The organism is Streptomyces sp. NPDC001351 (assembly GCF_042896045.1).
Taxonomy (GTDB): domain Bacteria; phylum Actinomycetota; class Actinomycetes; order Streptomycetales; family Streptomycetaceae; genus Streptomyces.
In genome coordinates, this window is record NZ_JBIAWS010000002.1 from 438,241 (window position 1) to 494,066 (window position 55,826).

54 protein-coding genes and 1 pseudogene (1 of these 55 running past the window's edge) are annotated in these 55,826 nt (G+C 70.8%); 31 read left to right on the forward strand and 24 right to left on the reverse strand.

The window, feature by feature from the left end:
• Positions 1-51: 51 nt before the first annotated feature.
• Positions 52-555: a hypothetical protein gene (locus tag ACFY1U_RS07605; RefSeq protein WP_390693667.1), complete on the forward strand. Its 504-nt coding sequence runs from the start codon at positions 52-54 to the stop codon at positions 553-555.
• 96 nt (positions 556-651) lie between these two features.
• Positions 652-1,209: a hypothetical protein gene (locus ACFY1U_RS07610; protein WP_390693180.1), complete on the forward strand. Its 558-nt coding sequence runs from the start codon at positions 652-654 to the stop codon at positions 1,207-1,209.
• A gap of 184 nt (positions 1,210-1,393) precedes the next feature.
• Here the strand turns inward: ACFY1U_RS07610 and ACFY1U_RS07615 are convergent, their stop codons facing one another.
• Positions 1,394-1,888, reverse strand: coding sequence for a DUF1877 family protein (locus ACFY1U_RS07615; protein WP_390693181.1), 495 nt, complete (start codon positions 1,886-1,888; stop codon positions 1,394-1,396).
• A gap of 167 nt (positions 1,889-2,055) precedes the next feature.
• Here ACFY1U_RS07615 and ACFY1U_RS07620 point away from each other — a divergent pair, with 167 nt between their 5' ends.
• Entirely contained in the window at positions 2,056-2,448 is a 393-nt protein-coding gene (locus tag ACFY1U_RS07620) for a hypothetical protein (RefSeq protein WP_390693182.1), read from the forward strand.
• A gap of 106 nt (positions 2,449-2,554) precedes the next feature.
• Entirely contained in the window at positions 2,555-4,027 is a 1,473-nt protein-coding gene (locus tag ACFY1U_RS07625; RefSeq protein WP_390693183.1) for an MFS transporter, read from the forward strand.
• Between the two features lie 31 nt (positions 4,028-4,058).
• Here the strand turns inward: ACFY1U_RS07625 and ACFY1U_RS07630 are convergent, their stop codons facing one another.
• The gene (locus ACFY1U_RS07630) at positions 4,059-6,287 is read right to left on the reverse strand and encodes an N-acetylmuramoyl-L-alanine amidase (RefSeq protein ID WP_390693184.1); all 2,229 of its coding nucleotides are present in this window, start codon (positions 6,285-6,287) and stop codon (positions 4,059-4,061) included.
• A 280-nt stretch (positions 6,288-6,567) separates the two neighbouring features.
• Between ACFY1U_RS07630 and ACFY1U_RS07635 the strand changes: the two genes are divergently transcribed.
• From ACFY1U_RS07635 to ACFY1U_RS07655, 5 genes are all read left to right on the forward strand, one after another.
• Positions 6,568-7,185: an RNA polymerase sigma factor gene (locus ACFY1U_RS07635; RefSeq protein ID WP_344404500.1), complete on the forward strand. Its 618-nt coding sequence runs from the start codon at positions 6,568-6,570 to the stop codon at positions 7,183-7,185.
• On the forward strand, positions 7,182-7,307 hold the full coding sequence (locus ACFY1U_RS07640; RefSeq protein WP_390693185.1) for a hypothetical protein: 126 nt from the start codon (positions 7,182-7,184) through the stop codon (positions 7,305-7,307). The genes ACFY1U_RS07635 and ACFY1U_RS07640 overlap by 4 nt, the downstream gene beginning before the upstream one ends.
• The gene (locus tag ACFY1U_RS07645) at positions 7,300-8,067 is read left to right on the forward strand and encodes a hypothetical protein (RefSeq protein ID WP_390693186.1); all 768 of its coding nucleotides are present in this window, start codon (positions 7,300-7,302) and stop codon (positions 8,065-8,067) included. The genes ACFY1U_RS07640 and ACFY1U_RS07645 overlap by 8 nt, the downstream gene beginning before the upstream one ends.
• 384 nt (positions 8,068-8,451) lie before the next feature.
• Complete coding sequence (locus tag ACFY1U_RS07650) at positions 8,452-9,114, forward strand: RNA polymerase sigma factor (protein ID WP_390693187.1); 663 nt, start codon at positions 8,452-8,454, stop codon at positions 9,112-9,114.
• The gene (locus tag ACFY1U_RS07655) at positions 9,114-10,175 is read left to right on the forward strand and encodes a hypothetical protein (RefSeq protein WP_390693188.1); all 1,062 of its coding nucleotides are present in this window, start codon (positions 9,114-9,116) and stop codon (positions 10,173-10,175) included. Before ACFY1U_RS07650 ends, ACFY1U_RS07655 begins: the two co-directional genes overlap by 1 nt.
• A 208-nt stretch (positions 10,176-10,383) precedes the next feature.
• Here ACFY1U_RS07655 and ACFY1U_RS07660 read toward each other — a convergent pair whose 3' ends face one another.
• Positions 10,384-11,205 (reverse strand): L,D-transpeptidase family protein, encoded by an 822-nt coding sequence (locus ACFY1U_RS07660; RefSeq protein WP_390693189.1) that lies wholly within the window; start codon positions 11,203-11,205, stop codon positions 10,384-10,386.
• Between the two features lie 242 nt (positions 11,206-11,447).
• Between ACFY1U_RS07660 and ACFY1U_RS07665 the strand changes: the two genes are divergently transcribed.
• The gene (locus tag ACFY1U_RS07665) at positions 11,448-13,046 is read left to right on the forward strand and encodes a methylmalonyl-CoA mutase (RefSeq protein WP_390693190.1); all 1,599 of its coding nucleotides are present in this window, start codon (positions 11,448-11,450) and stop codon (positions 13,044-13,046) included.
• 93 nt (positions 13,047-13,139) lie between these two features.
• A complete protein-coding gene (locus tag ACFY1U_RS07670) occupies positions 13,140-13,733 on the forward strand; it encodes a Uma2 family endonuclease (protein ID WP_390693191.1) in 594 nt (197 codons plus the stop codon).
• A gap of 38 nt (positions 13,734-13,771) precedes the next feature.
• Here ACFY1U_RS07670 and ACFY1U_RS07675 read toward each other — a convergent pair whose 3' ends face one another.
• The 3 genes from ACFY1U_RS07675 to ACFY1U_RS07685 form a co-directional block, all read right to left on the reverse strand.
• Entirely contained in the window at positions 13,772-14,896 is a 1,125-nt protein-coding gene (locus tag ACFY1U_RS07675) for an acyltransferase family protein (RefSeq protein ID WP_390693192.1), read from the reverse strand.
• Between the two features lie 200 nt (positions 14,897-15,096).
• Entirely contained in the window at positions 15,097-16,437 is a 1,341-nt protein-coding gene (locus ACFY1U_RS07680; protein ID WP_390693193.1) for an alpha-2,8-polysialyltransferase family protein, read from the reverse strand.
• Positions 16,437-17,423: a glycosyltransferase family 2 protein gene (locus ACFY1U_RS07685; RefSeq protein WP_390693194.1), complete on the reverse strand. Its 987-nt coding sequence runs from the start codon at positions 17,421-17,423 to the stop codon at positions 16,437-16,439. Before ACFY1U_RS07685 ends, ACFY1U_RS07680 begins: the two co-directional genes overlap by 1 nt.
• A gap of 197 nt (positions 17,424-17,620) precedes the next feature.
• Between ACFY1U_RS07685 and ACFY1U_RS07690 the strand changes: the two genes are divergently transcribed.
• The 4 genes from ACFY1U_RS07690 to ACFY1U_RS07705 all read left to right on the forward strand — a co-directional run bounded on the left by ACFY1U_RS07690 (position 17,621) and on the right by ACFY1U_RS07705 (position 22,749).
• The gene (locus tag ACFY1U_RS07690; RefSeq protein ID WP_390693195.1) at positions 17,621-18,964 is read left to right on the forward strand and encodes a DUF6716 putative glycosyltransferase; all 1,344 of its coding nucleotides are present in this window, start codon (positions 17,621-17,623) and stop codon (positions 18,962-18,964) included.
• A 332-nt stretch (positions 18,965-19,296) separates the two neighbouring features.
• Positions 19,297-20,562 (forward strand): cytidylyltransferase domain-containing protein, encoded by a 1,266-nt coding sequence (locus ACFY1U_RS07695; RefSeq protein ID WP_390693196.1) that lies wholly within the window; start codon positions 19,297-19,299, stop codon positions 20,560-20,562.
• Positions 20,563-20,576: 14 nt separating this feature from the next.
• Positions 20,577-21,515 (forward strand): N-acetylneuraminate synthase family protein, encoded by a 939-nt coding sequence (locus ACFY1U_RS07700; RefSeq protein ID WP_390693197.1) that lies wholly within the window; start codon positions 20,577-20,579, stop codon positions 21,513-21,515.
• Between the two features lie 58 nt (positions 21,516-21,573).
• Positions 21,574-22,749, forward strand: a complete 1,176-nt coding sequence (locus tag ACFY1U_RS07705) for a hypothetical protein (RefSeq protein ID WP_390693198.1) — start codon at positions 21,574-21,576, stop codon at positions 22,747-22,749.
• A gap of 48 nt (positions 22,750-22,797) precedes the next feature.
• Here the strand turns inward: ACFY1U_RS07705 and ACFY1U_RS07710 are convergent, their stop codons facing one another.
• Positions 22,798-23,466 (reverse strand): class I SAM-dependent DNA methyltransferase, encoded by a 669-nt coding sequence (locus tag ACFY1U_RS07710; protein ID WP_390693199.1) that lies wholly within the window; start codon positions 23,464-23,466, stop codon positions 22,798-22,800.
• A 233-nt stretch (positions 23,467-23,699) separates the two neighbouring features.
• Between ACFY1U_RS07710 and ACFY1U_RS07715 the strand changes: the two genes are divergently transcribed.
• From ACFY1U_RS07715 to ACFY1U_RS07750, 8 genes and pseudogenes are all read left to right on the forward strand, one after another.
• Complete coding sequence (locus ACFY1U_RS07715) at positions 23,700-24,920, forward strand: M20 family metallopeptidase (protein WP_390693200.1); 1,221 nt, start codon at positions 23,700-23,702, stop codon at positions 24,918-24,920.
• Positions 24,921-25,208: 288 nt separating this feature from the next.
• Positions 25,209-26,270 (forward strand): BMP family protein, encoded by a 1,062-nt coding sequence (locus tag ACFY1U_RS07720; protein WP_390693201.1) that lies wholly within the window; start codon positions 25,209-25,211, stop codon positions 26,268-26,270.
• A gap of 233 nt (positions 26,271-26,503) precedes the next feature.
• The gene (locus ACFY1U_RS07725) at positions 26,504-28,018 is read left to right on the forward strand and encodes an ABC transporter ATP-binding protein (protein WP_390693202.1); all 1,515 of its coding nucleotides are present in this window, start codon (positions 26,504-26,506) and stop codon (positions 28,016-28,018) included.
• The gene (locus ACFY1U_RS07730) at positions 28,015-29,139 is read left to right on the forward strand and encodes an ABC transporter permease (RefSeq protein WP_390693203.1); all 1,125 of its coding nucleotides are present in this window, start codon (positions 28,015-28,017) and stop codon (positions 29,137-29,139) included. Before ACFY1U_RS07725 ends, ACFY1U_RS07730 begins: the two co-directional genes overlap by 4 nt.
• A complete protein-coding gene (locus tag ACFY1U_RS07735) occupies positions 29,139-30,425 on the forward strand; it encodes an ABC transporter permease (RefSeq protein ID WP_390693204.1) in 1,287 nt (428 codons plus the stop codon). The genes ACFY1U_RS07730 and ACFY1U_RS07735 overlap by 1 nt, the downstream gene beginning before the upstream one ends.
• The gene (locus ACFY1U_RS07740; RefSeq protein ID WP_390693205.1) at positions 30,422-30,823 is read left to right on the forward strand and encodes a cytidine deaminase; all 402 of its coding nucleotides are present in this window, start codon (positions 30,422-30,424) and stop codon (positions 30,821-30,823) included. Before ACFY1U_RS07735 ends, ACFY1U_RS07740 begins: the two co-directional genes overlap by 4 nt.
• Positions 30,824-30,909: 86 nt before the next feature.
• On the forward strand, positions 30,910-32,187 hold the full coding sequence (locus ACFY1U_RS07745; RefSeq protein WP_390693668.1) for a thymidine phosphorylase: 1,278 nt from the start codon (positions 30,910-30,912) through the stop codon (positions 32,185-32,187).
• A gap of 121 nt (positions 32,188-32,308) precedes the next feature.
• Positions 32,309-32,902, forward strand: a pseudogene (locus tag ACFY1U_RS07750) (Uma2 family endonuclease).
• 5 nt (positions 32,903-32,907) lie between these two features.
• Here the strand turns inward: ACFY1U_RS07750 and ACFY1U_RS07755 are convergent.
• On the reverse strand, positions 32,908-33,828 hold the full coding sequence (locus ACFY1U_RS07755; RefSeq protein WP_390693206.1) for an AEC family transporter: 921 nt from the start codon (positions 33,826-33,828) through the stop codon (positions 32,908-32,910).
• Positions 33,829-33,972: 144 nt separating this feature from the next.
• On the opposite strand from ACFY1U_RS07755, the gene ACFY1U_RS07760 reads away from it, so the two are divergent.
• On the forward strand, positions 33,973-34,359 hold the full coding sequence (locus ACFY1U_RS07760) for an STAS domain-containing protein (RefSeq protein ID WP_390693207.1): 387 nt from the start codon (positions 33,973-33,975) through the stop codon (positions 34,357-34,359).
• Here the strand turns inward: ACFY1U_RS07760 and ACFY1U_RS07765 are convergent.
• Both ACFY1U_RS07765 and ACFY1U_RS07770 read right to left on the reverse strand, forming a co-directional pair.
• Positions 34,243-35,247 (reverse strand): sigma-70 family RNA polymerase sigma factor, encoded by a 1,005-nt coding sequence (locus ACFY1U_RS07765; RefSeq protein ID WP_390693208.1) that lies wholly within the window; start codon positions 35,245-35,247, stop codon positions 34,243-34,245. The genes ACFY1U_RS07760 and ACFY1U_RS07765 overlap by 117 nt on opposite strands.
• A 223-nt stretch (positions 35,248-35,470) precedes the next feature.
• The gene (locus tag ACFY1U_RS07770; protein WP_390693209.1) at positions 35,471-36,766 is read right to left on the reverse strand and encodes an MFS transporter; all 1,296 of its coding nucleotides are present in this window, start codon (positions 36,764-36,766) and stop codon (positions 35,471-35,473) included.
• Between the two features lie 63 nt (positions 36,767-36,829).
• On the opposite strand from ACFY1U_RS07770, the gene ACFY1U_RS07775 reads away from it, so the two are divergent.
• Positions 36,830-37,792, forward strand: a complete 963-nt coding sequence (locus ACFY1U_RS07775; protein ID WP_390693210.1) for a LysR substrate-binding domain-containing protein — start codon at positions 36,830-36,832, stop codon at positions 37,790-37,792.
• An 87-nt stretch (positions 37,793-37,879) separates the two neighbouring features.
• On the opposite strand, the gene ACFY1U_RS07780 is transcribed toward ACFY1U_RS07775, so the two are convergent.
• Positions 37,880-38,641, reverse strand: a complete 762-nt coding sequence (locus ACFY1U_RS07780) for a prolyl oligopeptidase family serine peptidase (protein ID WP_390693211.1) — start codon at positions 38,639-38,641, stop codon at positions 37,880-37,882.
• Between the two features lie 113 nt (positions 38,642-38,754).
• Between ACFY1U_RS07780 and ACFY1U_RS07785 the strand changes: the two genes are divergently transcribed.
• Complete coding sequence (locus ACFY1U_RS07785; RefSeq protein WP_390693212.1) at positions 38,755-39,912, forward strand: adenosine deaminase; 1,158 nt, start codon at positions 38,755-38,757, stop codon at positions 39,910-39,912.
• A 139-nt stretch (positions 39,913-40,051) separates the two neighbouring features.
• Positions 40,052-40,402 carry an ATP-binding protein gene (locus ACFY1U_RS07790; protein ID WP_390693213.1) on the forward strand — a complete coding sequence of 117 codons (351 nt, stop codon included), beginning with the start codon at positions 40,052-40,054 and terminating at the stop codon, positions 40,400-40,402.
• A gap of 83 nt (positions 40,403-40,485) precedes the next feature.
• On the opposite strand, the gene ACFY1U_RS07795 is transcribed toward ACFY1U_RS07790, so the two are convergent.
• From ACFY1U_RS07795 to afsQ1, 5 genes are all read right to left on the reverse strand, one after another.
• Positions 40,486-40,689 (reverse strand): PspC domain-containing protein, encoded by a 204-nt coding sequence (locus ACFY1U_RS07795; RefSeq protein WP_390693214.1) that lies wholly within the window; start codon positions 40,687-40,689, stop codon positions 40,486-40,488.
• A 128-nt stretch (positions 40,690-40,817) separates the two neighbouring features.
• Positions 40,818-41,369, reverse strand: a complete 552-nt coding sequence (locus tag ACFY1U_RS07800; RefSeq protein WP_390693215.1) for a VanZ family protein — start codon at positions 41,367-41,369, stop codon at positions 40,818-40,820.
• Between the two features lie 136 nt (positions 41,370-41,505).
• The gene (locus ACFY1U_RS07805; RefSeq protein WP_390693216.1) at positions 41,506-42,117 is read right to left on the reverse strand and encodes a hypothetical protein; all 612 of its coding nucleotides are present in this window, start codon (positions 42,115-42,117) and stop codon (positions 41,506-41,508) included.
• Positions 42,114-43,679: an ATP-binding protein gene (locus ACFY1U_RS07810; RefSeq protein WP_390693217.1), complete on the reverse strand. Its 1,566-nt coding sequence runs from the start codon at positions 43,677-43,679 to the stop codon at positions 42,114-42,116. Before ACFY1U_RS07810 ends, ACFY1U_RS07805 begins: the two co-directional genes overlap by 4 nt.
• Complete coding sequence (gene afsQ1, locus ACFY1U_RS07815; RefSeq protein WP_390693218.1) at positions 43,676-44,353, reverse strand: two-component system response regulator AfsQ1; 678 nt, start codon at positions 44,351-44,353, stop codon at positions 43,676-43,678. Before afsQ1 ends, ACFY1U_RS07810 begins: the two co-directional genes overlap by 4 nt.
• A 265-nt stretch (positions 44,354-44,618) precedes the next feature.
• Between afsQ1 and ACFY1U_RS07820 the strand changes: the two genes are divergently transcribed.
• Entirely contained in the window at positions 44,619-45,362 is a 744-nt protein-coding gene (locus ACFY1U_RS07820; protein WP_390693219.1) for a SigE family RNA polymerase sigma factor, read from the forward strand.
• Positions 45,363-45,543: 181 nt separating this feature from the next.
• Here ACFY1U_RS07820 and ACFY1U_RS07825 read toward each other — a convergent pair whose 3' ends face one another.
• Entirely contained in the window at positions 45,544-46,179 is a 636-nt protein-coding gene (locus ACFY1U_RS07825; RefSeq protein ID WP_390693220.1) for a uridine kinase, read from the reverse strand.
• 126 nt (positions 46,180-46,305) lie between these two features.
• Here ACFY1U_RS07825 and ACFY1U_RS07830 point away from each other — a divergent pair, with 126 nt between their 5' ends.
• Complete coding sequence (locus ACFY1U_RS07830) at positions 46,306-46,707, forward strand: hypothetical protein (protein WP_390693221.1); 402 nt, start codon at positions 46,306-46,308, stop codon at positions 46,705-46,707.
• Positions 46,708-46,781: 74 nt separating this feature from the next.
• Here ACFY1U_RS07830 and ACFY1U_RS07835 read toward each other — a convergent pair whose 3' ends face one another.
• The 3 genes from ACFY1U_RS07835 to deoC are packed head-to-tail and all read right to left on the reverse strand — an operon-like array spanning position 46,782 to position 50,096.
• Positions 46,782-47,702 carry an aldehyde dehydrogenase family protein gene (locus ACFY1U_RS07835; protein WP_390693222.1) on the reverse strand — a complete coding sequence of 307 codons (921 nt, stop codon included), beginning with the start codon at positions 47,700-47,702 and terminating at the stop codon, positions 46,782-46,784.
• Positions 47,695-49,131, reverse strand: coding sequence for an aldehyde dehydrogenase family protein (locus tag ACFY1U_RS07840; protein ID WP_390693223.1), 1,437 nt, complete (start codon positions 49,129-49,131; stop codon positions 47,695-47,697). Before ACFY1U_RS07840 ends, ACFY1U_RS07835 begins: the two co-directional genes overlap by 8 nt.
• 5 nt (positions 49,132-49,136) lie before the next feature.
• Complete coding sequence (gene deoC, locus ACFY1U_RS07845) at positions 49,137-50,096, reverse strand: deoxyribose-phosphate aldolase (RefSeq protein WP_390693669.1); 960 nt, start codon at positions 50,094-50,096, stop codon at positions 49,137-49,139.
• 113 nt (positions 50,097-50,209) lie between these two features.
• On the opposite strand from deoC, the gene ACFY1U_RS07850 reads away from it, so the two are divergent.
• Complete coding sequence (locus ACFY1U_RS07850; RefSeq protein ID WP_390693224.1) at positions 50,210-50,899, forward strand: PH domain-containing protein; 690 nt, start codon at positions 50,210-50,212, stop codon at positions 50,897-50,899.
• Between the two features lie 468 nt (positions 50,900-51,367).
• Here ACFY1U_RS07850 and ACFY1U_RS07855 read toward each other — a convergent pair whose 3' ends face one another.
• The 4 genes from ACFY1U_RS07855 to ACFY1U_RS07870 form a co-directional block, all read right to left on the reverse strand.
• The gene (locus ACFY1U_RS07855; RefSeq protein WP_390693225.1) at positions 51,368-52,999 is read right to left on the reverse strand and encodes a phospho-sugar mutase; all 1,632 of its coding nucleotides are present in this window, start codon (positions 52,997-52,999) and stop codon (positions 51,368-51,370) included.
• A gap of 139 nt (positions 53,000-53,138) precedes the next feature.
• Complete coding sequence (locus ACFY1U_RS07860) at positions 53,139-53,963, reverse strand: purine-nucleoside phosphorylase (RefSeq protein WP_390693226.1); 825 nt, start codon at positions 53,961-53,963, stop codon at positions 53,139-53,141.
• Positions 53,964-54,108: 145 nt separating this feature from the next.
• Entirely contained in the window at positions 54,109-54,387 is a 279-nt protein-coding gene (locus tag ACFY1U_RS07865) for a hypothetical protein (protein WP_115906260.1), read from the reverse strand.
• Positions 54,388-54,436: 49 nt separating this feature from the next.
• A complete protein-coding gene (locus tag ACFY1U_RS07870) occupies positions 54,437-54,874 on the reverse strand; it encodes a gamma-glutamylcyclotransferase (protein WP_390693227.1) in 438 nt (145 codons plus the stop codon).
• Positions 54,875-54,980: 106 nt separating this feature from the next.
• Here ACFY1U_RS07870 and ACFY1U_RS07875 point away from each other — a divergent pair, with 106 nt between their 5' ends.
• On the forward strand, positions 54,981-55,826 hold the 5' portion of the coding sequence (locus ACFY1U_RS07875) for an NAD(P)H-quinone dehydrogenase (RefSeq protein ID WP_390693228.1). It continues 603 nt past the right edge of the window; the window shows 846 of its 1,449 coding nt (coding positions 1-846); the start codon lies at positions 54,981-54,983; the stop codon falls past the right edge of the window.

The window sequence follows — 55,826 nt, forward strand, 5'->3', positions numbered from 1 at the left end:
CTGTGGTGTATTCGGCGCGAGCCGAAGGTGACACAGCCGTGGGGGGCCGGGATGGGCTACTGGGGGTACTTCGTCGTGGGCCGCAGCGAGCGGCCGCTCGCGGAACTCGACGCGCTCGCCGGGGCGGAGGGCATGCTGCAGCGGTCGTCGGCGGCCGGTGGCTGGCAGGTCTGGGAGTACCCGAGCGGGGACGGCGAGGTCGGGAACATGAACGTCCTCGCCGCCGAGACCGGGGCGCCCGCGCTCTTCGGTTACGTCATGGACAGCGCCTGCGTCGTGGTCGAGGCGGCGGCGCCCGAGAGTGGGGCGTGGACGACGTGTCTCGCGCGGGCCGCGATGGCCGGGTACCTCGGCGCCGCGAGCGAGGGGCTCACGATCGAGGACTACTTCCTGGAGCCGCGGGACGCGGCCGACCGGGCGGTCGCCTGGGCCGCCGAGGCGGGGCACGACGTGGACACCGGGCCGTTGCTGGACATTCTGACCGCCGACGCCGATCCGTTGGCCGAAAACCTCTTTTTCCAGTTGCTCGACCGGCTGGGTGTGGTGCCGCTGTGACACTCCCGGGCCGTCGCACGCAGTAAGGGGAAGTGTGGGCTCCGTAAGGGAAGAGCCCTGCTGGGCCCGGTACGGGACCCGCAGAAGGAGGCGTGGATGAGCCTGGTGGAACTGATCGCTCAGGCCGACGACCGCGGACTGGCCGCCAGCGGGTTGGCTTGTTTGGATCGGTGTGTGCCGCTGCTGGGCGGTGACGACGAGATCCTGCGGCCGCTGTGGGCCAGCCTCGCGGACTCCGGTGACGTCGGGGACTGGGGCGAGCGGCTGGAGCATGCCCGCGGGAAGCTCGGCGGTGCCGAGAAGCCGGGCGAGGGCGACGCGGCGCTGCTGGCCCGCCGGATGCTGGAGGCCGCGCCGGTCGAGCGGTCGGGGACGCAGGTGCGGGTGTGGGCCGATGCGTGCTCGGTCGCTGCGCTGCAGATACACCGGTTGCTGGATCCACTGGGGGACGAGGCGTCCTCGGTCGACACCCGACGGGAGGGGCGGACGGAGGGGATGTCGCCGCTCGTCGCCGCGGAGTTGCGGCGACAGGTCGCCGTACTCGAGTTGCTTGCCGGGCATGGGGCGGGTGGGCTGCGCCGTGCGCTGGAGGTGTCGATCGAGGGGCGGCGGGTTCTGCAGGCCGTGGTGTCTCGTCGGGCGCGGCGGGGGTAGGGCGGGGGAGTTGTTGTGCGGGTGCGGGTGCGGGTGCGGGTGCGGGTGCGTTGTGGCTGGTCGCGCCCGCGCGGCGGAGCCGCGTATCCGTACAGCCCCGCGCGCCTGAAGCCGCTGCCGGTGCCCCTCGGGGAGAGGCCGTCTCCCGCGCCGCTGAACGAAAAACCGCCCCAAGCCGGGAAAATCAGCGCAGCAGGCACTTCACCACTGCGTCGCCGTACTCGGCTGTCTGGGCGTAGAAGGCCGTCAGGTCGCGGTGGGTGGCGGTGACGAGGGTGTGGGTTTCCTGTTCGGCGGCGGGGCCGCCGTAGCGCGGGAGGAGTTGGTCGCGGGACTCGTGCCACAGGGTCTCGATGTCGGTCGAGGTGAGGAAGGCCGCCACCCGGGCCGCCTGGGCCGAGGTCAGCAGGAGAAAAGGTGGGGCTTCGGGGGCGTGGTGGGGGACCGGGCGGCCGCCGAGGACCACGTGGGCCCGGGGGCCCTCCCCGGTGCGGCGCGGGGGTGCGCCCGCGTAGAGGGTGTCGTGGTCGACGTAGTGGTGGTCCAGCATCTCCTCCCGGTGGCGGTCGATCCGTCGGCGCACGGTGTCCCAGTCGTCCTCGAACAGCCGTTGCAGCCAGGTCGCGCTGTTGCGCAGGGCCGAGGGCGGCACCGCGCGCAGATGGAAGTACAGGCTCATCAGTCAGAGGAGCGCACGGAAGGGGCGAAGCGTCACTCCCGGGCAGAACGCGCACCTGAGGGAGTCCTGTGACCGTCCTGCGGCGGCGGTGGGGCGGTACTGCGCCGGTATCGGGAACTCCCCGGAAATCGCGTGACGGATGGCCCGCCGACCCCGCTTCTGTCTATGTGACTACCTTCCACGAGACCAGGCCGAGCGCGGCGACGAAGCCCGTGCGGTGGGCGGCGGACGCGGTCGCGGCCATGCGTGAGGGCGCCCGGCTGCGCCTCGACTACTCGGCGCAGAGCCTGTGGCGCGTCGACCGGATGATCGAGGGGATACGGCAGGAAGGGGCGCCGTACGCCGCGGTGGAGAGCGTGTTGCGCGGTTTCGGCGCGTACGCCGGTGAGGTGATCGTCCGTCAGGCGGGCGCCGAGTGGTGGGCGACCGGCGGCGACCACTGGATACGCACCCCGGACGGTCGGATCTGGGACCCCTTCGACGAGGCCCGGCGCTGCTGGACCGGGGACGGTTCGCTGCGGCTGCTGTGCCGGGATGCGACCGACGGCGTCCGAAGGTGACCGCGGCGGCAAAATCGCCGTAATAAGAGACGCTTGCGTTCCCAAACGGTGGTGTGCGGAGGGAGCATGGAGGCGACCTCGGGACGGTACGACTCGGGAGGCCTCCATGGCCGAGAACCGCCGTTGGTGGGCGCTGGTCGTCATTGCGCTCGCCCAGTTGATGGTCGTCCTCGACATGACCATCGTGAACATCGCCCTGCCCTCCGCCCAGACCGCGCTGCACATGTCGGACGGCAACCGGCAGTGGGTCATCACCGCGTACACCCTGGCCTTCGGCGGGCTGCTGCTGCTCGGCGGCCGGGTCGCCGACCTGGTCGGCCGCAGGAACACCTTCGTGATCGGACTGCTCGGCTTCGCCGCCGCCTCCGCGCTGGGCGGAGCCGCCGTCAACTCCGGGATGCTGTTCGGGGCGCGGGCCCTGCAGGGCGTGTTCGCCGCGCTGCTCGCGCCGTCCGCGCTGTCGCTGCTCGCGACGACGTTCACCGACCCCAAGGACCGCGGGAAGGCCTTCGGCATCTTCGGCGCGATCATCGGCGCGGGTGCCGCGGTCGGCCTGCTCGCGGGCGGTTTCCTCACCCAGTACCTGAACTGGCGCTGGTGCCTGTACGTCAACATCCCCATCGCCCTGGTCGCCTTCTTCGGCGCGCTGACCCTGCTCGCACCCGGCGAACGCCACCCCGACGCCCGCCTCGACGTGCCGGGCGCGCTGCTCGGCTCGGCCGGAATGCTCTCCCTCGTCTACGGCTTCTCCGAGGCGGAGTCGAGGAGTTGGCACGACGGACTGGTGCTGGCGCTGCTCGTCGGCGGGGTCGTGCTCCTCGCGGCGTTCGGGCTGTGGCAGACGCGGGCGCGGGTGCCGTTGCTGCCGATGTCCGTGGTGAAGGACCGTCAGCGCGTCGGCGCCTTCCTCACCACGCTGCTCGTGACCGTCGGCATGTTCGGCGTGTTCCTGTTCCTGACGTACTACATGCAGGGCGTTCTCGGATATTCGCCGGTCAAGACAGGTGTCGCCTATCTGCCCATCACCGCCGGGATGATCATCGGTTCGACCCAGATCGCGGCCCGGGGGCTGGGCAAGGTGCCGCCGCGGCTGCTGATGGTGCCGGGGCTGCTGGTGGCGGCGGGCGCGCTCGCGATCATCGCCCAGGTGGGGACCGAGCCGGCCTACGCCTCGCACATCCTGCCCGGCATGCTGATGCTCGGGCTCGGCATGGGTACGGCGATGATGACGTCCGTCTCGCTGGCCACCGGCAGCGTCGCTCCGCGTGACTCGGGAGCGGCCTCCGCCACCTTCAACACCGCCCAGCAGGTGGGTGGTTCGATCGGTACGGCGCTGCTGAACACCATCGCCGCGACGGTGACGGCGCGGTATCTGACGGCGCATGCGGGGCCGGGCGTCGACCCGCGCTCGCTGCAGGCGGAGGCGACCGTGCACGGCTTCAACGTCGCCACCTGGTGGGCGATGGGCTCGCTGCTGCTGGCCGCGACCATCGCGGGCCTGGTCGTGAACGCGGACCGGGCGCCCACCCCGCAAACTGCGCAGGAGCGGACGCCCGAACCGGTGGACACGGCGATGTGAACTGCCCTGTGGCGACGGCTACTTGATGGCTCTACCTGATGTAGACCAGGCCGTCCGTCGTGACCGTCGGGCGGCCGCTGGTGCCGACCACCACGATCTTCACCGTGTGCTTGGCGCCGGCCGACCAGGTCTTCGTCCAGATCGCCTGGCGGTACAGGGTGGTCGACGACTTCAGGTCGACGGTGCTGACCTTCACCCCGTCGACATAGACGTACGCCTGACCGGAGGTGGAGGCACGGCTGACCACCCAGGAGGCCGAGCGGCCGGTGAAGGTCCAGGTCAGGCTCGCGCCCTTCGAACCGCTGGAGTACGACTTCCCGCCGAGATAGCTGGTGGAGGAACGGGCCGTCCAGCTGCCGGACTTGGTGGCCGAGGTCTCCTGGAGGATCACCGGCGTGAAGGACGCGGACGAGGTACGGGTGTTGCCCGCGTAGTCGTACGCCGTCATCGACCAGGTGCTCGCGGTGCCGGACGCGGCGGTGCGGCTGGAGCTGGTGGTGGTCGGTCCGAAGGCGGCCGTCGTCGGGGTCAGCAGGCTCACCGACTTCAGGGCGGCGTTGTCGGTCGCCTGCCAGCCGAGGGTGACCGGCACGGAGCTGGTGTTGACCGTGCCGGTGCGCAGGGAGAGCTTCGGCGCGGTGGTGAAGGTCGGCGCGGTCGTCTCGGCGACGACGTTCAGCGCGGCGGTCGTCGTGGTCTTGCCGGACTGGTGCACGGCCCGCACGGCGACGGTGTGGGTGCCCAGGGCGAGGGTCGTGCCCACCGAGGTCGACGTGCCGGAGGCGGTGGCGGCGACCTTGCCGTCCACCAGCAGCTCGAACCTGGAGATCAGCGAACCCGGCGTGGTCGTCGACCACTTCGCCGTGACGGCGCCCTTGGTGTAGTACGTCGAGCCGGACAGGCCCGCACCGGACAGCGAGGCCAGCTTCAGCCCCTGCACCGGGCCGGACGCCCAGGCGCGGATCGTCGGCAGCTGGGCGTAGAGGGAGCTGCCCGGGCACTGGGTGTTGTAGCCGTCCCGGTGGCCGGAGATCCGGTTGAAGGTGTACGAGTTGCCCGCGGTGAAGCCGGTCCCGAAGTAGTTCGTCTGGGTCGCGCCCGCCTTGAGCTGCACGGTCGTTGCCGGATCGGCGTTGTACTGGCCGAGCTTCCAGGCCGCGATACGCGCGACCGACTCCAGGGTCGCGTCGGTGGCGCCGGTGGAGGTGTACTCACCGAGCACCGCGATACCGGCCGACTCGCGGTTCCAGCCGTAGGTGTGCGCGCCGAGCACCGGGAGGTCGACGCCGCCCTTGCGGCCCTCGAAGATCGTGCCGCACTTGTCGACCAGGAAGTTGTAGCCGATGTCGTTCCAGCCGTTGGTCTGCGTGTGGTACGCGTAGATGCCCCGGACGATCGCCGCCGAGTCGGCGCACGAGTAGTCGTTCGTGCCGTCCGTGTGGTGCACGAAGACGGCCTTCACATCGGCGTTGTACTCCGAGGGGTCGGGGCTGAGCGACTCGTCCGCGCCCCAGTCGGCGCGCGAGACGATCGGCGGCTCGGGCACGGTCGACGGCGGCGCGCTGGGCGTGGTGGCCGTGGGGCTCGCGGAGGCGCTCGACGAAGGGGACGCGCTCGTCGAGGGGGACGCGGAGTCGCTCGGGGAGGCGGAGTCCGTCGGCGACGCCGAGTCGGTGGGCGACACGGAGTCGGTCGGCGACGCGGAGTCCGTCGGGGAGGCGGAGTCCGTGGGCGTCACATCCGCCACGTACGCGGCCGGCTCGGCCTTCTGCTCGGCGGCGGTCGCCACCCCCGGGTCGACCAGGTTGACCTCCAGCCCCTTGGGCAGGGCGGAGCTGGTGGAGCCGTCCTTGTGCACGACCTGGACCTGGACGCCGTCGGAGGGGCCGACCCACAGCGGCTCGGAGGCACCGCGCGCGCCGGCGCCCGCCTCCGGGTCCTCGAGCGGGTCGACGTTCGCCTCGAGATCCTTCCAGGCGGTCCACTCGCCGGTCTCGATGCTGTGGGTGCGTACCTGTGCCGTGCCGTGCAGCCGCTTGCCGGCGTCCTTCCAGGAGACGCCGAGCATCGAGAACCGCTGGGTCTGCGTGCGCGGCAGCTCCCGCTTGCCGCTCGTCGCGCTCTTCAGTGCCAGTGCGTAGACCTTCACCGGCCGCTTGGCCTGGCCGTGCCCGGAGGACGGCCCGGCGACCGCGTACGTCGCCACACCCCCGCCGCCCAGTACCACCGCGCCGAGCGTGATCCACGCCCGTCTCTTCATGCTCAGCGGTCTGTACGCGCGCGTACCGCGAGGACTCACTTACCCCACCCCTAGAAGAAAGACCATGACTGCCACACCTGTCACAGACACGTGGCACTTACACACAGCGCTCGGCCCTGGCCAAACGTCACTCAGGCTGCACACCTGCGACATCCGATGTGCTGTGACACTTCCGTGACGCCTGACGCAGAGGGTCGTGAAGGCGTGCGCACGGACCGAGGTGACGCGCGGCGCGGGCTCGGCAGAGTCCCCTTCGCACTCGTACGAACGAGGACAGTTGTTGCGCCAGGGACGCGAACCCCGCCCCGTGCAGCCGTACGACGGGGAGCTGGGCGCGGCCGTCGCGCGGGCCCAGGAGGGCGACGAGGCCGCCTTCGCGGTCGCGTACCGGATCGTGCAGCCCGGACTGCTCGGCTATCTCCGCGGGATCGTCGGTGACGACGCCGAGGACGTGGCGTCCGATGCCTGGCTGGAGATCGCCCGGGACCTCAGGCGCTTCAAGGGCGACGGGGCGGGCTTCCGCGGCTGGACCGCGACCATCGCCCGGCACCGCGCCCTGGACCATCTGCGCCGGCAGAAGGTACGGCCCCGGTCCGCGGCGCTGGAACAGGACGTGCTGGAGCTGCCCGGTACCCACAACACCTACGACCAGGCGCTGGAGGCGCTCTCCACCGAGCGCGCGCTGGAACTGGTCCGCAGCCTGCCCCGCGACCAGGCCGAGGCCGTGTTGCTGCGCATCGTCGTCGGTCTCGACGGCCCCGCGGCGGCCCGCGTCCTCGGCAAGCGCCCCGGCGCCGTGCGCACGGCCGCGCACCGCGGTCTCAAGCGCCTCGCGGCCCGGCTGGGCGCCCCAGGTGTGACGAATGAGGATCCCCGGACGCTGGGGGAGTCGAAATGAACGTCGACGGCGAAACGAACGTCAACGACGGAATGAACATCAATGGCGCGATGAACGTCTACGACGGCAGGGACGGCCGCGAGGGCCGGCTGTCGGACACGGATGGATACGGACATGGGTGAACGGCAGAGCGACGGCAGTGCCTCCGGCGGCCGTCGGCGCGTACACCCCGGCGGGACCCTGTCGGGCACCGAGGACTGGCCTGCCGGACCCGTACTGGAGGGTCTGCTCGCCGACGCGATGTGCTCCGGCGCCCTCGACGCCGAGGCCGAGCAGCGGGCCGTCGCCGCGTTCCGGGCCGCCCGCGACGCCGGGGCGCTCCGCGCGCGGACCCGGCGCCGCGACGACTGGCGCCCGCGTGAGCACGGCCGGGCCCGCCGCTCCCTGCGGGCCACCCTGACGCTGGCCCTGGCCGGCCTGACCATGGGCGGTGTCGCGTTCGCGGCGATCGGCTCGGTGGGCGGCTCCTCGCACGACGACGGGCAGGCGGCCCGGCAGCGGCGGCACGCGCCCGCCGCGCCCTCCGCGACGGCCTCCGGCACGCCCGGTGCCGCCGCCACGCCGGACCGCCCGGACACGGCGAAGGACACCGAGGCGCACTGCCGGGCGTACGAGAAGAAGGCCGACGGCAACGGCAAGGCGCTGGACTCGACGGCCTGGCAGCGGCTGATCGCGGCCGCGGGCGGCGAGGCGAACGTCCCTGCCTACTGCGCCGAGCAGCTGGGGCAGTCGACGGCGGCCCCCAAGCCGGGCAAGGGCGACGGGACCGCCAAGGCCGAGAACACCGCGAAGGCCGGCAACAAGGGCAAGGCCGATGACTCCGGCAAGTCCGGGAAGCCGGACAAGAGCGCCGGCAAGGCGAGCGGCAGGACCGGCAACTGACCACCGGCTGAAGGTGCGAGCGGCGGGAACAGCCGACTCGGCATGCCCCGGCACGGCCCTCGCGCCCCGGACGTCCGCCGTCGGGAGCGGGAAACCGAAGCAACGGCCGGGGCCGCCACCCCCCACAGGAGAGGCCCCGGCCGTCGCGCGGTCGGGCCGCGCGGCGGCCCGTACTCTCTACAGCGCCGAGAGTGCGGTATCTGTCACACCCCGGGTACAGCGCGCCCCTCCATGAGGTGGTTGCATGGGGTACGGACATGGACGAGCGGCGGTTTCAGGTCGTAACGTGCCTTTCGCGCCGGGCGCGGAAGACGAACGACCATCGCAGACCATCGCAACGATCGGCGGCCTCGACGCCGCGACCATCGAACGAGGAACCATCGGGTGCTGGGGGACGACGCGGAGCTGACCGCCGCGGTGCTTGCGGCACAGGACGGGAACGAGACCGCGTTCCGGACTGTGTACCGAGCGGTGCATCCGCGGCTGCTCGGGTACGTCCGCACGCTCGTCGGCGATCCGGACGCCGAGGACGTCACCTCCGAGGCCTGGCTGCAGATCGCCCGTGATCTGGACCGGTTCAGCGGCGACGCGGACCGTTTCCGCGGCTGGGCCGCCCGCATAGCCCGCAACCGCGCGCTGGACCACATACGGATGCGCGGCCGCCGCCCGGCGATCGGCGGCGACGAAACGGAACTGACCGGCAGGGCCGCCGAGTCCGACACCGCCGGCGAGGCCATGGAGTCCCTGGCCACCGACCACACCCTCTCGCTGATCGCCCGGCTGCCGCAGGACCAGGCCGAGGCCGTCGTGTTGCGCGTGGTCGTGGGCCTCGACGCCAAGACCGCCGCCGAGACGCTCGGCAAGCGCCCGGGTGCCGTACGCACGGCGGCGCACCGCGGTCTGAAGCGGCTCGCGGAACTGCTCGGCGAGGATCCGGAATCGAGCGTCGGCCTGGACGGGCTGCCGCTCCAGAGGGAACCGCGCGGCCGCGCGGTGACGTCCGCGAGTGTGACGCAAAGCGTTGCGCGGACGCAGAAGGACATGTGATGGCCGACGAGCGCTGTGCCTTTCCGGGGGATTCGGAGTCCGCCGGCGGCTCCGCCGGGGGCCCGGCCCCCGACCGGTGGCTGGACCGCGAAACAGCGGAGCTCCTGCTGCGCCGAAAGTCACTCGACACGGTCGACGCCGCCTCCCGCGACCAGGCCGAACGGCTCGCGAAGACCCTCGACGGGCTGATCGTCGAGGCCCCGCTGAGCAGCTCCGAACTACCCGGCGAGGCCGCCGCGCTGGCCGCCTTCCGCGCGGCCCGCTCCGGCGCGCTCGCCGAGCAGGCCGCCGCCGGCCGGCACCGTTCCCGCACCCGGACCTCCGACGCCGGGCTCGTCCGCATCGGTGGCTTTGCCCCGGCCCCCCGGCGCTCCCGCTGGGGCCGGCCCGCGCGCTTCGGGCTGACGGCCGTACTGGCCGCCGCCATGGTCGGCGGTGTTGCGTTCGCGGCGACGTCCGGAGTGCTCCCGGGGCCGTTCGGCCACGACGAGCCGGGCCCCGTCGCCTCCGTGTCGGTTGGCGCGAGCCCCGACCGCCCGCTGGTGTCGCCCTCGCAGAACAGCGCCCTGGGCGACACCACCCCCGACGCCTCCAGCTCCCCGTCCACACGCCCGACGGCTCCGCACGGCCCGGCCGGCGGCTCCTCGGCCAAGCCCGGCTCCGGCTCCGAGGACGGGCGGGCCACCGGCGGCGGCTGGTGGCTGGGCGCCCCCTCGGCCTGCCGCGACGTGCGCGACGGCAGGGAACTCACCGCCGACCGCAGGCGGGCCCTGGAGGGCGCGGCGGGCGGCTCCGGCGCGGCCCGTGTCTGGAAGTACTGCAAGAACGTCCTGGCCGGCACCGACGGCGCCGACGACAAGGACGGCAAGGGCAAGGGCAAGGACGGACGGGGCAACCAGAACGGCAAGGGCGGCGACCAGGGGGATCAGGGTGGTGACGGCGACGGCCACCACATAGCGCCCGGCCCCGTCGTCACACCGTCCCCCCTCCCGCCCTTCCTCCCGAGGCAGCTGGTGACGACACCGGCTCCGTCCCCGAAGCCGACGTACAGTGCGCTCTGACCTGCGGTTTTGTGGCTCGCAAAATTTTCTTTGGCCCGCCAGTAACGTTTTCGGCCCCACCCGCGCAGTACTGAGTGAGCCGACTGGTCATCGGCCGTCGCACAGAGCCGGGGTTCCCCCCGTACCCACGGCTCGTGCATCGGCGCGGGCGGGACACGTTCCCCCGGTTCCGCCCGCGCCCCACTCACTTCTCTCCCGGCTCCGGGACTCAGCGGTACACGACGACCTTGTCGCCGTCGTTCACCTGCGCGTACAGATCCGCGATCGCCGACTCGTCCCGGACGTTCACACAACCGTGCGAGGCGCCGGCGTAACCGCGGGCCGCGAAGTCGTACGAGTAGTGCACGGCCTGCCCGCCGCTGAAGAACATCGCGTACGGCATGGACGAGTCGTAGAGCGTCGACCAGTGGTGGCGGGACTTCCAGTACACGTGGAAAACGCCCTCGCGGGTGGGCGTGCCCGTCGCGCCGAAGCGGACCGACATCGTCGACACGGTCCGCCCGTCGATCATCCAGCGCAGGGTGCGGCTCGTCTTGTCGATGCACAGCACCCGGCCGGTCAGACACCGCGGATCGGCAGGACCTGCGGGCTGACCGCCCATCAGATACAGCTCCCACTTCCCCGGCTCGTGCGTCATCCTCAGCAGCCGCTGCCAGGTCACGGTGTCCGTCTGTCCGGTCCTCGGCAGCCCGCGCTTGCCCTGGAAGCCCTTCACGGCCTCCTCGGTCAGGTCGTCGTACGTCCCGGTCGGACCGTCGTAGAGCCAGGCGACCTGACGCAGCCGGGCCTGGAGTTCGCGCACGTCGTTCCCGGAGTCGCCGCGGGACAGCAGCACGGCCGGCCTGGTGGTCGAAGGGGACGCGCTCGGTTTGCCGTCGGAGCCGGAGCCGGACGCGCCGGAGGGGGCCTTGCTGCTCGGCAGCTGGATGTGCACGGGGGAGTGCCCCTTGCCGTCCGTGCCCTGCACGGTGCAGCCGCACACGGCGGCCAGGGCCGCGAGTGCCGCCGCAGCGGCAGCCGATCTCCCCATGCCCGTCATACGCACAGCGCCCCCCGTCGTCTCACCGATGCAACTGACAGCCCCGCGTGTCACCTGAGATGCTGCCCGCGGATGACTGGTTGCGAACGGCGGGGCATGGTTGTGACGGAGACCGCAAAACCGCTGTGAGGAAGCTCCCAGCGTGCTCCCCTCCACCGACTGCACGCACCCCGCTACAGTCCGCAGGAGGGTCGGTCTGTACTGGCCAGTAACTCAGCGGGAGGCATCACACCATGGCGCGCGAGTCGGGCAGTGCTCGATCCACTGAGAGTGGACTGCCCATCGAACCGGTCTACGGGCCGGAGGACCTGGCGGGCTGGGACCCGGCCGAAAAGCTGGGCGATCCGGGCTCGTACCCCTTCACCCGCGGTGTCTATCCGTCGATGTACACGGGCCGCCCCTGGACCATGCGCCAGTACGCCGGTTTCGGCACGGCGGTGGAGTCCAACGCCCGCTACAAGCAGCTCATCGCCAACGGCACGATGGGTCTGTCGGTCGCCTTCGACCTGCCGACCCAGATGGGCCACGACTCCGACGCCCCGATCGCGCACGGCGAGGTCGGCAAGGTCGGCGTCGCGATCGACTCCGTCGAGGACATGCGGGTGCTGTTCGGCGGCATCCCGCTGGACAAGGTCTCGACGTCGATGACGATCAACGCGCCGGCGGCCCTGCTGCTGCTCATGTACCAGCTGGTCGGCGAGGAGCAGGGTGTGCCGGCCTCCCAGCTCACCGGCACGATCCAGAACGACGTACTGAAGGAGTACATCGCGCGGGGCACGTACATCTTCCCGCCGAAGCCCTCCCTCCGGCTGATCGCCGACATCTTCAAGTACTGCAAGGCCGAGATCCCGAAGTGGAACACGATCTCGATCTCCGGCTACCACATGGCCGAGGCCGGCGCCTCCCCCGCGCAGGAGATCGCCTTCACCCTGGCCGACGGCATCGAGTACGTCCGCACGGCGGTCGCCGCGGGCATGGACGTCGACGACTTCGCGCCCCGGCTCTCCTTCTTCTTCGTGGCCCGTACGACGATCCTCGAAGAGGTCGCCAAGTTCCGTGCGGCCAGGCGGATCTGGGCCCGCGTGATGAAGGAGGAGTTCGGCGCGAAGAACCCGAAGTCGCTGATGCTGCGCTTCCACACGCAGACCGCGGGCGTCCAGCTGACGGCCCAGCAGCCGGAGGTGAACCTGGTCCGCGTCGCCGTCCAGGGCCTGGCCGCGGTCCTCGGCGGCACCCAGTCGCTGCACACGAACTCCTTCGACGAGGCGATCGCGCTGCCCACGGACAAGTCCGCGCGGCTCGCCCTCCGTACCCAGCAGGTGCTGGCCTACGAGACCGATGTGACGGCCACCGTCGACCCCTTCGCGGGTTCCTACGTCATCGAGAAGATGACGGACGACGTGGAGGCGGCCGCCGTCGAGCTGATGGCCAAGGTGGAGGAGCTGGGCGGCGCGGTCAACGCGATCGAGCACGGCTTCCAGAAGTCCGAGATCGAGCGCAGCGCCTACCGCATCGCCCAGGAGACCGACTCCGGCGAGCGGGTCGTGGTCGGTGTCAACCGCTTCCAGCTGGACGAGGAGGAGCCCTACGAGCCGCTCCGCGTCGACCCTGCCATCGAGGCCCAGCAGGCGGAACGCCTGGCGAAGCTGCGCGCCGAGCGTGACCAGCCGGCGGTCGACGCCGCCCTGGCGGCCCTGAAGAAGGCCGCCGAGGGCGAGGACAACGTCCTGTACCCGATGAAGGACGCGCTGCGGGCGCGGGCGACGGTGGGCGAGGTGTGCAACGCGCTGCGCGAGGTCTGGGGGACTTACGTGCCGAGCGACGCGTTCTGAGCTGGGCGGTTACTCCGTATGGGTGATCATGGGCGGAATCCGCATGATCCCGGTTACGCTCGTTACAGAGTGGGCCCCGAAAAGGAGGACGCCATGGCCGTACTGCAGCAAGAACTGCGGCAGGAGCTGACTGTGGGCGAAGCTGCCGATCTGCTTGCCCGTGCACTGCCCGGCCGTCGCGTGGAGATTCTCCAGGGGAGGCTCATCGTGACACCGCCGCCGGATGGTTCGCACGCCCTGTCGTTGACCTGGCTGGTCGAGGAATTCGCAGGGGCGGGCGCTCGGAAGGCTGGGCTTCGGTACGTTCAGGGAATCGGGCTGTGGCTGCCCTCGCTGCCAGACGACTTCGCAGTACCGGACTTCTCCGTCGTGGACGAAGACTTCCGTGACGCCCTTGTCCGGAAGAACTGCTACGCCGCGAACGTCTTCCGCCTGGTTGTAGAAGTGACGTCCTCCAACTGGTCCGACGACCTCTATACCAAGGTTGAGTGCTACGCCGAGGCCGGCATTCCGGCGTACCTGATCGCTGACCGCAAGCATGGCGAGGTGCTCCTCTACAACAGCCCCGCCGAGGGTAAGTACCCTGCCCCCCTCCGCTACAAGCGCGGCCAGAGCGTGCCCGTGCCCGAGTCCGTCGGCGTCAGCCTCGAACTCTCCGTCGACACGCTCCTCGACGGCGACGACTGATCCCCGGTGTTGAGCGGCGCGAGCGTCATCAGTCCGTATCAGCGCGGTCCGGACAGTGCCGCTCGCAGTTTCGGCGTCAGTCGCTTCTCGACGTAGCGGTTGAGCAGCCAGGCCAGCAGCAGCATCGACGCGACCGTGAGGGCGAAGGTCGCCGCCGACGGCAGGCCGAGGCCGATGTGCAGGGCGTGGATCACCACCCAGCCCAGGTGCTCGTGGACCAGGTAGAACGGGTACGTCAGCGCCCCGGCCACGGTCAGCCAGCGCCAGTTCGCCCAGTTCAGCCAGCCCAGGGCGATCGCGGCGACCGCGATGAAGCCGAAGGCGACGATGAGGATGATGCCGAGCGAGGAGCGGTGGGCGAAGGCGTTCGGGTCCGACGCGTTCCACAGGCCGCGCACTGCGTAGTGCTGCCCGATCAGGAAGCTCACGGCCACGATGCCCCAGGCGTAGACGTCGCGCCGGTCGCGGTGGACGAGGTAGAGCCCGACACCGCCGACGAAGAAGGGCGCATACTCGGGTATGAGCACGATGTCGAGCAGCGGCATCTTCGCTCCCTGCGCGATCGCCGCCGCCAGCGTCCAGCCGGCGCAGAACAGGATCACGCGGCGACGGCTCGCCCCGGGCAGTACGACGCACAGCGCGAACAGCGCGTAGAAGCGGATCTCCGCCCAGAGCGTCCAGCACACCCCCAGCACCCGGTTCACGCCCAGCGGTTGCTGAAGCATCGTCAGGTTCACCAGGGTGTCGCTCGGCGACAGGGCCTTGTAGGCGACCATCGGCAGCGCGAACACCGCCGACACGATGAGTATCGCCGCCCAGTAGGCCGGCAGCAGACGGGAGGCGCGGGAGGCGAAGAACGACTTCAGGGGCCGGCCCCAGCCGCTCATGCAGATCACGAATCCGCTGATCACGAAGAAGACCTGGACGCCGAGGCAGCCGTAGGAGAAATAGCCGTGCAGCGCGGGGAACTCGTGCTTGGCGGAGGCGCCCCAGGCTTTGGTGACCTCGCCGCCGCGGCCTCCGTAGTGATACGCCGCCACCATCAGCGCGGCTATCAGTCGCAGTCCGTCCAGGGCGCGGAGCCGGGTTTCGCGGGGCTGCGTCCGTGCCGGCCTTTGGTGCGCCGACGCGACGGGCGCGGGTCGGACGGTCGTGCTGGTCACAGAATTCCCCTCGCTGGGCGCTCACTCTCACGGGTGCTTCACAGCACATTAGTCCGAATGACAGTGACGCCTTGGCCGGGAAAACCATGATTGGCCGCGTGGTCCCGGGGAGTTCACCTGAGTGTCGCCCTGGCTTCTTGCGTTCACTCAGAATTCCCCCGGCCCCCACTCCCGTGGGGGCCGGGCCCTCCTTTGTCGCCCTACGGCGCTTGTCGCCCCACGGCCTTCTTCAGCGCCCGCGCCCGGCGCACCACCCGGCGGGCCGTGGAGTTGCGGGGGAGGAACGCCAGGCGCTCCGGGATGCCCCCGGGCAGCCCCAGCGCAGTGAGCCGCTTCCGTCTGAAGTACCGCTTGGTGCGCACGGACAGATGCTTGGAGAGGTACCGTTCCGCAGCCGCCCGCAGGGACGGGTAGATCTGCGGCTGCATCGTGTAGCTCAACGTGTCGAGCAGCCCGTCCACCGTGTCCGCGGCCAGCGTCTTCTCACCCTTGCCGCCCTCCAGATCCGGCAGCAGCGCATCGGCGAGAACCACCGGCACCCGGTTGCTGTTCTGGTACGGCGTGAGCCCGCCCAGCAGCGGTGCCGTACCGATGCGGGCGACCGGCAGGCCGTAGAACGCGGAGGCCGTGAAGAGTGCCGTGGAGAAGCAGCCCACGACCAGGGCCGGCCGCGACCGCTCGAACAGCACCTCGGCGAGGACGGGCAGGTCGAGGACGGTGAGATCCACGCCCAGCTTCCCGGCCTCGGTCTCCAGCGCGCGGCTGTAGCGAGCCGGCGCGGTGGGGTGCGGCTTGAAGACGATCGAGCGGTGCCCGCGCTCGACCGCCCCGCGCATCATCCGTACGTGCAGGTCCTCCTCTTCCTCGGGGGAGAGGATGCCCAGCGCGGACAGGTACTGGCCGAGCAGCAGCGCCGAGTTGTCGGGCAGCTCCGGCAGGTCCTGGACGGAGGAGGCGAGTTCGCCCATCACCTTGAGGAACGCCTCGGTCGGCACGAGCTCCGCCGGGACGTCGAACTCGGTCAGCAGCCGCGGGGTCAGGTCCGGCACCAGGTCCAGGTGGAGCAGCCGCCGCACGCGCGTGCCGACCAGCGGGTCGATCTTGTTGCGGGTGGGGCCGTAGCTCATCAGGCCGTCGGCGTACACATGCACGGGCGCGTCGGTGAACAGCTGGGCCACCGTCAGCGCCGGGGCGACCTGGATGGACTCCACGACCAGCTCCACCCGGTCGTCGCCCAGGCCCCACAGCAGCCGCAGATAGCGCTCGAAGAGCGGGATGTCGTCCTGGCGCGGGGTCCAGGCGCCCGGGTGGAAGGGGCGGATGGCCTCGTTCCAGGACAGGATCTCGTCGAAGTGGTCGCGCAGCGGTTCGAAGCCCGGCATCTCGTCGACGGGCGGCGTCGTCTCGGGGGTCGCCGAGTTGTTGAAGACCAGCAGCAGACTGCGGTCCTCGTCCTCGAAGCAGTCCGAGTCCAGCGCGGCGGCCAGGGTGGCGGCGCCGTACAGGGTCGAGACGCAGTAGATGCGGGTGGTACGGGGCATCAGGCAGCCGCCTTCGCTGTCGTGATCCTGCGCCGCAGCCGCCGCAGCTTGGAGGAACGGTGCAGGTCCATCGTCTCGAGCACGTCGCCGAGCATGTCCTGCGGCAGACGCTGGATGGCGGCCGCGCTCCGGGCCCGCAGCTGCCGGTACACCGACGGCTCCCACTTGTCCTCGTCCGAGACGTGGTGGGCGATGATCGCGCAGTAGGTGCGCACCGCCTTCGGCAGCAGTTGGTCCGCGTCCGGGTCCTTCGCCGTCTCCTCGATGACCTGGTCGAAGGCGCGGATGAAGTCGAGCTGGCGGACGTCGCCGATCTGCGTCAGGGAGGACGCCACCCCGCGCCGGTAGAAGACGCCGAGCAGGCTCACCACGGCGAACGACTCCGCCTCGCGGTGCAGCTTCCAGATCCACGGCCGGTCCTCGGCCGTGCGCAGCCCGTCGGTGAAGTGCAGCAGACCCTGGTCGAGGAGCCGGCGGTGGTAGGCGCCCGCCCAGGCGAAGGCGTAGTCCACGGAGGTCGAACGGTCGGCGGGCAGGATCGCCTCGCGCGGGTTCAGCGCCTCCCAGCGGCGCCCGATGGGAACCCTGTTCACGCTGCGCGCGCGGGCGGTCGCCTGCACATGGTCGGTGCGCACGAAGTCGACGCCCAACCCCTCGATGGCCGCGACCAGTTCGGCGAAGTAGCCGGGAGCCAGCCAGTCGTCGCCGTCCAGGAACGTCAGGTACTCGCCCTGCGCCGCGTCCAGGCCGGTGTTGCGGGCGGTGGCGAGTCCCCCGTTCTTCTCATGGCGGATATACCGCACCTGGGCCACGTCGGAGAGTTCCTCGGCCGCGCGTTCGAGAATCGCCGGAGTTTCGTCCTTCGAGTGGTCGTCGACCAGTACGAACTCGAAATCCCGCTGTGCGTTCAAGCGAAGGCTTTTGAGGGTGTCCGGGGCATATTGCTGCACGTTGTAGAACGGCACGATCACGGAAAGCTTTGGCACACGAGAAGAGTAAGAGGCAGGTCGGCGGCGTAACTTTCCGGTGTCCGTACAGGGGGTGAACTCAATGTGTCGGAACGGTGCATCACCTGTAGCTCCGAGGATTTCGCGGGCCAGTTCGGCTCTCGGCGGCGTGTTGTTAACTTTTTGTTGAGGTGCGGTTGGGCCGCGCCTCGGAATTGCTTCTTACCGTCTTCGTCGTGCCACCAAGTACCTCGAAGCCCACGCGAATCGCCGTGCTCGCGGACTCCGACACCCGCTGGAAATGGGGTGCGCTGACCGCGGCTCGTATCGCCCCGGGCCCGTCCATGGAAGCCGCACCCCGCGAGGCCGCGCAAGTCGGTCTCGAGCTGAGCGGGTTCCTGCTGCGCGGGCGGGCGACGCCCACCGCCCGCCAGCTGGCGGAGGTCGGTGTGCGCGCCGACTCCCTCCGGGAGGTCACGGCCGTCGAGTTCCTGCGCGCGATGGCCGAGGAGGAGTACGACGTCGTGGTGCTCGCCCTCGTCGGCGGTGGCGTACAGGCGATGCTGCACGGCCTGCGGCGCGTGTGGGAGGGCCGCGAGCGGCGCCCCGTGGTCGTCACCGGCTATGTCGGCGTCGTCTACGAGAAGCTCGCCGACGGCCTCCTGCTGCGGCACGGCGCGGACCTCGTCCTCGCCAACTCGCGCCAGGACGCGGAACGTTTCCGGGCCGTGTACGAGGGAGTGGGCGCCGACGCCTCGTCGGTGACCGAGGTGGCACTCCCGTTCCTCGGCGGGGCGGCCTACGAAGGCGAACACGACCCGTACACCGTGGTGTTCGCCGTGCAGCCGTCCGTCCCGGACAGCCGCAAGGACCGCGTCTACCTGCTCGACCGGCTGATCCGGCACGCCCGGCTGCACCCCGAGCGCGAGGTGCTGCTGAAGCTGCGCTCCAAGCCGGGCGAGCACACCACGCACATCGAGGAGCAGCCCTACCAGAAGCTGGTCCAGCGGCTCGACCCGCCGGCCAACTTCCGTCTGGTGTACGGGAACATGGGCGAGGTCCTCGACCGCACCGACCTGCTGGTCACCATCAGCTCGACGGCCGCGCTGGAGTCCCTGCACCGCCGCATCCCGACGGTCGTCCTGACCGACCTCGGCATCCGTGAGGTCCTGGGCAACCACCACTTCGTCGGCTCGGGATGCCTCGCCTCCTGGGACCAGCTGGACGCCGGGCACCGGCCGGTGGCCGACGAGGAGTGGGTGGCCCGGCAGGGCGTCGCGACGGACGGTTCGTACGAGAGCGCCTTCGACGTGGCGGGGGAGCGCATCGCCAAGCTGCTCGCGGCGCCCGAACTGCCCCCGCTCGCCCCGTACTACACACCGGCGACCGCGCCCGGTTACCTGCCCGGCATCCTCGCCCGCCACCACCTCGGCCCCGACGGCAGCCCGCTGCCCGGAGCCCCCGCCCACGACAAGGAGCCGGGCCCGGTCCGCGAGATCGTGCGCCGCGCGGCACGCGGCGCCTACCGGCACGGCGTACAGCGGGTGGCCCCTGTCATACGGCGGATGGGGGAGCTGTGAGCGCCGAGAGGACGAACGTGCCCGCACCGACCGCGGGCGCCGCGGAAGCGGCCGTCGCACGAGCGGTGTCCACCGCGAAGACAGGCGCGCTCCAGCCGGCCGGCGCGCGGGTTGCGGGCACCGCCCACCCGGGGGCAGGACAGGGCGTGCCCGCCGTACACGCTGCGGCGCGAGCACTGCCCGCCCCGGACAGCGCGACCAACCACGACGGCGCCGCAGACGACCGACGTCCCAGCGCGGCCCCGCGGCCGAGCCGCACATCGGCCCAGCCCGCGGAGCGCCCCGCCGCGTTCGCACCGATGACTCCGCAAGGAGCCCAAGGAGTAGTCCCCATGTCCAACCCGCAAGCGGGCCAAGGCGCTTCCGTGCGCCGGGTGCTCGCGGTGATTCCCGCGCGCGGCGGCTCCAAGGGCGTGCCCGCGAAGAACCTCGCCCCCGTCGGGGGTGTGCCGCTGGTGGCCCGTGCCGTGCGGGAGTGTCTCGCCACCCGGCTGGTGACGGACGTCGTCGTCTCCACCGACGACCAGGCGATCGCCGCGACCGCCCGTCAGGCGGGCGCCGAGGTCGTGCTGCGGCCCGCGGCCATCGCCGGGGACACCGCGACCTCCGAGGCCGCCGTCCTGCACGCCATGGACGCCCACGAGGCCCTGCACGGCGCGGCCGTCGACGTGGTGGTGTTCGTGCAGTGCACCAGCCCGTTCCTCATCCGCGAGGACATCGACGGAGTGGCCGGCGCGGTCGTCGAGAACGGTGCGGACACCGCGGTGACCGTGGCCCCCTTCCACGGGTTCATCTGGCGGGACGCCGAGGACGAGGTCGCCGCGGGCACCGTCGCCGAGGCCGACGCGGCCACCGGCGGCGGCTACGGCGTCAACCACGACAAGTCCTTCCGCCCCCGCCGCCAGGACCGCCCCCAGGACCTCCTGGAGACCGGCGCCGCCTACGCGATGGACGCTTCCGGCTTCCGCAAGCACCAGCACCGCTTCTTCGGCCGTACCGAACTCGTACGAACCGACCCGGCACGGGTGCTGGAGATCGACGACCCGCACGACCTCGCGCGGGCCCGGGCCCTGGCACCGCTCTTCGACGCCGACCGGCCCGGCGCCCTCCCGACCGCCGACGACATCGACGCGGTCGTACTGGACTTCGACGGCACCCAGACCGACGACAGGGTGCTGATCGACGCCGATGGAAAGGAGTTCGTCTCCGTACACCGCGGAGACGGGCTCGGCATCGCCGCGCTGCGCAAGAGCAGCCTGAAGATGCTGGTCCTCTCCACGGAGCAGAACCCGGTCGTCGCCGCGCGCGCACGAAAGCTGCAGATCCCCGTGCTGCACGGCATCGACCGCAAGGACCTCGCACTCAAGCAGTGGTGCGAGGAGCAGGGCATCGCGCCCGAGCGCGTGCTCTACGTCGGCAACGACGTCAACGACCTCCCGTGCTTCGCCCTCGTGGGCTGGCCCGTGGCGGTCGCGAGCGCCCACGACGTGGTACGCGGCGCCGCCCGTGCGGTCACCACCGTCCCCGGTGGCGACGGCGCGATCCGAGAGATCGCCAGCTGGATCCTCGGCCCCTCTCTCGACTCCCTAAACAAGTAAGGACAGTTCCTGCCATGAGCACCAACTCCCGTCTGCGCACGTTCGGTTCGAAGACCGCCGGCCCCGGTCAGCCCGTCTACGTCGTCGGCGAGATCGGCATCAACCACAACGGCGAGCTCGAGAACGCCTTCAAGCTGATCGACGCCGCGGCCGAGGCCGGCTGCGACGCGGTCAAGTTCCAGAAGCGCACCCCCGAGATCTGCACCCCGCGCGACCAGTGGGACATCGAGCGCGACACCCCCTGGGGCCGGATGACCTACATCGACTACCGCCACCGCGTGGAGTTCGGCGAGGACGAGTACCGCCAGATCGACGAGTACTCCAAGGAGAAGGGCATCGCCTGGTTCGCCTCCCCGTGGGACACCGAGGCCGTCGCCTTCCTGGAGAAGTTCGACGTCCCCGCCCACAAGGTCGCCTCCGCCTCCCTCACGGACGACGAGCTGCTGCGCGCCCTGCGCGCCACCGGCCGCACGGTCATCCTCTCCACCGGCATGTCCACCCCGAAGCAGATCCGCCACGCCGTCGAGGTCCTCGGCTCGGAGAACATCCTGCTCTGCCACGCCACGTCGACGTACCCGGCGAAGGCCGAGGAGCTCAACCTCCGCGTCATCAACACCCTGCAGGCCGAGTACCCGAACGTCCCGATCGGCTACTCCGGCCACGAGACCGGCCTGCAGACCACCCTCGCCGCGGTCGCCCTCGGCGCCACCTTCGTCGAGCGCCACATCACCCTGGACCGCGCGATGTGGGGCTCCGACCAGGCCGCCTCCGTCGAGCCGCAGGGTCTGACCCGCCTCGTCCGCGACATCCGCACCATCGAGGCCTCCCTCGGCGACGGCGTCAAGAGGGTCTACGAGTCCGAGCTCGGCCCCATGAAGAAGCTGCGCCGCGTCGCGGGCGTCGTCGCCGAGGCGGAGATCGCCGCCGCGGCGGGCGAGCCGGTCTCGGTCTGAACAGTCCGAACGGTCCGAACACCCTGTAACGCTCTACGACGGGACGGTCGTACGTAGGATGAGCCGCCGCGCCGGGTCAGCCGGCCCCCACACTCTCGCGTTCGTCGAGAGCCCGGTACAGCTGCTGAACGTGCTGGAGTGGGCGCACCTGCATGCCCTCGGGGCTCAGCAGGCACCCGGCCCGGGGCGCGGAGCCGGTCTCGTGCCCCCGGCCAGGCGCGCGACGCCCAGCACGCACCAGACGCCGCGCGCCGATCCGGCCGGTGGCACGACACCGGCTCTCATCCTCGTCGTCCTGTCCCCGAACGACCCCATGACCCGCGGCCAGCTGCGCCGGATGGCCGAGCTGGCGCGGGACGAGGGGTACGAGGTCCGCTGGGAGGAGGCGCGCGGCGGTCCGGGCGCCCCCTTCCACACCATCGGCGGCCTCACACCGCTGCTGCGGCGGGCCCGCCGGGTCGTGATGGGCGACCCCTTCTCCCGCTACGTACAACTCCTGCTGACCATCACCAAGGCCCGTGACCTCGTCGTCGTCGACGACGGCACGGCGACCATGGAGTTCGTCGCCCAGCTCGCCCGCGGCGAACGCCTGGTGCGCTGGCACCGCAAGGGCGGCCGCCCCGGCGCCCGCGACCTGATCTTCGCCCCCGTCTCGTCCTCCGCCCGCCGCCGGCTCACCCCGAGCGCGAAGCGGCACGTGGAGATCTTCTCCTCCATGCCGATGGACGAGAAGCCGGAGGGCGTGACGGTGACGGCGAACGACTTCGCCTGGACCCGGGCCCGCTTCGGCCCGCCCCGCATCACCAAGGGCGCCGACATGGTGGGCACCTCGCTGGTGGAGACCGGCGTGGTGGACGGCGACCGCTACCTGGAGGCCGTCCGCACCCTGGCGAAGACCCACGGCGCCACCCGCTACTTCGCCCACCGCCGCGAGAGCACCGACAAACTCCACCGACTGGCCGCCGAGACCGGCCTGGAGATCGTCCGCCCCGACCTCCCCCTGGAACTGATCGCCCGCCGCGGCCCCATCGGCCGCACCATCCTCAGCTTCCCCTCGACGGTCGTCCACACCCTCCCGCTGGCCCTGACGGGCACGGAGGTCCGCGTCGCGGTGTGCGACATCGACCCCGAGTGGCTCACCCAGAACGCCTCACCACGGGCCCAGGGATTCCTGTCGGGGGTGACGGGAACGGCGAGGGACGTGACCCGCCTGTCGGCCGTCACGGTGGCCTGAGGCCGCGCCCCGAAGGGACAACCCACAGCCGCACAACCCGCGGAGCGATCAGTCACCCTTGCGGGCCAGCAAAAAGGCCCGTGGCCGCGCCTCGTCCTCGGCAGGCTCGCGCAGCACCCGCGCCTGAACCCGCAACCCCGCCTTGACCAGCTGCTCGGCCACGGCATCCGGCGTACGCCAGTAGTAGTCCAGCGAGATCTCGCGACCGAACCGCTCCTCCAGGTGCAGCCGCCCGTCCTCCGCACCGCTCTGGAAGGCCAGCAGGACATGCCCGCCGGGCATCAGCACACGCCGGAACTCTTCGAAGACCCCCGGCAGGTGATCGTCCGGGACATGGATGATCGAGTAGAGGGCGAGCACACCGCCCAGCGTCTGGTCCGGCAGGTCCAGCGAGGTCATCGACCCCACGTGGAACCGCAGCCCGGGATGCGCCTGCCGGGCCAGCGCCACCATGCCGGGCGACACGTCGACCCCGAAGGCCGGCACCCCGAGCGCGTCGAGCCGGGCGGTGACATGACCGGGCCCGCTGCCGACATCGGCGACAGGGGCCGTACCGGCCGCACGGACGAGCTCGGCGAAGGCGGTGACCAGGGCCAGGTCCAGCGGTCTGCCGCTCAGATGGTCGGCGAACTGCTCGCTGTACGGGCGGGCGATCGCGTCGTACGAGGTTCGGGTGGCATGCAGGAAATCCGGGCTGCCCGGTATCGCGGAGCTCACGGGCCCGCACCCTACTAGCCCCTGTCTCCCACAGTGTGGTCCCGACAGGTGGAACGGAACCACCGGACAGGCGCGGGGCGTGGTATGCGTAGAGAAAGGCAAGGTATACCCATCACGACCCTTGCCCAAGCGTCGAGCGGCCAGATTTTCTTCCCCTCAGGGGGCTGAACTTTTGTTGATCGAGGGTCAGTTGGCCACCCCGGCGTCCTACGCTTAAGAGGGTGAAGCAACTGATGTCACCAGAGTCCGAGGTCGATCTCGCCGGGGAAGCGGTGCTCGACGGCACGCTGCCCGAGGCGCTGTATGCCGAACTGGTCGCCTTCCGTCGTGACCTGCACATGCACCCCGAGCTCGGCAACCAGGAGTTCCGTACCACCGCGGCGATCAAGGAGCGCCTCGAGGCGGCAGGCCTGCGGCCTCGCGTGCTCGCCACCGGTACCGGGCTCGTCTGTGACATCGGGGAGTGGGACGGCGGGCGGCCCATGCTCGGCATGCGCGCCGACATCGACGGCCTTCCCATCCCGGACACGAAGAGTGAGTGCCCGTACCGCTCGACCGTGCCGGACCGCGCGCACGCCTGCGGTCACGACGTGCACACGACCGTGGTGCTCGGGACCGGCCTGGTCCTGGCCGAGCTGCACAAGCAGGGGAAGCTCCCGCGGCCCGTGCGCCTGGTCTTCCAGCCGGCCGAGGAAGTGCTGCCCGGCGGCGCCGCCGACGCGATCGACTGTGGAGTACTGGAGGGCGTGGGGCGGATGATCGCCGTGCACTGCGACCCCCGGGTGGACGCCGGGCGGATCGGTCTGCGGCAGGGCGCCATCACCTCCGCCTGCGACCGGCTGGAGGTCGCGCTCGACGGCCCCGGCGGCCACACCGCCCGCCCGCACCTGACCACCGACCTGGTCACCGCCGCCGCCCGCGTCGCCATCGACGTGCCCGCGCTCGTCGGCCGGCGGATGGACTCCCGCTCCGGCCTCGCCGTGACCTGGGGCCGCATCGAGTCGGGGCACGCCCCGAACGTCATCCCGCAGCACGCCGAGCTCTCCGGGACCGTCCGCTGCCTCGACCTCGAGGCCTGGCGGCAGGCCCCGGACCTCGTGGTCGCCGCCATCGACGAGGTCGCCAACCTGCACGGCGCCAAGTCGGAGATCAACTACGTGCGCGGCGTCCCGCCCGTGGTCAACGACGCGGACGTGACCGACCTGCTGCGCGACGCCATGACCGCCCGTCGCGGCGCCCAGTCCATCGAGGACACCGAGCAGAGCCTCGGCGGCGAGGACTTCTCCTGGTACCTGGAGCACGTGCCCGGCTCCATGGCCCGCCTCGGCGTCCGCACCCCGGGCGAGCGCACGGTGCGCGATCTGCACCAGGGCGACTTCGATGCCGACGAGTCGGCGATCACGGTGGGTGTCGAGCTGTTCACGGCAGCGGCCCTGCTGGACGCGGCTCAGTGATCCGAACGTGCCGAGCGGCCCCTCGGGAACCGCTCGGCCGTCCGGCGCAACACGCTTGTAAGCCAATCGTGCACGCATCGAAATCCGGCTGTGCGACGGGGTAAGAGTCTGAGTTCAGACAGCGTTTGCCTCGAATCGATAACGGCTTCGAGAGGGGTGTTTTTCTGACATCTACGCGCGTTACGATGCCGCGAAGCCGACGCCGCAGGGGCGTCCGGGCCCGAGCACTGGCAAGGTGCTCACGTGAAGCGCCGACAAGGCGCTCAGGTCAGGTGAAGGAGCCTTCCCGTGCGCCGGGTAGCAAAGCTTTCTGCTGCGTGTGTCGTTTCCGCAGCTCTCGCACTGACTGCCACTGCATGTGGCAGCACCTCCTCTCAGCAGGACAACTCGTCCTCCTCCGCTCCGGCCGGCGGCGGCAAGGGCATAAAGATCGGTCTGGCCTACGACGTCGGCGGCCGTGGTGACCGTTCCTTCAACGACTCCGCCGCGCGCGGTGCCGACAAGGCCGAGAAGGCGTTCGGCGGTTCCATCAAGGAACTGACCGCCAAGCCCTCCGACACCGAGGCCGACCGCGAGCAGCGCCTGACCGACCTGGCGAGCGCGGGCTACAACCCGATCGTCGCCGTCGGCTTCTCCTACGCCGCCTCGGTCGACAAGGTCGCCAAGCAGTTCCCGAAGGTCAACTTCGGTCTGATCGACTCGGTCGCGACCTCCCCGAACGTCGACAGCATCACCTTCACCGAGGAGCAGGGCTCCTACCTGGCCGGTGTCGCGGCGGCGCTGAAGACCAAGAAGGACCACGTCGGCTTCATCGGTGGTGTGGACGTCCCGCTGATCAAGAAGTTCGAGGCGGGTTACGTCCAGGGTGTCCACGACACCAAGCCCAAGGTCAAGGTCGACGTCCAGTACCTGACCCACGGCTCGGACACCTCCGGCTTCTCCAGCCCCGACAAGGGCAAGGCGGCCGCGCAGGGCATGCTCGACAACGGCGCCGACGTGATCTACTCCGCGGCCGGCTCCTCCGGCAACGGATCCATCGAGGCCGTCCACGGCGCCAAGGGCGCCTGGGCGATCGGCGTGGACTCGGACCAGTACAACATCCCGGGTCTGGCCGCCTACAAGAGCTCGATCCTGACCTCGATGGTCAAGAACGTGGACGTCGGTGTCTACGACTTCATCAAGTCCGTGCACGACAGCAAGCCGCTGACCGGCAACCAGGTCTACTCGCTCGCCAAGAACGGTGTCGGCCTGGCCACCAGCGGTGGCTTCATCGACGACATCAAGGCCCAGCTGGACGCCGCGAAGAAGAAGATCGTCGACGGCACCGTCAAGGTCAAGACCACCCCGTGACCTGACGGTTCCCGCCGAACCCCGGCTCGGCGAGGGCGCGTTCCCACAGCCCCTCGCCGAGCCATAACAATGTGTCAACTCTACGCGTGTAGCATGGAGTTGCCGCGCTAGCGTCGCCGACGCCTGCCCTCCCCTACGCAGCCCCTTTTCCCCGAGGAGAGTGCGCCATCAACGCGTCCAGCCCTCCCGCTGCCGTCGAACTGCGCGGCATCACCAAGCGATTCCCCGGTGTCGTGGCCAACAAGGACATCGACATCACCGTCCGTACCGGCACCGTCCATGCCCTGTGCGGTGAGAACGGCGCCGGCAAGTCCACCCTGATGAAGATCCTCTACGGCATGCAGCAGCCGGACGAGGGCACCATCACGGTGAACGGCGAGACGGTCACCTTCCACAACCCCGCCGACGCCATCGCCCGCGGCATCGGCATGGTGCACCAGCACTTCATGCTCGCCGACAACCTCACCGTCCTGGAGAACGTCGTCCTGGGCGCGGAGAAGCTGTACGGCATCGGCGCCAAGGCCCGTACGAAGATCAAGGAGATCTCCGACGCGTACGGCCTGAACGTGCGGCCGGACGTCCTCCTGGAGGAGCTCGGCGTCGCCGACCGCCAGCGCGTGGAGATCCTCAAGGTCCTCTACCGCGGCGCCAAGACCCTCATCCTCGACGAGCCCACCGCCGTCCTCGTGCCGCAGGAGGTCGACGCCCTCTTCGACAACCTGCGCGAGCTGAAGGCCGAGGGCCTCACGGTCATCTTCATCTCCCACAAGCTGGGCGAGGTGCTGTCCGTCGCCGACGAGATCACCGTCATCCGGCGCGGCACCACCGTCGGCACGGTCGAGCCGGCCGGCACCACCCCCAAGCAGCTCGCCGAGCTGATGGTCGGCAGCGAACTGCCCACCCCGGAGACCGAGGAGTCCACGGTCACGGACGTGCCGCTGCTGAAGCTGGACGGCCTGCGCCTGGCCCAGACCGACCTCGACGGCGTCGAGCGGATCATCCTCGACGACATCTCCTTCACCATCCACAAGGGCGAGGTCCTCGGCATCGCAGGCGTGGAGGGCAACGGCCAGTCCGAGCTGGTCGAGGCGATCATGGGCATCCGGGACCCGGACGCCGGCGTCATCAGCCTCGACGGCACCGACATCTCCCACGCCCCGACCCGCGACCGCCGCGAGGCCGGCGTCGGCTACATCCCCGAGGACCGCCACCGCCACGGCCTGCTCCTGGAAGCCCCGCTGTGGGAGAACCGCATCCTCGGCCATGTCACCGAGAGGCCCAACTCCCGCGGTCAGCTGCTCGACATCAAGGCCGCCCGCACCGACACCGAGCGCATCATCCAGGCGTACGACGTCCGCACCCCCGGCATCGACGTCACCGCCGCCTCCCTGTCCGGCGGCAACCAGCAGAAGCTGATCGTCGGCCGCGAGATGAGCCACGCGCCCAAGCTGCTGATCGCCGCCCACCCCACCCGCGGTGTGGACGTCGGCGCGCAGGCCGCGATCTGGGACCACATCCGCGAGGCCCGCCGCGAGGGCCTGGCCGTGCTGCTGATCTCCGCCGACCTGGACGAGCTCATCGGCCTGTCCGACACCCTGCGGGTGATGTACCGCGGCCGACTGGTCGCCGACGCCGACCCCGCCACCATCACCCCCGAGGAGCTGGGCTCCGCCATGACGGGTGCGGCCACCGGCCACCTGGAGCACACCGAGGACTCCGCCGAGGACCACGAGGACGACGCCCGATGAACAAGCTGACCCAACGCATCGACAAGGAGCGGCTGCTCCTCGGCATCGCGGCGCCGCTGCTGGCGATCGTCGCCGCGCTCGTCGTCACCGCCCTGGTCATCCTCGCCACCGGCAAGAACCCGGGCTCCGCCTTCAGCGACATGCTGACCTACGGCTCCGCCAGCGACAGCCAGGTCTACATCCTCAACAAGGCGACGACGTACTACCTGGCGGGTGTCTCGGTGGCCATCGGCTTCCGGATGAACCTGTTCAACATCGGCGTCGACGGCCAGTACCGGATCGCCGCGTTCTTCGCCGCGGTCCTCGGCGGCGCGCTGACCACGCCCGGCTGGATCTCCATCCCGCTGATCATCCTGTGCGCCATGGCGACCGGTGCCCTGTGGGCGGCCATCGCAGGCATCCTCAAGGTGACCCGGGGTGTCAGCGAGGTCATCTCGACGATCATGCTGAACTCGATCGCCACCGCGATCATCGCCTACCTGCTGCAGCCGGGGAAGCTCGCCGAGCTGCAGAGCGGCGGCACGGTCATCTCCACCAAGCCGCTGCCGCAGTCCTCGTACTTCTTCCAGATCGACACCGGCCCGGCGGGCGTGCTGTGGGGCTTCATCGTCATCGCCGTGGTCGTCGGCGTCGCGTACTGGTTCGTGCTCGGCCGCACCCGCTTCGGCTTCGACCTGCGCACCGTCGGCCAGTCCGAGAGCGCGGCCACGGCGAGCGGTGTCTCCGTCAAGAAGATGATCGCCACCAGCATGGTCATCTCGGGTGCGGTGGCCGGTCTGATCGGCATGCCGACCCTGCTCAACGACAGTCACCAGTTCAGCAACGACTTCCCGACCGGCATCGGCTTCACCGGTATCGCCATCGCCCTGCTCGGCCGCAACAACCCGGTCGGCATCGCGCTCGGCGCGCTCCTGTGGGGCTTCCTGGAGCGCACCACCAACCACCTCGAGTTCGAGGGGTACGACAAGGAGATCCTCGGCGTCATCCAGGGCGTCATCGTCCTGTGCGTCGTCATCGCCTACGAGCTCGTACGCCGCTACGGCCTCAAGCGCCAGCAGCAGCGGGTCGGCGCCGAGCTCGCCGCCCAGGCCGCCACGACCCAGAAGCAGGAGGTGGCGTGATGACTGCCACGATGACCGACACGCCGCCCCCCGCGGCTCCCAAGGCGGACACCGCTGGTGGCCGCTCAGGCCGCTCGTTCGGCCAGATCCTCATGATCGTCGCCGGTGCGCTGCTGCTCGTCGCCGCGGTCCGCGTCATCACCGGCTCCGATCAGCTCACCTCGGAGGGCCAGGTCTCGGCCGCCCTCGGTCTGGCGGTGCCGATCGGCCTCGCCGGTCTGGCCGGTCTGTGGTCCGAGCGGTCCGGTGTGGTCAACATCGGCCTCGAGGGCATGATGATCCTCGGCACCTTCGGCGCCGGCTGGATCGGCTGGCAGTCCAACCCGTGGCTCGGCCTGCTGTGCGGCATCGGCTTCGGTGTCCTCGGCGGCCTGGTGCACGCGGTGGCGACCATCACCTTCGGCGTCGACCACATCGTCTCCGGTGTCGCCGTCAACCTGCTCGCGCTGGGCACCACCCAGTACCTCGCCAAGCTGTTCTTCACGAACGGCAAGGCGGCCGACGCGGGCGGCAACCCCAAGCAGTCCCCGCCGGTCGGCACGCTGCCCACCTTCGACGTACCGGGCCTGTCCAGCGGGCTGCACTCCATCGAGAACCACCACTGGTTCCTGATCTCCGACCTCGCCGGCATCATCGGAGGCCTGGTCACCGACCTGTCCGTCGTGACGGTCTTCGCCGTCCTGCTGTTCGTCGGCAGCTGGTGGCTGCTGTGGCGCACCCCGTTCGGTCTGCGGCTGCGCTCCTGCGGTGAGAACCCGATTGCCGCGGAGTCCCTCGGCGTCAACGTCTACAAGTACAAGTACGCGGCCGTCGCCGTCTCCGGCGGCCTCGCCGGCCTCGGCGGCGCCTTCCTCGCACTGGTCACCTCGCACACCTACCTGGAGGGCCAGACCGGCGGCCGAGGCTACATCGGTCTCGCCGCCATGATCTTCGGCAACTGGCGGCCCGGCGGCCTCGCCATGGGCGCGGGCCTGTTCGGCTACTCCGACGCGCTGCAGCTGCGCAACGGCGGCCAGACCGTCCACGCCCTGCTGCTCCTGCTGGTGGTGCTGCTCGTGGCGATGGCGGGCTGGAAGCTGTACAAGAAGGCGCACTGGCAGGGCGGCATCAGCCTGATGGTGGGCGCGGGCGTCCTGGTCTGGTACCTGGTCACCGACGAGGTCCCGAGCGACTTCGTGGGCGCCACCCCGTACGTCGTCACCCTGCTGGTGCTGTCGCTGTCCGCGCAGCGGCTGCGGATGCCCAAGGCGGACGGCATGCGCTACCGGAAGGGCCAGGGCAAGTGACCCCGCGGGCCGCCGTCGACTGGGAGGCGCTGCGGGAGCTGGCCCGCGAGGCCATGTCCCACGCGTACGCCCCCTACTCGGGCTTCCCGGTCGGGGTCGCCGCCCTGGTCGACGACGGCCGTACGGTCACCGGCTGCAACGTCGAGAACGCCTCCTACGGCCTCGGCCTGTGCGCCGAGTGCGGGCTGGTCTCGGAGCTGCAGCGGACCGGCGGCGGGCGCCTGACGCACTTCACGTGCGTGGACGGCCGCGGCGAGATCCTCGTCCCGTGCGGCCGCTGCCGTCAGCTGTTGTACGAGTTCGGCGGCCCCGACCTGTTGCTGGAGACACCGGCGGGCATCCTGCCCCTGTCGGAGATGCTTCCCCAGGCCTTCGGCCCGGACCATCTCACCAAGTAACTCCCGTACGGCCCCTCCGGCTTGAACCCTTCGAGCGGAGGGGCCGCACACTTCCATGAACCTCGGAAGGAACGCACCCCATGGCCATGGACGCCATCTCCGTCATCCGCACCAAGCGGGACCGCGGTGAGCTCAGCGACGAGCAGATCGACTGGGTCATCGACGCGTACACCCGCGGGGAGGTCGCCGACGAGCAGATGTCCGCGCTCGCCATGGCCATCCTCCTCAACGGCATGAACCGCCGTGAGATCGCCCGCTGGACCGCAGCGATGATCGCCTCCGGCGAGCGCATGGACTTCTCGTCCCTGTCCCGCCCCACGGCCGACAAGCACTCGACGGGCGGCGTCGGCGACAAGATCACCCTCCCGCTGGCGCCCCTGGTCGCGGCCTGCGGAGCGGCCGTTCCGCAGCTGTCGGGCCGCGGCCTCGGCCACACCGGTGGCACCCTGGACAAGCTGGAGTCGATCCCCGGCTGGCGCGCGCTGCTGTCGAACGAGGAGATGCTGAACGTCCTCGACACCACCGGCGCGGTGATCTGCGCGGCGGGCGACGGACTGGCCCCCGCGGACAAGAAGCTGTACGCCCTCCGGGACGTGACCGGCACGGTCGAGGCGATCCCGCTGATCGCCTCCTCGATCATGTCCAAGAAGATCGCCGAAGGCACCGGCTCCCTGGTCCTGGACGTGAAGGTGGGCACGGGCGCCTTCATGAAGACGATCGAGGACGCGCGGGAACTCGCCTCCACGATGGTGGGTCTTGGCACGGACCACGGCGTGAAGACGGTCGCGCTGCTGACGGACATGTCGACCCCGCTGGGCCTGACGGCGGGCAACGCCCTCGAAGTCCGCGAGTCGGTCGAGGTCCTGGCGGGCGGCGGCCCGTCGGACGTGGTGGAGCTGACCATCGCCCTGGCCCGCGAAATGCTGGACGCGGCCGGCGTGAAGGACGCCGACCCGGCGAAGGCCCTGGCCGACGGCTCCGCGATGGACGTCTGGCGCCGCATGATCGCGGCCCAGGGCGGCGACCCGGACGCGCAGCTGCCGGTGGCGCGCGAGCAGCACGTCATCAAGGCCCCGTCCTCGGGCGTCCTGACCCGCCTCGACGCCTACGGCATCGGCGTCGCCGCCTGGCGCCTCGGCGCGGGCCGCGCCCGCAAGGAGGACCCGGTGCAGGCGGGCGCGGGCGTCGAGCTGCACGCCAAGCCGGGCGACATCGTGACCGAGGGCCAGCCCCTGCTGACCCTGCACACCGACACCCCTGAGCGCTTCGAGTACGCGCTGCAGGCGGTGGAGGGGTCTTACGACATCGGGGCGGCGGGGGAGCAGTTCTCGGCGTCGCCGGTGGTGCTGGAACGTATCGCCTGACCAGGCCCGCGGCCGGAGGCCGCTGAAGGGTGCGGCCCTCCTTCGGGTGAACGGGATCGGTGGACCTCCGCCGGTCCCGTTCGGCATGCTGGGGATCGGTGACGACCGATTGGAGACCGCCATGAGCGCACTCGCCGCCGAGTCCGGATCCCCTGGGGACACGGACTGGCACGAACTCGTCCGTGTCTGGGAGGAGACGGACGCTCCCGAGGGCAGCAAGGTGGAGATCATCGAAGGGATCGTCACCGTGTCGCCTCCGCCGTCCGAAGAACACAACGACACCGCTGAGCTGCTTCACTAGCTCTTGTACGGCGCACGGCCTCCCGGCTGCGACTGGGGGGTCTATCAGACTCTCGGTCTTGCATGCCCTGAGACGGGCGGCCTCTTCATGCCCGACCTGTGCGTGGTGCCGAGGGCCGCTCTGCGCCGCGGAACGCGCGTGCATGCGGGGGAAGCCGAACTCGTCGTAGAGGTTACGTCGAAGAGCAATGCGAACCACGACCGCATCAAGAAGGCGCATGGTTACGCTGTCGCCGGTGTACCTCTGTACCTCCTGCTGGATGCGTGGCAGTCGGGGCGTCCCACGGCGACGCTCTACGGAGAACCGCAGAGCGGCACCTATCGAGTCCTCGCTTCGGTGGAATATGGCGAGGAACTGACGCTGCCCGCACCCTTCAAGTTGGTCCTGGACACAGGCATCTTCCCGCTGAGCTGAGGTCCTCAGCCCAGCAGCGCCGCCACGACCACCAGCACCGGCACTGACAAAACCGTCGACACCAGGATCGAGTCCCGCGCCAACCCCTCCGCCACCCGATACCGACTGGCGTACGTGTACAGGTTCTGCGCCGCCGGAAGCGCCGACGTCACCACCACGTCGAGGAGTTGGTGGCCGTGCAGCCCGAACACCCCCGCCGCCAGCGACCAGGCAGCCACCGGCTGGCCCACCGCCTTCAGTGCGACCGACAGGAACACGGGGAACCGGTCGGCACCACGCCCCGGCATCGTGCTGCCGCACAGGGAGATGCCGAAGGCCAGCAGGACCGCCGGGACGGACATGTTGCCGATCAGGGTCAGGGGGTCCATGACGGGAGCCGGGACCTTCACGCCGAGCGCCGAGACGGCCACTCCGGCCAGTGAGCCGACCGCGATCGGGTTGCGCAGCGGCGTGAGCAGCCGGAGCCACAACGGGCCCTTCTCGCCCTTGCCGGACAGGTCCAGGACCGTCAGGGCGATCGGCGTGACCGCGATGATCTGGAACAGCAGCACCGGCGCCACCAGCGAGGCGTCGCCCAGCACATACACCGCGATCGGGATGCCGAGGTTGCCCGAGTTGACGTAACTGGAGCACAGGGCGCCGATCGTCGTACGGCCCACACTCCAGCCCCGTACGACACCGACCGCGACGAAGACACCGGCCGCTGCTGCTGTGCTCATGGCCGTCACCAGCAGCCGGCTGGAGAAGATCACCGACAGGTCGGCCCGCGCGAGCGTGGTGAACAGCAGCGCCGGGGACGCCACATGGAAGGCCAGCTTCGTGAGCACCTCGCGCCCGTGTTCGCCGAGATGCCCCTGCCGTCCGATGACGTAGCCCACCCCGATGACGACCGCGATGACCGCGAAGCCCGTCAGCACTCCCTGCACGGTGCCCCCTCGACGGGGAGGAGGCCGTCGGGTGTCCGGGGTGGTGCTGATGCTTGCGGCATACACCCAACCCTCCGGGGGAGGAGGACGGCAGGTCAATGTGATCTCGGTCGGAGGACCCACCGGGCAGGCGGATCCGCCGCGATGAGTTCCGCCCGTCCGTCCGGTCTACCGCTCGTGGATGCCATGACACCCGCCGTACTCGTGCTGCCAGGCCCCGTCACCCGTGACGAGGTGAGCGGGCTGTGCGAAGACGTACGGGCGCTGCTGGAGGCCTCCGGTGCCGGGGCCGTGGTGGTCGACGTCGCCGCCATAGGGCCGCCGGGGCTGGGTGCCGTGGATCTGCTGGCGCGGCTGGAGCTGGCCGCCCGGCGGGCCGGGGGCCGGATCCGGCTGCGCGATCCCGCCCCGTCCTTACACGCCCTCCTCGACCTGGTCGGGCTCCGCTTCGAGGTGGAGGGGCAGGCCGAACAGCGGGAACCAGCGCTGGGTGTCGAGGAAGAAGTGGAACCCGGTGAGCCCGCCGTCTGATATCTCCAGCACCTGCACCGCCCACGGGGTGAAGCCGCCCTTCTCCGGGTCCGGCTTGTACTGGGCGAATCCAGGCAGGCCGTTGACCTGGACCGGCAGCAGCCGGGAGCCCTCGCAGGCGGAGCCCAGGGTCGTCATGAAGCCCGTGATGTCGTCATGGCCCGTCAGCCACAGGTCGAACGGCGGCATCGTCATCACGGCGTCCTCGTGCAGCAACGCCGTCAGCGCGGTCATGTCGTAGCCCTCGAAGGCCGCCACATAGCGGTCCAGGAGCTTGCGCTGCTCCTCGTCGAGAGGGTCGGAGACGGCCGCGGCCGCCGCCTTGTCTCCCTGCTCGCGCTCGGCGAGCGTTGCCCGGGCCCGCTGCAGGGCGCTGTTGACCGACGCCACCGAGGTGTCGAGCAGCTCGGCGACCTCACTGGCCTTCCACGCGAGGACCTCACGCAGGATGAGCACCGCGCGCTGCTTGGCGGGCAGCTGCTGCAGGGCCGCCATGAAGGCGAGCCGCACGGACTCCTTGGCGACGGCGGCCTCCGCCGGGTCCTCGACGGTCGGCAGCACCCGGGCGTCCGGCATCGGCTCGAGCCAGGTGCTGTCCGGGCGGGGGGAGAGGGCGGCCCGGGCGAGGGGCGTCGACTCGCTCAGGTCCATCGGGCGGGCGCGCTTGTTGCCGGCGGTCAGCATGTCCAGGCAGACGTTCGTCGCGATGCGGTACAGCCAGGAGCGGAGGCTGGAGCGGCCCTCGAACTTCTCGTAACTGCGCCAGGCGCGGACCATCGTGTCCTGTACCGCGTCCTCGGCCTCGAAGGAGGAGCCGAGCATGCGGTAGCAGTAGCCGGTCAGCTCGACGCGGTGTTTCTCGAGCCTGACGTCGAGGTCTGTCGTCATGGTCCACCCACCCCTGTGGCCGTTCTGTGTCGCGCCTTTGCGCCCAGCACGTCCGAAGCTAGCGCAGGGCACTGACAATGGCGTGCCGAGCGGAGGAATGTGCAGGTGGGTGGGGGTCCCGTCGCCAGGGGGCTCCGCCCCCTGGACCCCCGATCGGCCTGAACGGCCTCGTCCTCGAACGCCGGACGGGCTGAAAAAACCAAGCCCCGTCCGGCCAGGAAAGTCAGTGCACCGGTACCGGGGCCCGTCGTGCAGCGACCCGTGCCGCCCGCGTCCCGAACACCGTGATCGTCACGACCCCCAGCACCGCCAGCAGGCCGACCAGCACCGTCCCGGCCCAGCCCCCGGCGTGGAAGGCCAGCGCCCCGATCGTGCTGCCCGCGCTCGACCCGACGTAGTACGCAGACTGGTACAGGGCGGAAGCCTGCGCACGACCCGTCGTCGCCGTCTTGCTCACCGCCGACGACGCGACCGCATGCCCGGCGAAGAACCCCGCGGTGATCAGCACCAGCCCCAGCAGCACCGGCACGAGCGACCCCGCGAGGGTCAGGGCCAGGCCCGTCGCCGTCGTACCGCCCGCCAGGTACAGCGATCCACGGCGGCCCAGCCGCCCCACCAGCCGCCCGGCGGTGGACGCGGACACCGTACCCACCAGGTACACCAGGAAGATCGACCCGATGATGCCCTGCGGCAGCGAGAACGGCGCTTCCGTCAGGCGGTAACCGATCACCGTGTACACCCCGCCGAACACCATCATGAACAGCGCACCGATCGCGTACAGCCGGCGCAGCAGCGGGTTCGACAGGTGGTCGCGGACCGTACGGGCCAGGACCCGCGGCCGCAGCGAGCCCGCCCTGAAGTGGCGCGGAGCGGGCAGCAGCAGCCGGAACGCCACCGCGCACACCACCGCGATCGCCCCGATCACACCGACCGCGACCCGCCAGCCCCACTCCTGCGCGACCCACCCGGTGATGACCCGGCCGCTCATCCCGCCGACACTGTTGCCCGCGACGAACAGCCCGATCGCCGTGACCAGCGCCTTCGGCCGGACCTCTTCGGCGAGGTACGCGGTCGCCGACGCCGGGAGCCCGGCCAGCGCAGCCCCCTGCACCGCCCGCAGCACGACCAGAGCGGGCAGCGAGGGCGCGAACGGGACCAGGAGCCCGACCGTCACCGCGACCGCCAGCGAGCCCGTCATGACCGTACGGCGCCCGAACCGCTCCGACAGCGCACTCATCGGAAGGACGAACACCGCGAGGCCACCGGTCGCCGCCGCCACGGTCCAGCTCGCCGCACTCGCCGCCACCCCGAACTCGCCGGAGATCAGCGGCAGCAGGGCCTGAGTGGAGTAGAGCAGCGCGAAGGTCGCGACCCCCGCGAGGAAGAGCGCGAAGCTCATCCGGCGGTAGCCGGGGCCGCCCGGCGTCATACGGGAATCGACGGCAGGGGCGGCAGGGACGACGGGGACAGCGGATGCGGCGCCCACGACGGTGGACGCCCCGGTACTGGCGGGAGACATGCCTCGAAGCTACGTACGGCCCTGCTCATCCGTCCAATGCATGGAATCGCCATAATCGTTCCCATGGTGCATCAGCAGAGGTCACAAGCTCGTCTGTCACCGTCCAGTGACATAAAAGACACCGAGGACATCGTTACGCTGCTCGCCCCGCGCCTCGCCCACTTCGCCGGTGTCGCCCGCACCGAGCACGTCACGCGCGCCGCCCAGGAGATGCAGGTCCCGCAGTCCACCCTCTCCCGGGCCATGGTCCGGCTGGAGCAGGACCTGGGCGTCGACCTGTTCGCCCGCCGCGGCCGCACCGTCTCCCTCACCCCGGCCGGCCGCACCTTCCTCGGCTCCGTCGAACGTGCCCTCGCCGAGATCGAGCGCGCCGCCGAGGAGGTCCGCGCCGACGCCGACCCGGCCACCGGCAAGGTCGCCTTCGGTTTCCTGCACACCATGGGTGCCGAAACGGTCCCCGGCCTCATCCACGCCTTCCGGGCCGACCACCCCCGCGTCCGCTTCAGCCTCGTCCAGAACTACGGCGAGGCGATGCTGGAGAAGCTGCGCGCGGGCGAACTCGACCTCTGTCTGACCTCCCCGGTCCCCGACGCCCCCGACCTGGTCGCCCGCCGCCTCGACGAACAGAAACTCCGGCTGGTCGTCCCCGCCGACCACCCCCTCGCGTCCCGCCGCCGCATCCGCCTGGCCGAAGCAGCGGACGAAACCTTCGTGACCCTCGAACCGGGTTACGGCATGCGCCTCATCACGGACGCCCTGTGCAGGGAGGCCGGCTTCCGGCCGAGGATCGCCTTCGAGGGGGAAGAAGCGGAGACCCTACGGGGCTTGGTGGCAGCAGGCCTCGGAGTAGCCCTCCTGCCCCCACCCGCCTTCCCGCGCCCGGGAGTTGTGGAACTCACGGTCACGGCCCCGAGAGCGGCAAGAGAAATCGGCGTCGCCTGGCTCGACGGCCACCCGGACACACCCCCCGTGGCCGCCTTCAAGAAGTTCCTGCTCTCGCGAAGGGGCAACTTGCTGCCTACGTAAGCGGCAGCGCCCTCGAAGGGGCGCGGGGAACTGCGCGACAAGCCACGTACAAGCCGCACCCCGCAACGAACCCGAACCCCCGAGCTCTCACCGGCGCAGCGACTTGCCAAAACCGGCAGCCAACGGCATCCGCAACCCCAACGGCGGCGGAGCCGCCAGCGCATCCTCCACCGGCCGCGAGAACGACCGCCCGAACAGCGCCCCCATCACGAAGTCCTCCGCCAGCGCGTGCACTTCGCTCCGGTACTGATGCAACCCATGACCGTCGGAGTGCACTTCGAACCGGCACACGTCCCGGTTCGCCTTCTTCGCCCGCGCCGCCAGCCGGAACGACAACTCGGGGTCGGTCCGCTCGTCATTCGTTCCATGAACGATCAGCACACGCCGCCCCGCCAGCTGCTTCACCGGTTCGGGCGAAGCCGCCACGTCCTCCTCGGGCAGCCAAGGCGCCATCGCCAGCACGGAGTTGACGGCCTCGTGCCCGCCCGCGCGCAGTGCGGCCCGGCCGCCCATGCCGAAGCCGGCGAGGCAGACGGGGACGTCGCCGTAGCGCCGTACGGCTTCGTCCGCGGCCCAGGAGGCGTCCTGTGCCAGATGGGCCTCGCTGCCGTTCCAGCCGCGGTAGCGGTAGTGGACGACGTGGGTGGCGAGGCCCTCCTCCCGCCCGGCGCGGGCCAGCCGGCGGCCCAGCGCGCGGACGGAGGCGGTCGCCAGCACGGGGGACGGTCTGCGGGCCGACTCCTCGTCGCCGCCGGGGAGCAGCAGAACCACTCCGCTCACCGCCGTCGGTTCCGGGCCGAGTGCCCTCCCCAGCCGGGCCCGTCGAACCGGCGTCGCTTGGTGTGCCATGACAGAACAGTGTCAGAAGCGCGGGTGTACGTGCCCCGTCCATGCGGTCACCGTTACGTATCGACAGAGTTGTACACCGCGTGATCTACGCGCGTAGGAGGTAGAGTGCGGAAATGACGAGCCAGACCATCTCGAACACCCCGACGCCGGAGCAGATCCGCCGGGCGCCGAAGGTTCTGCTGCACGACCACCTCGACGGCGGCCTCCGCCCGGGGACGATCGTCGAACTCGCCCGCGACGCGGGCTATGACCGCCTCCCCGAGACCGACTCCGGCAAGCTCGGCGTCTGGTTCCGGGAGGCCGCCGACTCCGGTTCGCTGGAGCGGTACTTGGAGACCTTCTCCCACACCGTCGGCGTGATGCAGACCCGGGACGCGCTCGTCCGGGTCGCGCGCGAGTGCGCCGAGGACCTCGCCGAGGACGGGGTCGTCTACGCCGAGGTGCGGTACGCCCCCGAGCAGCACCTGGAGGGCGGGCTGGCCCTCGAGGAGGTCGTCGAGGCCGTCAACGAGGGCTTCCGGGAAGGGGAGCGGCTCGCGCGGCAGAGCGGTCACCGGATCCGTGTGGGCGCCCTGCTGACCGCCATGCGGCACGCCGCGCGTGCCCTGGAGATCGCCGAACTCGCCAACCGCTACCGGGACTTGGGTGTGGTGGGCTTCGACATCGCGGGCGCCGAGGCCGGTTACCCGCCCACCCGGCACCTCGACGCCTTCGAGTATCTGAAGCGGGAGAACAACCACTTCACCATCCACGCCGGTGAGGCCTTCGGGCTGCCGTCCATCTGGCAGGCCCTGCAGTGGTGCGGCGCCGACCGGCTCGGGCACGGTGTGCGCATCATCGACGACATCCAGGTGCACGCCGACGGCTCGGTGAAGCTCGGGCGGCTCGCCTCGTACGTACGGGACAAGCGCATCCCGCTCGAACTGTGCCCCAGTTCCAACCTCCAGACCGGTGCCGCTCAGTCCTACGCCGAACACCCGATCGGGCTGCTGCGTCGACTGCACTTCCGTGCGACCGTGAATACGGACAATCGACTCATGTCCGGCACGAGTATGAGCCGGGAATTCGAGCACCTTGTCGACGCCTTCGGTTATTCGCTCGACGACATGCAGTGGTTCTCCGTCAATGCGATGAAATCAGCGTTCATTCCTTTCGATGAACGACTGGCGATGATCAATGACGTGATCAAGCCCGGGTATGCCGAGCTGAAGTCCGAATGGCTGTTCCAGCAAACCGCTTCCATCAGCGGTTCTGTGCCCTCGGAAGAGTAACCGGGGATATGGGGGTGTATGGAATGGGGACGGGTATTCACAACCCGTCCCCATTTCGATGTTTGCGGCGGGCGGGTGCCCGTGTTTACGGTCGAGACACCGCTCACATTTCCGCAACCCCATTTCGAGGATGCATTTCATGAAGCAGTCTGCTGCCAAGACCCTCGGTGTCGCCGCTCTGGGTGCCGCCTTCGCCGCCACGGGCGCGGGCGCCGCGAACGCGGCCCCGGCGCTCCCGGACGCCACCGGCACGCTGGGCTCCGTCACCAGCGCGCTCCCGGCGCAGAACGTCTCCCAGGCGCTGCCGGGCGCCCAGGCGGCGGTGGCCCAGGGCAAGCCCGCCCTCGAACGCGGACTGTCCTCCGTGCAGCCGTCGGCCGGTGCGCTCACCGACGGGTCCGCGCCGGTCGCCGGGCTGCTCGGCGGTCTGCCGGTGCAGTCGAGCCTGCCCACGCGCGGCCTGCCCGTGAACGGCATGCCGATCGGCTGAGGCGCCGCCTCGCGAACGCGCCGATGGGGCGCACCCCCCGCGCCCGGGGGGTGCGCCCCATCGGCGTATCTGCGAAAAGGGGCTCACCAGGCGGTGCGGGCGGCCTTCTCCTCCGAGGGCAGCAGGATCCACAGGGCTATGTAGAGCAGGAACTGCGGGCCCGGCAGCAGACAGGACAGCAGGAAGATCACGCGCATGGTGGTCGCGGAGGTGCCGAAGCGCCGCGCCAGACCGGCGCACACGCCGCCGATTATGCGGCCGTGGGTGGGGCGGACGAGGGCGGACATGTGCGGCTCCTTCGTGAGCGATGACGGTCCCCCGCTCGAGCGAAGTCGAGAGTGGGGGAGGAGGGGCTTCTGGGTGGCTTCCTCATCTGCCTTCAACGCTACGGAGACGAAGGGGGCAAAGCGTCGCTCTACGGTGCGATCCCGACCCTGGGAAACGTCGGGGTTCGACCCTGAACCGCTTCCTCCTGGCGGATGGCCGCGCTCTCCTTCCGCTCGGACCTGCGGCGGAGCCAGGAGCGGGCCGCGGGGACGACCGCAAGGTGGGCGAGGGCCACACCCACGGTGTTCAGCAGCAGCGAGTCGATGTCCGGGACCCGGCCGGGCACCCCGGTCTGCAGCAGGAGGATGCCCGCGGAGACCAGCGCGCCCGCGGCGACCGTACGGACGAAAGAGGCGAACGGGACGGCCCACAGCCTGCCGTGCGCCATCGGGAGCAGTACGCCGAGCGGTGCGAGGAGGCCGACGCCCTCGCCGATGCGGCGGACCGCCTCCGGCCGGCCCAGGGCCAGGTCGGCGCGTATCCCGGCGAACGGATGCAGGTTGGGGGGCATCACCCAGGGCACATCCAGCGGGCGCAGCGTGAGCCAGGCGACGAACGCGAGGTGTGCGACAAGGAGGACACCCCCTGTCACACGGATGCGGATCGCGGCGTTGCCGCCGATGGAGCCTTGACGCTGCACGACCCCGTAGACGCCGCGTGCGGCAGGATCGGTTCCGGCTTGCCCGGAGGTACCTGTACGAGGCCTCCGCCACACGCCCCTTTCATGGCCCGTTCACCTCCGGGGCGCCTCAGCCCCTGCGGGTCACACCCGTATGTCAGCCGCCCGTAACCGTGCTGGACGGCGGCTGCTCCGTGCCCGGGCGGGAGCGGACCTCGTCCGTGCACGCGTAGCGGCGCAGCGGCTCCTTGCCGGGGCCGCCGAGGATGACCGAGCCGTCGCCCTCGGCCGCAGCCGAGTCGGAGAACGTGCAGACGAGCTGGGCCAGCGCGAAGGACGTGAGGTCGCCGGGCGGGTTGCTCAGCCGGAGTGTGTCGTCGGGGTCGCCGGGGCGGGGGCCGCTCACGGTCATGCCGCCGCGTACGTCCGTGGTGTACCCGGCCTCCTTCTCGGCGGCCGACGGCGTCGCCGCGAGCTGGTCGAGCAGGCCCTGCGCCACCAGCACCCGCCGCTGCGAGTCCGGGGAGCCGTCCGGGACCCGTACCGTCCGGTCCACGGCGACCAGCGAGGACCCGCAGAGCAGGAACACCTGCACCGGCAGCCCGCGCGCGGCGCGTGTCGAGACGTCCGGCTCGGCCGGCGAGCACTGCACCTGGGAGGGCGCCGCCCCGAAGTCCGTGGGCACCTCGGTGGGCCGGATGCCGCAGCCGGTGATCAGCGCGGCCATGCCGACGCAAAAGGGGAACGCCAGGAGACGTCGTCCGGTCATGAGGCGTTCCCGTTCTTGCCCGTGTCCTTGTCGGACTCCTCCGTCAGCGCGGACGCGTCCCGCGGCAGCCGCAGTGTGAACACCGCACCGCCGTCGGGGGAGTTGGCGGCGGTGATCTCACCGCCGTGGATATGGGCGTTCTCCAGGGCGATGGACAGGCCCAGGCCGCTGCCCTCGGAGCGCGGGCGGGAGGCGCTCGCCTTGTAGAAGCGGTCGAAGACGTGTGGCAGGACGTCCTCGGGGATCCCCGGCCCGTGGTCCCGGACGGCGATCACGATCTCGTCGTCCTCGGGACGCACCGAGACCCGCACCGGCGACCCGCCGTGCTTGAGCGCGTTGCCGATCAGGTTGGCGAGGATCACGTCCAGGCGGCGTGGGTCGAGACGGGCGTGGATGCCGCGCTCGGCGTCCAGGTCCACCGCGTCCAGCCAGGCCCGGGCGTCTATGCAGGCGGTGATCTGGTCGGCGAGGTCGACGTCGTCCAGGACCAGCCGTGCGGTGCCCGCGTCGAAGCGGGTGACCTCCATCAGGTTCTCGACGAGGTCGTTGAGCCGCCGGGTCTCGCTGACGACCAGCCGTACGGCGGGTTCGATCATCGGGTCCATCGACCCGGAGTCCGCCTCTAGCTCCTCCTCCAGGATCTCCGTCACGGCGGTGATCGCGGTGAGCGGCGTACGGAGTTCATGACTCATGTCGGCGACGAACCGCCGGGACGCCTCGTCCCGCGCGGCCATGTCCTCGACCCGCTTCTCCAGCGCCTCCGCCGCGTAGTTGAACGTCCGTGACAGATCGGCGAGTTCGTCGGTCCCCGACACCCTGAGGCGGGTGTCCAGCTTGCCCTCGCCGAGCCTGCGTGCGGCGACCCCGAGCCGCTGCACCGGCTTGAGCACGGTCGAGGCGGCGGCCTGCGCGAGCAGCGCCGAGCCGACCAGTGCGAGCCCGGTGGCGATCCCCAGCGACCAGGCGAGGGAGTTGAGGTCCTTGGCCTCCGGCTCCAGCGACTTGAGCATGTAGCCGGTCGCCCCGCCGTTGATCACCCTCGCGCCCGCCACCAGGTACGGCGTGCCGTGGCTGACGACGCGCTGCCAGTACAGGTGGTAGGCGTACTTGTTCCCCGAGTCGACCTGCTGCTTCTTGGTCACGGCCGCGCGCAGCGACTTCGGCACGTCCTGCAGCGAGAAGCCGTCCAGGCCGCCCGAACTGCCGTAGACCGTCCTGCCGTCGGCGTCCTGCGCGACGAGCAGCACGCTGAAGCGCTGGCTGCTGTTCGCCATCTGGCCCGCGGTGTGCTGCAGTTCGTCCTGCGTGGGGTGCGCGGTCAGGGTACCGGCCCGGGTCTGCATCGCCTGCCGGAAGTCGCCGAGCACCGCGTCCTGGGTGCGGGTGAGCACGGCCTCGCGGTTGAGCCAGTACGCGATCCCGGACGCGGACACGGCCGCGGTGAGCGCCACCAGCCCGAAGACGACGACCAGGCGCAGCCGCAGACTGGTGAAACGCAGGCGTGAAAGATGTCCCTTGCGAGTCGCGGCCCAGCCGCGAACCCCCCCTTGCGCTTCGGTCACTGAGGCGTGTCCAGCCGGTAGCCCACGCCGCGCACGGTACGGATCAGCGTCGGGGACGACGGCACGTCCTCGACCTTGGCACGCAGCCGCTGGACACACGCGTCCACCAGCCGGGAGTCGCCGAGGTAGTCGTGCTCCCACACCAGCCGCAGCAGCTGCTGCCGGGACAGCGCCTGCCCGGGCCGCCGGCTCAGCTCCAGGAGCAGCCTGAGCTCGGTCGGGGTGAGCTGCAGGTCCTCGCCGTTCTTCGTCACCGTCATCGCCGCGCGGTCGATGACCAGGCTGCCGAAGCTCGCCGCGTCGGTCGACTCACGATCCCCGCGCCGCAGCACGGCCCGGATCCGGGCGTCGAGCACCCGCCCCTGGATCGGCTTGACCACGTAGTCGTCCGCGCCGGACTCCAGGCCCACGACCACATCGATGTCGTCGCTGCGCGCGGTCAGCAGAATGATCGGCAACTGGTCCGTGCGCCGGATGCGCCGGCAGACCTCGAACCCGTCGATGCCGGGCAGCATCACATCCAGCACGATCAGGTCCGGCCGCTGCTCGCGAAGGAGCTTCAGACCGTCCTCACCGGTGGCAGCGGTGGCAACCCGGTGTCCCTGGCGCGTAAGAGACAGCTCCAGGGCCGTACGGATGGCGTCGTCGTCCTCGATCAGCAACAGGGAAGGCACGCGCTCATTCTGGCCCATGGTGGGGCGGGGTTTCGACTCCTGCTGCGGACCTGTATTCCTGCGTGCCCGTACCGCTCTGCTCTGTGACCGCGCTGTGTCTTCCCTGTGGCCGACCCCTGTGACAGGTCTGTGACAGTCGGCGGACACGGCCATGAAGGTGCGAGGGCAAGCTTTTCGGCACAGGCAAGGAAGCACCGCCGAGACATCGCGGAGATCCACCGCCTGAGCAAGCCGAACACCGGAAGTCCACGACGGGGGGCGCGAGATGAACATGCTGCACAGCACCAGCACCAGCGCAGTGGTCACGCGCCTGCACGACGTGAACGGGGGCCGGGGTTCCGAGAAGTCCGGTGCCGTGAGCGGGCGGGGGTGCGCTCGCGGCACCGGGCGTCAGCACACCGCGTACATGACGGTGGTTGACACCTTCACGGGGGAAACGCACGGGGGAAGCGCGTACAGGGAGGACACGGGGGAGCGCCGTTCGCTGTCGGAGGCGGAGTTCACCGCCTACGTCCAGGAGCGCCGCGCCTCCCTGTACGCCACCGCCTACCACCTGACCGGTGACCGCTTCGAGGCCGAGGACCTGCTGCAGAGCGCGCTGTTCTCGACGTACAAGGCCTGGGACCGGATCAGCGACAAGGCCGCGGTCGGGGGCTACCTCCGCCGCACCATGACGAACCTGCACATCAGCGCGTGGCGCCGCCGCAAGCTGAACGAGTACCCGACCGAGGAGCTGCCGGAGACGCCCGGCGACACGGACGCGATGCGCGGCACGGAGCTGCGCGCGGTCCTGTGGCAGGCGCTCGCCCGCCTCCCCGAACTCCAGCGCACCATGCTGGTCCTGCGCTACTACGAGGGCCGCACGGACCCGGAGATCGCGGAGATCCTCGACATCAGTGTCGGCACGGTGAAGTCCAGCATCTGGCGGTCGCTCCGTCGGCTGCGCGAGGACGAGGTCCTCAGCTTCGGCCGTGACGAGGAGGACGCCTTCGGGGAGCTCGTCGCCTGAGGGCCGGGGGGAAGCAAGTAACGGGGGAAGTACGGGGGAGTGGTAACCGAGGGGGGACTCACGGGGGACCAACGGGGGTTCACGGGGGAAGCACCACGGGGGAACGGGGGAGAGCGGGACTGGAGGGCCGGGGGGTCCGTCCAGTCCCGCTTTTTTTGTGCTCCCGCTGTCGGGGGTGCGGTCAGCGGGTGGGGGTCGCCGCGGGGCGCCGGCCCACCGCGGCCGCGGCCAGCCGGCCGAGGGCCTCGTCCCGGTCGCAGGCGTGGGCGCCGAGGGCGGTCTGGCGGGCGATGATCGTGCGTTCCTGGCGCATCAGGCGCCAGCCGCGGCGCAGCAGGAACGGGACCGATTTGCGGCCCTCCTTGAGATCGCGCATGAAGCGGCGGCGGAAGGTGCGGACCGGGCCGCGGTTCAGACACAGGGCGTCGGCCAGCAGCCCCGACTCCCGGCAGCGCTCGACGATCTCGGCCGCGAAGATGCCCTCCGCGATGAACAGCGGGGTCCGCCCTATGTCGACGGTCTCCTCACCGGTGCGGGCCGAGAGGGAGATGTCGTAGACGGGAACCTTCGTACGGCCGGTGCGGCACAGTTCGGCGATCGCGGCGACGGCGGTGTCCGTGTCCCAGGAGTCCGGGTGGTCCCAGTCGATGTCGGAACTTCCCGCCACCAGCGGCAGCGTCGGGTCCTCGCCCTCCTTGTAGAAGTCGTCGAGGCGCAGCACGGGGAGGCCGGAGCGGGCGGCGACAAGGGACTTGCCCGAGCCCGAGGGGCCGCAGAGCAGCACGACGCGGGCGGAGGAGGGGAGATGGATGCTCACGGGACACCAGTTTGACGTATTCCGTACGCCCTGCCGACCCCGCGGGTCGGCTTTGGTGCGCGCATCACATCTCAACTACCCTTCGTGTCGACCTGATTACTCAGCGAATCCAAGGTGACTACTGCAATGGCACGACACGCTTCCCCCTCCAAGCCGCACGCCCGGCGCGCCCTGATCGCCCTCGCCACCGTCTCGGCGGCACTCGGCGCGAGCGCGGCGACGGCGTCCGCGGACTCCACTGCCGCCGTGAAGGTGCCCGTGTCGCCGGTCGCCGCGGCCGACGCGCTCGGCAAGCTCGACCCGCAGAAGAGCCTGCAGGCGCCGACCGGTCAGGTGCGGTCCGTCACCGGCTCGGTGCAGGGCCTCAGGCGCAACGCCCTCACCCGCAACACCGTCGACCCGACGGACAACCACATCGCCGGCCCGCTCTCCGGGCTGAGCTACCTCGCCGAGACGAGCCCGGTCGGTACGGTTCCGGCCGCGCTGACCACGGCCGCCATGCTGCTGGGCGGCCCTCGCCTGGTCTGAACCCGGCCGGCGCATGAGAGAGCCGCGTCTTCCCCGGACGGAGGGAGGGCGCGGCTCTCGGCTTTGCGGAGGGCTCAGTACGCCGAGCCCGACGCGCCCAGCGACCCCGTCGGGTGCCAGACCGTCTTCGTCTCCAGGAACGCCGTCATGCGGTCGATGCCCGGCGTCGCCGACCAGTCGACTTCGTCCACAGGCTGTGGACGAAGAACCCGCTTCAGGTTGTCCGCCGCCGCGATCTCCAGCTCCTTCGCCAGTACGTCGTCGGCTCCGGCCAGGTCGATGGCGTTGACGTCCTGGTGCGCGGCCAGCGGCGCCGCGATCTCCGCCGTACGGCCGGAGAGGACGTTGACCACGCCGCCGGGCAGATCGGAGGTGGCCAGGACCTCGCCCAGGGACAGGGCGGGCAGCGGGGACTCCTCGCTCGCGATCACGACCGCCGTGTTGCCGGTCGCGATCACCGGGGCGATCACCGAGACCAGGCCGAGGAAGGACGACTCCTGGGGCGCCAGGACCGCGACCACGCCCGTCGGCTCGGGCGAGGACAGGTTGAAGTACGGGCCCGCGACCGGGTTTCCGCCGCCGACGACCTGGGTGATCTTGTCGGTCCAGCCCGCGTACCAGACCCAGCGGTCGATCGCCGCGTCGACGACGACGGCCGCCTTCGACTTGGACAGCCCCTCGGAGTCGGCGACTCCGCGGACGAACTGCTCGCGGCGGCCCTCCAGCATCTCCGCGATGCGGTAGAGGATCTGACCGCGGTTGTACGCCGTCGCGCCGGACCAGCCGCCGAACGCCTTGCGGGCGGCGACCACGGCGTCACGGGCGTCCTTGCGGGACGAAAGGGGCACGTTCGCGAGCCAGTTGCCCTTTTTGTCGGTCACCTCGTACACCCGGCCGCTCTCGGAACGCGGGAACTTCCCGCCGACGTACAGCTTGTAGGTCTTGAAGACCGACAGACGGTCGAAACGCTCGGTCTTTTCGGTCTTCTCAGACATCGAGGTACGCCTCCAGGCCGTGGCGGCCGCCCTCGCGGCCGAAGCCCGACTCCTTGTAGCCGCCGAACGGCGAGGTCGGGTCGAACTTGTTGAACGTGTTGGACCAGACGACGCCCGCACGGAGCTTGTTCGCGACGGCGAGGATCCGCGAACCCTTCTCCGTCCAGATGCCCGCCGAGAGGCCGTACGGGGTGTTGTTGGCCTTGGCGACCGCCTCGTCCGGGGTGCGGAAGGTGAGGACGGACAGCACCGGGCCGAAGATCTCGTCGCGGGCGATCCGGTGCGCCTGGGTGACGTTCGTGAAGAGCGTCGGGGCGAACCAGTAGCCGGAGGACGGGATCTCGCAGGCCGGGGACCAGCGTTCGGCGCCCTCCGCCTCGCCCTGCTCGACGAGGGTGGTGATGCGGGAGAGCTGTTCCGCGGAGTTGATCGCGCCGATGTCCGTGTTCTTGTCCAGCGGGTCGCCGAGGCGGAGGGTGGACAGGCGGCGCTTGAGCGACTCCAGCAGCTCGTCCTGGATCGACTCCTGGACGAGGAGCCGGCTGCCCGCGCAGCAGACCTGGCCCTGGTTGAAGAAGATGCCGCTCACGATGCCCTCGACGGCCTGGTCGATGGGGGCGTCGTCGAAGACGATGTTGGCGCCCTTGCCGCCCAGTTCGAGGGTGAGCTTCTTGCGGGAGCCCGCGACCGTGCGGGCGATCTCCTTGCCGACCGCCGTCGAGCCCGTGAACGCGACCTTGTTGACGTCCGGGTGCGCGACGAGCGCGGCGCCCGTGTCGCCGTAGCCGGGAAGGATGTTGACGACACCCTTGGGGAGGCCGGCCTGACGGCAGATGTCCGCGAAGAACAGGGCGGACAGGGGGGTCGTCTCGGCGGGCTTGAGGACCACCGTGTTGCCGGTCGCCAGTGCCGGGGCGATCTTCCACGCCAGCATCAGAAGCGGGAAGTTCCAGGGGATGACCTGGCCGGCGACGCCCAGGGGGCGCGGGTTCGTACCGAAGCCGGCGTGCTCCAGCTTGTCGGCCCAGCCCGCGTAGTAGAAGAAGTGCGCGGCGACCAGGGGGAGGTCGGCGTCGCGGGTCTCCTTGATCGGCTTGCCGTTGTCCAGGGTTTCCAGGACCGCCAGCTCACGGCTGCGCTCCTGGATGATCCGCGCGATGCGGAACAGGTACTTGGCGCGCTCCGAGCCGGGCAGCGCCGACCACTTCTCGAAGGCCCTGCGGGCGGCCTTGACCGCGCGCTCGACGTCCTCGGAACCGGCCTGGGCGACCTCCGACAGCACCTCCTCGGTGCTCGGGGAGACCGTCTTGAAGACCTTGCCGTCGGCCGCCTCCGTGAACTCGCCGTCGATGAACAGACCGTAGGACGGCGCGATGTCGACGATCGAGCGGGACTCGGGTGCCGGGGCGTATTCGAATGCGGATGCCATGGTGATCAGTCCACCGTCACGTAGTCGGGGCCGGAGTAGCGGCCGGTGGCCAGCTTCTGACGCTGCATCAGCAGGTCGTTCAGGAGCGAGGAGGCGCCGAAGCGGAACCAGTGGTTGTCCAGCCAGTCCTCGCCCGCGGTCTCGTTGACCAGGACGAGGAACTTGATGGCGTCCTTGGAGGTGCGGATGCCGCCGGCGGGCTTCACACCGACCTGTACCCCGGTCTGCGCGCGGAAGTCGCGCACGGCCTCCAGCATCAGCAGGGTGTTGGCGGGGGTGGCGTTGACCGCGACCTTGCCCGTGGACGTCTTGATGAAGTCCGCGCCCGCCAGCATGCCGAGCCAGCTCGCGCGCCGGATGTTGTCGTACGTCGAGAGCTCGCCGGTCTCGAAGATGACCTTGAGGCGGGCCGAGGCGCCGCAGGACTCCTTCACGGCGACGATCTCGTCGTACACCTTCGTGTAGTTGCCCGCGAGGAACGCCCCGCGGTCGATGACCATGTCGATCTCGTCGGCGCCCGCGGCGACGGCCTCGCGGACGTCGGCCAGCTTCACGGCGATCGGGGCGCGGCCCGCCGGGAAGGCGGTGGCGACCGAGGCGACCTTCACGGAGGAGCCGGCGACGGCCTCCTTCGCGGCGGGCACCATGTCGGGGTACACGCAGACGGCCGCGGTCGCGGGGGTCGTGCGGTCCGTGGGGTCGGGGTGGACGGCCTTGGCGCCGAGCGCCCGGACCTTGCCCGGGGTGTCCGCGCCTTCCAGCGTCGTCAGGTCGACCATCGAGATGGCGAGGTCGATCGCGTACGCCTTCGCGGTCGTCTTGATGGAACGGGTGCCGAGCGAGGCGGCGCGCGCCTCCAGGCCGACCGCGTCGACGCCGGGCAGCCCGTGGAGGAAGCGGCGCAGCGTGCTGTCGGACGCGGCGACGTCAGCGAGAGCGTGTGCTGTGGGTGCAGTGGTGGGCATGGTCACCAGACGAGCATATCTACGCGCGTAGCGGCTTGTACACCCCCGCTGCTCATCAAGTGCGCAGGCACCACGTACGAGCATCGTCGTGGCCGTCGGGCAGAATCGGCGGTATGACGACCCCGGACCACGAGTCACCAGCACCGCAGCCCCCGGCCCCCGAGTTCAAGGACCGGGTCTACCGGTCGTCCGGGGGTATCGCCGGCGGCGTCCTGCTGCTCGCCATCGCGGGCTGGCTGGGGATCGACGCGATCGTCTCCGGGCACGGCCGCGCCCCGTGGCTGGCGCTCGCCACGCTGATCCTCGTGGTGCCGCTGATCCTGGCCTTCACGCTGCGCCCCGCCGTCCACGCCAACGCGGAGCGGCTGCGCATCCGCAACCCCTTCCGCATCGTGGTGGTGCCCTGGAGCGAGGTCGCCCAGCTGCGGTCCGGCTACTCCAACGAGGTCGTCGTGAAGTCGGGGAGCAAGTACCAGCTGTGGGCCGTCCCCGTCTCGCTGCGCGCCCGGAAGAGGGCGGCGCGGCAGGAGGCCAGGGCCAGGGCGGAGGTGAGCGGCCTGGGCCGGCGGGGCCGTATGGGCGGTGTCTTCGGACCCGGCGAACGTTCGTCCGGCACCGCCGTCCCGGCGGGTCCCGTCCGCGCCGAGGGCGACAAGATCATGGACGAGCTGCGCGAACTGCTCGAGACCCATGAGCAGAAGGAGACGGCGCAGGGCGAGGTGACGGTGCGCTGGGCGTACGAGATCGCGGGCCCGGCGGTGGCCGGGGCGGTACTGCTGGCGATCCTGCTGGCGACGGCCTGACCTGATCGGCCCGGCGACGCGGCGTCCTGCCGCGAGGCCCGCGACCCGTTCGACCGCCGGGAGCGGCCCGGCGCTGTGGTGCCGACGGTGGGCCCGGAGGGCGAGGACGGGCAGGTGGGCGAGGAGGGCGGGGCCGCCCGGCGCAGCGAGGACGGTGCGTCGTGGGGCCGCGGCTCTCGGCCGGAGGGCGCGGTGTCGCTCGGGTCGTGCAGCCCGGTGGTGTGGGTCGGCTCCCCGCCGGTGAGCGCGAACACCGCGCCCGCGACGGCGTCGGCCGGCCTGGGGTCGTGGGCACGGCGGGGGCTTCAGGGCCGGTCGGCGGTGCGGTTCCGGTCCGCCTGTGCCCGGGCGCCGCGCCGGGGGCCTGGCGGCCGGGGCGACAGCCGCGGGCGCGAACCTCGTAGGGGCGCCCTCAGGCCGATGGCCGAGGGCGCCCCTTTGAGGTGACGCCGGTTCGAGCGGTGCGGCTCAGATGCCGGCCGCCGCCGACAGGTCCCGTTTGATCGCCGCGAGGAGGTCGTTCGCGGTGGCGTGGGCCGCCGGGAGGTCGGCGTGTGTGGCGGCGGGGACCACGACCTCCAGGTAGCACTTCAGCTTGGGCTCCGTGCCGCTCGGGCGGACGATGACCCGGGCGCCGTCGAGCGTGTAGCGCAGCCCGTCGGTGGGCGGCAGCTTCTCGGTGCCCCGGGTGAGGTCCTCGGCCCTGGTGATGGCGAGGCCCGCGAGCTCGGTCGGCGGCTGCTCCCGCAGCTGCCGCATGGCGCGGGCGATGACCGACAGGTCCTCCACCCGGACCGAGAGCTGGTCGGTGGCGTGCAGCCCGTGCTCCACGGCCAGGTCGTCGAGGAGGTCCGGCAGGGCCCGCCCCTCCTCCTTGAGCTCGGAGGCCAGCTCGGTGATCAGCAGCGCGGCGGTGATGCCGTCCTTGTCGCGCACCCCGTCCGGGTCCACGCAGTAGCCGAGGGCCTCCTCGTAGCCGTAGCGCAGCCCCTCGACGCGGGCGATCCACTTGAAGCCGGTGAGGGTCTCCTCGTACGGCAGACCCGCCTTCTCGGCGATACGGCCGAGCAGGGAGGACGAGACGATCGACTCCGCGAAGGTGCCCCGGGCGCCCCGCCTGACCAGGTGGGCGGCGAGCAGGGCCCCCACCTCGTCGCCGCGCAGCATCCGCCAGTCGCCGCCGTCCCGCACGGCCACGGCGCAGCGGTCGGCGTCGGGGTCGTTGGCGATGATCAGGTCCGGCTCGGTCGCGCGGGCCTTGGCGAAGGCGAGGTCCATGGCGCCCGGCTCTTCCGGGTTGGGGAAGGCGACGGTCGGGAAGTCCGGGTCGGGCTCGGCCTGTTCGGCGACCAGGACGGGCTCGGGGAAACCGGCCCGGGCGAACGCGGCGAGCAGGACGTCCTTGCCGACGCCGTGCATCGCGGTGTAGACGGTGCGCGCGGTGTGCGGGGAACCGGCGGCGAGCACCGCCTCCGTGCGGGCCAGATAGGAGTTCAGGACGCTGTCGTCGAGGATCTCCCAGCCGGCTTCCGGACGCGGCACGTCGTCCAGGGAGACGATCGCGTCTATCTCGGCGGCGATCTCCGCGTCGGCCGGCGGCACGATCTGCGAACCGTCGCCGAGATAGACCTTGTAGCCGTTGTCGCGGGGCGGATTGTGGCTGGCGGTGACCTCCACGCCCGCGACCGCGCCGAGGTGCCTTATCGCATAGGCGAGCACGGGTGTGGGCAGCGGGCGGGGGAGCACCGCGGCCCGGAAGCCCGCGCCCGTCATCACGGCCGCCGTGTCGCGCGCGAAGTCCGCGGACTTGTGCCGGGCGTCGTAGCCGATGACGACGAGCCCGCCGCGCTCTCCCTTGGCGTTGAGATACGCGGCCAGACCGGCCGCGGCACGGATGACGACGGACCGGTTCATCCGCATCGGCCCGGCACCGAGCTCACCGCGCAGCCCCGCGGTGCCGAACTGGAGGGTGCCGCTGAAGCGCTCTTCGAGCTCCGCTGTGTCACCGGCCTCGATGAGCTTGGCGAGCTCGTCGCGGGTCTCCGGGTCGGGGTCCTCGCCGAGCCACGTGTTGGCGCGGGTGAGCAGTTCGTCGTGCACGTCCGGGTCAGCCTCTCGTTGTCTCGTGGTGCGGGTCCCTGGGGGCTGCGCCCCCAGACCCCCCTTTCGGCCCCAAGGGCCTCGTCCTCAAACGCCGGACGGGCTGAAAATGCCGCACCGGCCCCAAGCAGTACCGCCCTTACAACCGCCCGAGCACCTGAGCCAGCAGCGACCCCATCCGCGTCGCGCTGTCCCGCCCCGCCTGCAGAACCTCCTCGTGGTTCAACGGCTCACCCGTCATCCCCGCGGCGAGGTTCGTCACCAGGGAGATACCCAGCACCTCCGCACCCGCCTCACGCGCCGCGATGGCTTCCAGCACCGTCGACATGCCCACCAGGTCCGCCCCGATCACCCGGGCCATCCGGATCTCGGCCGGCGTCTCGTAGTGGGGGCCGGGGAACTGGGCGTAGACGCCCTCCTCCAGGCTCGGGTCGATCTCCTTGCACAGGGCGCGCAGCCGCGGCGAGTACAGGTCGGTCAGGTCGACGAAGTTCGCGCCGACGATCGGCGACGCCGCCGTCAGGTTGATGTGGTCGCTGATCAGCACCGGCTGCCCCGGCCGCATGCCCTCGCGCAGCCCGCCGCAGCCGTTGGTCAGCACGATGGTCTTGCAGCCGGCGGCGACGGCGGTACGGACGCCGTGCGCGACGGCTGCGACCCCGCGGCCCTCGTAGTAGTGCGTACGGCCCAGGAAGACCAGGGCCCGCTTCTCACCGATCGTGTACGAGCGGATCTTGCCGCCGTGCCCCTCCACCGCCGGCGGCGGGAAACCGGGCAGGTCGGTGACGAGGAGCTCGGCGTCGGGGTCGCCGAGGGCGTCCACGGCCGGTGCCCAGCCGGAGCCCATCACGAGGGCGACGTCGTGGGTCTCGGCGCCCGTCAGTTCGCGCAGGCGGGTGGCGGCGGCGTCGGCGGCGGCGTACGGGTCGCCCTGGATGGCGTCCGGAAGAAGAGATGCGTTCACGCGTCGAGAGTAGCCGCTCAACGCCTACGCGCGTAGATGGCGGAGCTCACGGGATGGCGATCGTTGTCTTGTCGTTTCCAACGAACCAGGTGACACAGCGGGACCTTTGCGGCCGCTGTGGTCAAGCTGTGCGGTGGCCGGGCAGCTACTCGTCCGTGACGAGGACGTCCTTGTCGTTGAAGACCTCGACGATGAAGATCAGCAGGCGCCCACGGCTGACCGTGTATTCGACGAGCACGTTCTGCGTGAGCCGGATCGTGCGGTCGTCGCCGGTGGAGCTTATGGGCCGCGACACCGAAAGGAACGGGTCGCGGGCCAGCAGGGCGATGCCTTTGTCGAACGCGATGCGCTGCCGGTCGTCGAGCCGGTCGCGGGCCGCGGCGGCCTGCACCGTGTAGTAGACGTCATACGTGGTGGGGGCCATGCGATCTCCCGTTGGTGCGTCGATGCTCCAAGTCTAGGAGCCGACCCCCTCAGCAGGGACGCTTCCGCAGCTCCATCACGTAATCGTGTGGTGCCCCCGCGGACTCGGCCGCATCGGCGATCTCTCCGAGATACCGCGCCGACGGCAGACCGCCCTCGTACCCGTCGAGGACGTACGTCCACGCCGACTCCTCGCCGTCCAGCGTGTGCACCCGCACGCGCATCCGCCGGTAGACATTGAGGCCGACCCCTTCCCAGCGGTCCATGGACTCCTCGTCCGGCGGCGCGATGTCGTACAGGGCGACGAAGACCTGCGAGAAGGGGTCCTCGACGATCGTCGCCAGGGCGCCCTCCCAGCCCATGTGCTCGCCCCCGAACGTCAGCCGCCAGCCGTTCAGCCAGCCCGTGGCACGCATCGGCGAGTGCGGGGCGCGGCGGGTCATCAGCCGCGCGTCGAGGTTGCCGGCGTACGCGGCGTAGAGCGACATGGGTCGAGGGTACGGCAGCCGACCCACGCGTCCCGGACGTATCAGCGGCCCCTTGCCAACCCATTGCCCCGCCCCCGGGCAGTAGCACCTTGAACGGTGCGGGACAATGGGGTACGTGACTCGGATCGTGATCATCGGTGGCGGACCCGGCGGATACGAGGCGGCCCTGGTGGCCGCCCAGCTCGGCGCGGAGGTGACCGTCGTCGACTGCGACGGTCTGGGCGGGGCGTCGGTGCTGACCGACTGCGTACCGTCGAAGACCCTTATCGCTACGGCCGAGGTGATGACCACCTTCGACTCGTCGTACGAGGAACTCGGCATCATCGTCGCCGACGACACCCCGCCGCTGGAGCAGGCGGCCCGGGTGGTCGGCGTGGACCTCGGCAAGGTCAACCGCCGGGTGAAGCGGCTCGCCCTCGCCCAGTCGCACGACATCACCGCCTCCGTCACCCGCGCCGGCGCCCGGGTCATGCGCGGCCGCGGCCGCCTGGAGGGCATGCAGGCCCTGGACGGCTCCCGCAAGGTGATCGTCTCCGCCGCCGACGGCACCGAGGAGACCCTCATCGCCGACGCTGTGCTCATCGCGACCGGCGGCCACCCGCGCGAGGTGCCCGACGCCCAGCCCGACGGCGAGCGCATCCTCAACTGGACGCAGGTGTACGACCTGAACGAGCTTCCCGAGGAGCTCATCGTGGTCGGTTCCGGTGTCACCGGCGCCGAGTTCGCCGGCGCCTACCAGGCCCTCGGCTCCAAGGTCACCCTCGTCTCCTCCCGGGACCGCGTGCTGCCCGGCGAGGACCCGGACGCCGCCGCCGTCCTCGAGGACGTCTTCCGCCGCCGCGGCATGAACGTCATGGCCCGCTCCCGCGCCGCCGCCGCCAAGCGGGTCGGCGACCGCGTCGAGGTCACGCTCTCCGACGGCCGTGTCATCACCGGCACCCACTGCCTGATG

Excerpts from the sequence above, each read along its gene's own strand:
- ACFY1U_RS07605 (WP_390693667.1), top strand. The coding sequence starts at position 52 with ATGGGCTACTGGGGGTACTTCGTCGTGGGCCGCAGCGAGCGGCCGCTC.
- ACFY1U_RS07610 (WP_390693180.1), top strand. The coding sequence starts at position 652 with ATGAGCCTGGTGGAACTGATCGCTCAGGCCGACGACCGCGGACTGGCC.
- ACFY1U_RS07615 (WP_390693181.1), bottom strand. The coding sequence starts at position 1,888 with ATGAGCCTGTACTTCCATCTGCGCGCGGTGCCGCCCTCGGCCCTGCGC.
- ACFY1U_RS07625 (WP_390693183.1), top strand. The coding sequence starts at position 2,555 with ATGGCCGAGAACCGCCGTTGGTGGGCGCTGGTCGTCATTGCGCTCGCC.
- ACFY1U_RS07630 (WP_390693184.1), bottom strand. The coding sequence starts at position 6,287 with ATGAAGAGACGGGCGTGGATCACGCTCGGCGCGGTGGTACTGGGCGGC.
- ACFY1U_RS07640 (WP_390693185.1), top strand. The coding sequence starts at position 7,182 with ATGAACGTCGACGGCGAAACGAACGTCAACGACGGAATGAACATCAAT.
- ACFY1U_RS07645 (WP_390693186.1), top strand. The coding sequence starts at position 7,300 with ATGGGTGAACGGCAGAGCGACGGCAGTGCCTCCGGCGGCCGTCGGCGC.
- ACFY1U_RS07655 (WP_390693188.1), top strand. The coding sequence starts at position 9,114 with ATGGCCGACGAGCGCTGTGCCTTTCCGGGGGATTCGGAGTCCGCCGGC.
- ACFY1U_RS07660 (WP_390693189.1), bottom strand. The coding sequence starts at position 11,205 with ATGGGGAGATCGGCTGCCGCTGCGGCGGCACTCGCGGCCCTGGCCGCC.
- ACFY1U_RS07665 (WP_390693190.1), top strand. The coding sequence starts at position 11,448 with ATGGCGCGCGAGTCGGGCAGTGCTCGATCCACTGAGAGTGGACTGCCC.
- ACFY1U_RS07670 (WP_390693191.1), top strand. The coding sequence starts at position 13,140 with ATGGCCGTACTGCAGCAAGAACTGCGGCAGGAGCTGACTGTGGGCGAA.
- ACFY1U_RS07680 (WP_390693193.1), bottom strand. The coding sequence starts at position 16,437 with ATGCCCCGTACCACCCGCATCTACTGCGTCTCGACCCTGTACGGCGCC.
- ACFY1U_RS07695 (WP_390693196.1), top strand. The coding sequence starts at position 19,297 with ATGTCCAACCCGCAAGCGGGCCAAGGCGCTTCCGTGCGCCGGGTGCTC.
- ACFY1U_RS07700 (WP_390693197.1), top strand. The coding sequence starts at position 20,577 with ATGAGCACCAACTCCCGTCTGCGCACGTTCGGTTCGAAGACCGCCGGC.
- ACFY1U_RS07705 (WP_390693198.1), top strand. The coding sequence starts at position 21,574 with ATGAGCCGCCGCGCCGGGTCAGCCGGCCCCCACACTCTCGCGTTCGTC.
- ACFY1U_RS07715 (WP_390693200.1), top strand. The coding sequence starts at position 23,700 with ATGTCACCAGAGTCCGAGGTCGATCTCGCCGGGGAAGCGGTGCTCGAC.
- ACFY1U_RS07730 (WP_390693203.1), top strand. The coding sequence starts at position 28,015 with ATGAACAAGCTGACCCAACGCATCGACAAGGAGCGGCTGCTCCTCGGC.
- ACFY1U_RS07735 (WP_390693204.1), top strand. The coding sequence starts at position 29,139 with ATGACTGCCACGATGACCGACACGCCGCCCCCCGCGGCTCCCAAGGCG.
- ACFY1U_RS07745 (WP_390693668.1), top strand. The coding sequence starts at position 30,910 with ATGGACGCCATCTCCGTCATCCGCACCAAGCGGGACCGCGGTGAGCTC.
- ACFY1U_RS07760 (WP_390693207.1), top strand. The coding sequence starts at position 33,973 with ATGAGTTCCGCCCGTCCGTCCGGTCTACCGCTCGTGGATGCCATGACA.
- ACFY1U_RS07765 (WP_390693208.1), bottom strand. The coding sequence starts at position 35,247 with ATGACGACAGACCTCGACGTCAGGCTCGAGAAACACCGCGTCGAGCTG.
- ACFY1U_RS07770 (WP_390693209.1), bottom strand. The coding sequence starts at position 36,766 with ATGTCTCCCGCCAGTACCGGGGCGTCCACCGTCGTGGGCGCCGCATCC.
- ACFY1U_RS07775 (WP_390693210.1), top strand. The coding sequence starts at position 36,830 with ATGGTGCATCAGCAGAGGTCACAAGCTCGTCTGTCACCGTCCAGTGAC.
- ACFY1U_RS07780 (WP_390693211.1), bottom strand. The coding sequence starts at position 38,641 with ATGGCACACCAAGCGACGCCGGTTCGACGGGCCCGGCTGGGGAGGGCA.
- ACFY1U_RS07785 (WP_390693212.1), top strand. The coding sequence starts at position 38,755 with ATGACGAGCCAGACCATCTCGAACACCCCGACGCCGGAGCAGATCCGC.
- ACFY1U_RS07790 (WP_390693213.1), top strand. The coding sequence starts at position 40,052 with ATGAAGCAGTCTGCTGCCAAGACCCTCGGTGTCGCCGCTCTGGGTGCC.
- ACFY1U_RS07795 (WP_390693214.1), bottom strand. The coding sequence starts at position 40,689 with ATGTCCGCCCTCGTCCGCCCCACCCACGGCCGCATAATCGGCGGCGTG.
- ACFY1U_RS07805 (WP_390693216.1), bottom strand. The coding sequence starts at position 42,117 with ATGACCGGACGACGTCTCCTGGCGTTCCCCTTTTGCGTCGGCATGGCC.
- ACFY1U_RS07820 (WP_390693219.1), top strand. The coding sequence starts at position 44,619 with ATGAACATGCTGCACAGCACCAGCACCAGCGCAGTGGTCACGCGCCTG.
- ACFY1U_RS07830 (WP_390693221.1), top strand. The coding sequence starts at position 46,306 with ATGGCACGACACGCTTCCCCCTCCAAGCCGCACGCCCGGCGCGCCCTG.
- ACFY1U_RS07835 (WP_390693222.1), bottom strand. The coding sequence starts at position 47,702 with ATGTCTGAGAAGACCGAAAAGACCGAGCGTTTCGACCGTCTGTCGGTC.
- ACFY1U_RS07840 (WP_390693223.1), bottom strand. The coding sequence starts at position 49,131 with ATGGCATCCGCATTCGAATACGCCCCGGCACCCGAGTCCCGCTCGATC.
- deoC (WP_390693669.1), bottom strand. The coding sequence starts at position 50,096 with ATGCCCACCACTGCACCCACAGCACACGCTCTCGCTGACGTCGCCGCG.
- ACFY1U_RS07850 (WP_390693224.1), top strand. The coding sequence starts at position 50,210 with ATGACGACCCCGGACCACGAGTCACCAGCACCGCAGCCCCCGGCCCCC.
- ACFY1U_RS07865 (WP_115906260.1), bottom strand. The coding sequence starts at position 54,387 with ATGGCCCCCACCACGTATGACGTCTACTACACGGTGCAGGCCGCCGCG.
- ACFY1U_RS07870 (WP_390693227.1), bottom strand. The coding sequence starts at position 54,874 with ATGTCGCTCTACGCCGCGTACGCCGGCAACCTCGACGCGCGGCTGATG.